Source organism: Novosphingobium sp. (genome assembly GCF_025351285.1).
Lineage (GTDB): Bacteria > Pseudomonadota > Alphaproteobacteria > Sphingomonadales > Sphingomonadaceae > Novosphingobium.
In genome coordinates this window covers 1-54,475 of the sequence record NZ_JANXWG010000007.1, presented here as the reverse complement: position 1 = coordinate 54,475, position 54,475 = coordinate 1, and the positions used below count along the sequence as shown (strand labels likewise).

Here is a 54,475-nt window from a genome sequence, read left to right as displayed (position 1 = left end):
GCCGGCTGATCGAGAGCAAGGGGCCGGGATGGTTCTGGCTGGTGCCGATCGTCGATCGCGTGGTGAAAGTCGATATCCGCACCGTCACCCGCGCGCTCGATACGCAGGAAACCGTCACGCGCGATGGCGTGGCGGTGCGCGTAAACGCGGTGCTGTGGTACCGAGCGGTCGATCCGGCGCGCGTGGTGACGAGCGTGGTCAACTGGGATTCGGCGGTGATCCAGGCCGCCGAAACCGGAATGCGCGACGCAATCGGCCAAAGCGACCTCGACCAGATGCTCAAGGACCGGGTATCGATCAACAAGCGGCTGCTCGAGATGCTGTCGCGCACGTGCCTGCAATGGGGCGTGGATATCGATGCGGTCGAGATCAAGGATCTGGATATTCCCGAAAACATGCAGCGAGCGATCGCCAAGGAAGCCGAGGCGGTGCGCGAAAAACGCGCGCGGATCATCAAGGCTGAAGGCGAGCAGGAAGCCAGCCAGAAGCTGGCCGATGCCGCCAAGATCATCGCCACGCAGCCCGGCGCGCTCGAACTGCGGCGGTTGCAGACGCTGAGCGAAATCGGGGTCGAGCACAATTCGACGATCATCGCGATGTTCCCGACCGAACTGCTCGAAGCCGCGCAGAAGATCGCCGGGAAATGAACGAGGCGGCGCCCGTTGCCCAGCGCCGCATCCGGCGTGCGGCGCGCATCCTGCTGTTCGATGGCGCGGGCCGACTGCTGCTGTTCCGCTTCACCGCACCCGGCCGCACACCGTTCTGGGCCACCGCCAGCGGCGAATGCGATCCGGGCGAGGATTACGCCGATGCGGCGCGGCGCGAATTGTTCGAGGAAACCGGAATTGTCGCCGAACCCGGCCCGCCGATCCACGCACGCGGCAACGATTTCGTGACCTTCGACGGCGAGCCGGTCACCGCCGATGAACGCTATTTCCGCGTGGTGGTCGAAGCGGCGGAAGTCGATACCAGCGGCCACACCGAACTCGAACGCGCGGTGATGCGCGAGCACCGCTGGTTCAGCCGCAGCGAACTGGCATCATGGCACGAACCGATCTTTCCGCCCGAATTGCTCGATCTGCTCGACCGGGAGCTGCTGGAATGAACGACTCCATTCTCCAGACCATCACCCCGGTCAGCCACGATCTCGGCGATTTCACCGTGCGGCGGGTGCTGCCCTCGCCCGGGCGAACGATGGTCGGCCCGTTCATCTTCGTCGACGAATTCGGGCCCGCCGCGATCGAACCGGGGCATGGCATGGGCGTGCGGCCGCACCCGCACATCGGGCTCGCCACCGTGACCTGGCTGTTTGCGGGCGAATACGCGGGCGCGATAGAGCATCGCGACAGCCTCGGCTCGATCGCGACGATCCGTCCCGGGCAGGTCAACCTGATGACCGCAGGGCGCGGGATCGTCCACTCCGAACGCTCCCCGGCGGCCGAGCGCGCTGCGGGGCCGAAGTTGTTCGGGATGCAGACCTGGCTGGCGCTGCCCGATGGCCGCGAAGACTGCGAGCCCGCGTTCGAATCGATCACCGATCTGCCGCTGATCGAAGACGGCTGTTCCTCAGCGCGGGTCATCATGGGCACCTTGTGGGGCCAGACCGCACCGACGACCCAGCATTCCGCCACGATCTACGCCGAGATACTGATCGGACCCGGCGGCGCGATGCCGATCGATCCCGAAGCGGATGAGCGCGCGGTCATGCTGGTCAGCGGCGAGGCCCGCATCGATGGCATGCCGCTGAGGCTTTACGAACTGGCGGTACTGGCACCGGGCCACGCGATGACGCTCGCGTCCGAGCGCGGCGGGCGGATAATGCTGCTGGGCGGAGAGGCTTTCACCACGCCGCGCCATGTGTGGTGGAATTTCGTGCACTCGTCGCGCGATGCAATCAACGACGCCAAGCGCAACTGGACCCTGGGCAAGTTCCCGACGGTGCCCGGCGACGAGGTGGAGTTCATCCCCTTGCCGCAAGTGCCGCTAACCGAAGCGTAAAACAGAAAAAGCAGGAGAGAGCATGACGGCATTTGTGGGCGAAACGGCATGGATCACCGGCGCATCGTCGGGCATCGGCGCGGCGTTGGCGCGGGCGCTGCACAAGGGCGGTGCAAATGTGGTGCTGTCGGGCCGCAACCGCGCTGCACTGGATGCCGTGGCGACCGAATGCGGGGCTGGAGCCGGTCGGGCGCTGGTCCTGCCGTTCGAAGCCACCGATTTCGTTGCCATTCCCCGCGTCGTCGAGCAGGCGTGGGACTGGGCGCAGCAGCATTCGGGCGGGATCGACTTGCTGGTCAACAACGCCGGCATTTCGCAACGCAGCCTGGCGATCGATACCGATCTTGCGGTCTATCAATCGATCGTGGGCGTGGACCTGATGGCGCCGATCGCGCTGACACAGGCGCAACTGGGTCGGATGGCGGCGCGCAAAAGCGGGCGGATCGCCATGATCTCGAGCGTGGCGGGCAAGGCCGGGGTGCCGCTGCGCACCGCCTATTGCGCGGCCAAGTTCGGGCTGATCGGCTATGCCGACGCGTTGAGGGCCGAAGTTTCCGCGCTGGGCCTGACCGTCCACGTGATCGCGCCCGGATCGATCCGCACCGGCGTTTCGCGCAACGCGCTGACTGCTGACGGCACCCCGCGCGGAATCAGCGATTCGGCGATCGACAACGGCATGGATGCTGACCTCGCCGCTTCGACGATGCTCACCGCGATCGCCGCGGACGAGCGCGAGATCGTGATTGCCGAGGGCATCGAGCAGTGGCTGGCCGAACAGACGCGCACCCCCGAAGCGGTGTTCGACCGCACCGCTTCTTTCATGGCCGCCGGATACGCGCAACGTATGGTCGCGGAGGCAAAGCAGTGACCGAGACAATGACCCGGGTGACGCTGGCCAACGGCATCGAACTCGATGTACGCGATGAAGGGCCTGTCAAAGACAATGGGGGCAACGCCCCGGTGCTGATCTTCCTGCACGGCTTCCCCGAATCGCACCGCACCTGGCGCCACCAGATCGCGCATCTGTCCGGCCGCTTCCGCTGCATCGCGCCCGACCAGCGCGGCTATCGCGGATCGTCGAAGCCGCAGGACGTGGCGAGCTACACCCCCGACAAACTGATCGGCGATATATTCCTGCTTGCCGACGCGCTGGGAGTGAAGGACTTCACGGTGGTCGGGCACGATTGGGGCGGGGCGATTGCCTGGGGCGTCGCGCTGGGCAGCCAAAAGACGTCTCAAACTCGGAATGGCCGCGTGACCCGCGCGGTCATCATGAACGCGCCGCACCCGGTCACCTTCCAGAAGCTGCTTTACCTCGATGGCGGGCAGCGCGCCTCCAGCCAGTACATGCGTCTGTTCCGCGATCCCGCGCAGGATGCGCTGGTGCGCGAGCACGGGCTGGCGCCGCTGCTGGTCAAGGCCTTCGAAGGCAAGCTCGGCTCGACGCCCGAACCCGAGGAAACCGCCGCGCTGCTGGCTGACTGGGCGGTGCCGGAAGCCGCCTTTGGAATGCTCAACTGGTATCGCGCCAGCCCGATGGACGTGCCACCGATGGATTCGCCGCGGGCGCTGCCCGCAAGCTACGCCCCGCCGCCGCTGCCGCCGCTGTCGATCCCGACGCTGGTGATCTGGGCGCTTGACGATATCGCGCTGCCGCCGGCCAACCTGGATGGGCTGGACGCACTGGTTACCAACCTGACCCTGGTCAAAGTCCCCGGCTGCGGCCATTTCGTGCCGTGGGAAGCGCCGACCGCCGTGAACGCTGCACTCGACGATTTCCTCGCCGCCAATGGCTGAGGACGCGCGGCAGACTGGCGGGTTGCTGCGCAATCACGGCGGCGGACATGCGCCGGTATCGTACCTCGAACTGTTCTTCGATCTGGTGTTCGTGTTCGCGATCACCCAGCTCAGCCACGTGCTGCATGAAGACCTGAGTTGGGGCGGGCTGCTGGCTGAAACCGTGCTGTTCCTGGCGGTGTGGTGGGCGTGGATGTACACCACCTGGGTCACCAACTGGGCCGATCCTGAACGGCTGCCGATCCGCGTGATGCTGCTGGTGCTGATGCTGCTGAGCCTGGCGCTGGCGGTGGCGATCCCGACTGCGATAACCAGCCATGCGGCGCTGTTCGCGGCAAGCTACGTTGCGATCCAGCTTGGCCGAAGTTCGTGCATGATCCTGGTGTTCAGGCGCGCGAACCCCAGTAACGCGCGAAACCTGGCGCGGATTTCGATCTGGTTCGCAGCCTCCGCGGTGTTCTGGGCAACCGGCGTGTTGCGTGGGGCCGACGAGCGGCTGGCGTGGTGGCTGGTGGCGCTGGCCATCGAATATACCGGGCCATTCACCTACTTCCGCGTGCCCGGGCTCGGCCGCTCGACGGCTGCGAACTGGAATATCTCGGGCTCGCACATGGCCGAACGCTGCGCGCTGTTCATTATCATCGCGCTGGGCGAAGGCATCGTGGTGACCGGATCGGCGCTGTCCGGCCAGCCGCTGGTGGCCGGCCGGCTGACGGCTTTCCTGCTGGCGTTCCTGTCATCGGTGCTGATGTGGTGGCTCTATTTCGATTTGGGCGCCGATCGCAGCGCGCAGCGGATCAAGCAGGATATGCAACCCGGCCGCTTTGCGCGCGATGCCTATACCTATCTGCACATGCCGATCGTGGGCGGCATCGTGATCGGCGCGGTGGCGGATGCGCTGGTGCTCGAACACTGGGCCGAACCCGTCAGCCCCGCGCTGGTGCTGACCTTGTGTGGTGCCAACGTGCTGTTCCTGTTGGGATTGAGCGCGTTCAAGCGATTGAGCAGCCCGCTCCACGCGCCGCCGCTCTCGCACGGAGTTGCCGCAATCCTGTTCGCGTTGCTCGGCACCTGGGCGTGGTTACGAACGCCCGGAGCGCTGACGCTGGCCGGCTTGGCCGTCGCAATCCTCGCGCTGGCGGTGGTGTGGGAATGGGTGTCGTTCCACGGCGGCTGGAAGGAGCGGTTCTTCGCAGCTATTGGGCGCGAAGCCGCTTAGTCGGGCCAGGCGCTCGGTTCGGGGTGATCGAGCGCGGCCAGCCAGGCGCCGTGCGCATGCGCGGTACCCAGCTTCACGCGGCGCTCGCCGCCCGGCCAATAGCGCACGGTCAATTCGTGGTGGTGGAATGTGCGGTTGGCTTCGAGCGAGATCCACGCCAGCGGCTTGTCGGCAGTCGCGCGCGCACCAGCCGCCTCAATTGCCACGGTGGCGCGCGCCTGCTGATCGTGTGGGACATATTGCCACATGATAGAATGCATCACCACGCGCGTGGTGCCCGGAGCCTGCGGCTTGGCCAGTTCGGTTTCGACAAAGGTGGCGGCATCCATCGCCACCATCTGCGGCGCTGATTTTCGCGCCTCGGCAATCGCGATCTCCAGCCGGGCGAAGCGTTCGGTGTGTTCGGGCCAGACATAGGCCTTGAGCCGCAGTGCCTGCGCCGGATCGGCAAGATCGACCGGCGCAACGTCGCAACCGCGCGTCGAGACGATCTCGATCGTACGGCCAGCGGGCGGCGGCCCGCGCCATTCGGGCTTGAACCGCATCGCGGCGTCCGAGGCTCCGACTGTGACCCCGCCCAGATCATAGTGATAGCGCGCCAGCATCAGGTTGATCCCCGCACTCGATCCGAGTTCGAGGCATTCGAAGCGCGCGGGCAGGCCCTGTTCCGCCAGCCACAGCAGCGCGAAGATGAAATTGGATGAACGCCCGGCCTCGTTGGTCTGCGGCGGCCCGTCGAGCCACGGCAGCAGGTCGGTCTCGCGCCGCGCGATGACTTCGCCGATTACGCCAGCATCGTCGGCCGGTTCACCGCGATAGATCGCATCGAGCGCCGGCTCACCGCCGGCAAGGTGCAGCGCGTGCAGCCCGCCCGCCCCGCGCAACGGCAGCGCATCGGCCAATGGAGCGCCGCTCCACGCGCGAACCCGCCGGACGAATGCGTTGTCGAACGGCGATGCCAGCACCGCAGCGATTGCCGCCACCACGCGCGCCGTGACCGGCGCACCGTTCGCCTCGCAGTAGAGCACCTGGTTGTGGAACGCGTCGGCCACCGCGCTTTCGCCCCTGGTGTAGATTTCCTGATAGCGATAGCTCATCCGATCCGCCTCCTCTCAACTGCCTGTCCCGTTGGCCGGTTGCCCTTTGGCCGCGCGCGCCATATGGGCGCGGCTATCATGTCGATGTCCGCACCCTTGCCCAAGCTCGTCCCCAAACTCGTATTCGCGATCCCCAAGGGTCGCATCCTCGATGAAGCGCTGCCTTTGCTGGCCCGCGCCGGAATCGTGCCCGATGCCGAGTTCCACGACAAGCATTCGCGCGCGCTGTCGTTTGCGACCACCCGCGAAGATATCACGTTGATCCGCGTGCGCGCGTTCGATGTGGCCACGTTCGTCGCGCATGGCGCGGCGCAAGCGGGCATTGTCGGTTCTGACGTGATCGACGAGTTCGACTATGCCGATCTCTACGCGCCGGTCGATCTCGATATCGGCCATTGCCGGCTGTCGGTAGCCGAGCCGGTGGGCGCGGGCGAATCTGCCAATGGTCGGGAAAGTCATGCGCGCGTTGCCACCAAGTACCCCAACATCACCCGCCGCTACTTCGAAAGCCAGGGCGTGCAGGCCGAAGTGGTCAAGCTGAACGGCGCGATGGAGTTGGCGCCCAGCCTGGGGCTCGCCAGCCGGATCGTCGATCTGGTTTCGACCGGGCGCACATTGAAGGACAATGGCCTGGTCGAAACCGAACGGCTGATGCCGGTCTCGGCGCGGCTGATCGTCAACCGCGCCGCGCTCAAGACCGATTCGGCGCGGCTTTCGGCGCTGATCGACGCCTTCCGCGCGGCGGTTGCGGCCTGATGCAACGGCTTTCCTCCCGCGACCCCGGCTTTGCCGAGGCTTTCGCGCGGCTGGTCGATGACCGGCGCGAGAGCGACGACGACGTGGCACGCGACGTGGCCGCGATCCTCAAGCGTGTGCGCAGCGAAGGCGACGCCGCGCTGGCCGAGCTGACCGAACGGTTCGACGGCCACGTGCTGGGCGATGCCGACTGGCGGATCACGCCAGAAGAATGCCGCGCCGCGTTCGAGGGCATTGAGCCGACCTTGCGCGCCGCGCTGGAACTCGCCGCCGCGCGCATCCGCGACTACCACGAGGCGCAACGTCCTGAAGACCGCGACCATATCGACGCCACCGGCATGCGGCTGGGTGCGCGCTGGACTGCGGTCGATGGCGCCGGCCTCTATGTACCGGGCGGCCGCGCGGCTTATCCCTCGTCGCTGCTGATGAACGCCATCCCCGCCAAAGTCGCCGGCGTCGGCCGGCTGGTGGTGGTGACGCCGACCCCCGGCGGCGAAGCGAACCCGCTGGTGCTGGCCGCCGCCCATCTGGCCGGCGTGGACGAAGTGTGGCGCGTGGGCGGCGCGCAGGCCGTCGCGGCGCTGGCTTACGGCACGCAGCGGATAAAGCCGGTCGACGTGATCACCGGCCCCGGTAACGCCTGGGTGGCGGAGGCCAAGCGCCAGCTTTACGGCGTGGTGGGCATCGACATGGTGGCGGGACCATCCGAGATTCTCGTGATCGCCGACGCGGGCAACGATCCGCGCTGGATCGCCGTCGACCTGCTCAGCCAGGCCGAGCACGATCCCGCCGCGCAATCGATCCTGATCACCGACGATGGCGACTTTGCCGACGCCGTCATCGCGATGGTGGACGATGAACTGGCGCGCCTGCCTACCGAAAAAGTCGCGCGCGAAAGCTGGGACCGCTACGGCACCGTGATCGTGGTGGGCTCGCTCGACGATGTGCCCGCACTGGCCAATGCGCTGGCGGCCGAGCACGTCGAGATCGCCACCGCCGATCCCGAACTGCTGTTTGCAAGCATCCGCCACGCCGGATCGGTGTTCCTGGGCCGCATGACCCCAGAAGCCGTTGGCGATTACCTGGCCGGGCCGAACCACGTTCTGCCCACCGGGCGTCGCGCGCGTTTTGCCTCGGGCCTTTCGGTGCTCGATTTCATGAAGCGCACCAGCTTCATTTGCGCCAATCAGGCCTCCCTTGCTGAAGTCGGCCACGCCGCCATCGCGCTGGCACACGCCGAAGGCCTCGCTGCGCACGCGCGCTCAATTGAACTAAGGCTAGATCGATGAACCCCCGCAAACACGCATCCCCCGCGCGCGCGGCCGCGCGACTCGCCGCCGTGCAGGCGCTGTACCAGTACCAGATGGAGAAGACCGGGCTGGCGTTGCTGCTCGATGAATTCCATCAGCACCGGCTGGGCGCAGAGATCGAGGATGTAACTTACAACGAGGCCGATCACGTGTTTTTCGACGATCTCGTCAAAGGCACGATCGTGCGGATCGAAGAAATCGACGCGCTGATCGCCGGCAAGCTGGCCGAAGGCTGGTCGCTGGTCCGGCTGGATCGCACGATGCTGCAGATCCTGCGCGTCGGCACGTACGAACTGCTCGCCCGCGCCGATGTGCCCAAGGCCACCGCGATCAGCGAATATGTCGATGTGGCGCACGCGTTTTTCGACGAGCGCGAAGCCAAGTTCGTCAACGGGCTGCTCGACGCGATCGCCAGGCAGGTCCGCGACTGAACGCGTCGTTTCCCGGGAGCCGAGGCCCCCGGGAAACCGGTCAAATCGTCAATCCATCCGCTTCAGCGCGCACAGCTTGTTACCGCAAGGATCGCGCAAATAGGCGAGATACAGCTTGCCGAAGCTGGCTTCGCGCACCCCCGGCGCGTCTTCGATCGCGGTTCCGCCATTGGCCACGCCCGCAGCGTGCCAGGCATCGGCCTGTTCGGGCGAATCCATGGCAAAGCCGATCGTGCCGCCGTTGGCGCCGCAAGCGGGCTCACCGTTGATCGGCGGGGTGACGAGGAACATGCCGCCGTTGTGCATGTAGATCAGGCGGCCCTTGTCGTCCTGCATGCCGGGCTTGCCGCCAAGTGCGGCAAAGGTGGCGTCATAGAACTTCTTCGCTTTGGCGACATCGTTGCTGCCGACCATGACGTGACTGAACATTGGCATTCTCCCTTGGTTGAACGTGTTACGATCCGTTGTTGTTTGCTACCTTATTGCGAGGACGTGCGCGGTCAAGCGCCCTCGCTGCCGACCGCTTGGGCAATCGTCGCGAAGCCGTCGCGGCGCATCAGCCCGGGCAGTGCACGCACGATCCGGCGGGCGAGGAACGGCCCTTCATAGACCATCGCCGAGTAGATCTGCACCAGGCTGGCGCCCGCACGGATGCGCGCCCAGGCCGATTCGGCGGAATCGATCCCGCCCACGCCGACCAGCGGCATCGCCCCGCCCGTAGCCTTGCGGAAATCGCGCAGACGCTGGAGCGCGAGCACGGCCAAAGGCGCGCCCGACAATCCGCCAGCCTCGCCTGCGTGCGGAGATGCCAAGGGCGGCCGTGAAACCGTGGTGTTGCCCACGATCAGCGCGCCCAGCCGCCGGTCGATCGCGATCCGCGCAATCGCATCGATGTCTGCCGGTTCCAGATCGGGCGCGACCTTGAGGAAGATCGGCACGGTGGACGTACCGCGCGCCTCGATCACCGCATCGAGCAACGCCGCCAGCGCACCTTTGTCCTGCAATGCGCGCAAGCCGGGGGTGTTGGGGCTGGAGATGTTGACCGTGATATACGTCGCCAGCGGCGCCATCATCCGCATCATCGTCGCGTAATCGGCCACGCGATCGGCCGCATCCTTGTTCGCGCCGATATTGATGCCGACCACGCCGGGCTTGCCGTGGCGCGCTGCCAGCCGCGCGCGCGCAACCTCGGCCCCCTGGCTGTTGAAGCCGAAGCGGTTGATCACCGCGCGGTCCTCGGCCAGCCGGAACAGCCGCGGGCGCGGGTTGCCGGGCTGCGGCAGCGGCGGGATCGTGCCCACCTCGACGAAGCCGAAGCCCAGCGCGAACAGCGCGTCGGTGACTTCGGCATCCTTGTCGAACCCCGCCGCCAGCCCGACCGGATTGGGAAATGCGATCCCGGCAACCGTGGTGGCGAGCGGACCCACGATCGGCGGCGCACCGCCCGGCCGCCATCTCAACGCGGCAATCGACATGTGGTGCGCGCGTTCGGGATCGAGACCGAACAACAGCGGGCGGATCAGCGGATACAGCATCGCGTGGCCTTAGGCGGGCAAGGCCGCGCGTGTCGAGGCCGCGCGAGTCTGGGCGAGGTGCGCGGCCAGCACCGGCGGCACCGGCCCGCCGCTGGCCCAATCGACCAGTTCGATCACGTGGACCACCGGCAAGCCGCCGTGCATCGCCACTTGCGTGGCACACCCGATGTTGCTGGTGGCCACGACTTGCGCGCCAGTTGCCGCCAACGCCGCCGCCTTGCGCGCGCCGAGTTGCCCGGCGATTTCGCTCTGCAGGATGTTGTACGTGCCCGCCGATCCGCAGCACAAGTGCGCTTCGGCGGGGGTCTTCACGCTGAACCCGGCGGCTTCGAGCAGGCGTTGCCCGGCATCGCCGATCCGCTGGCCGTGCGTCAGCGAGCATGGTGCCTGCCAGGCCACCATGAGGTCGGGCCTGACTCCGTGCGGCAGATCTGACGGCGCGATCACTTCGGTGGTGTCGCGGACCATCGCGGCAATTCGCGCGGCGCGCGCTGCATAAGCCGGATCGTCGGCAAGCAGGCTGCCATAGCGCTTGATCTCGGACGTACAGCCCGATGCGGTCACGACGATGGCCTCGATCCCGTCGCGTGCAATCGCCGTTTCCCAAGCGTCGACGTTGCGGCGGGCCGAAGCGTGGGCGCTGGACTCGCGCCCGAGGTGGTGGACCAGCGCGCCGCAGCACCCTTCGCCCGAAACGTGCACCACGCGAAAGCCGCAGCGCGCGAGCAGCCGTTCGGTGGCCTGCGCGATCTCGGGCCGCAAGTCCGGCTCTGCGCAAGGCGTGAACAGCGCGACGCAGCGCGCGCTTGCCGGCACCGCGATCGGCAGAACAGTATTGCGCCGGTCGACGAGCGGGCTCGCCATTCGCAGCATGGCTGCAAGCGGCCTCGCACTGGCAAAGCGGTCGATCAAGGGCAGGAACGCTCGCCCGAGCGGCGCAAGCCGCAGCGCCAGCCTGAACCGACCCCGATGCGGCAGCACGGCGGCCAGCACCGCACGCGCAAGCCGGTCAGGCCAGGGCCGGGTGTAACGCTCGTCCACCGCCACGCGCGCCGCATCGATCAACTGGCGATAATCGACCCCCGATGGGCACGCAGTCACGCAACCCAGGCATGACAGGCAGCGATCGATGTGCCGCACCACTTGCGCGCTGGGTTCGGCGTCGTTCGTCAGCAAGTCCTTCATCAACACGATCCGCCCGCGCGGGGAATCGCGCTCGTCGCCCAGTAAAACGTATGTCGGGCAGGTCGCGGTGCAGAAGCCGCAATGGACGCAACGGCGGATTTCGGCGGCTGTACCGGGATCAGACATCGAGCCAGCGTCCCGTTTCAAACACGCCCGCCGGATCGAATGCCGCGCGCACCCGCCCTTCGAGCGCCATCAGCGCGGCCAGGCGCGAGTGCTGGGCAGGCACCGAACGGCGCAGAGCTTCGGGGGCGCGCAGGAGCATGGCGTGGCCGCGCGCAACCTCTGCCACGGCACGCACTTCGGCCGGGTCCATCCCCGCCTCATCCTCCCATTCGAGCCACAGCAGCCCCCCGCCCCAGTCCATGAACCAGCGCGCGCCGTCGGCCTCGAACCGTTCTGCCAATGCGGGCGCTTCGGACGGAGGCAGCGCCAGCCGCCACAGCACCGGCCCATCGAGCGGCACGGGCACGGTGATCTCGGCCCACAGCCGATCGGCGTAATCTTCGGGGAGCCGAATCAGCGCACCATGCGCCGCCAAAGTCGCTTCCAGCCCGGCACATCGCGCCGTCACCGATGGCGCAAAACCGGCAAAGCGCAGCAGAGTATGGGGGCCGGCACGGTCGAACGTCTGCGGCAGATGCGCCGCCGAGCACACCCCGTGCGGGCTGCCCAGCGCCGCCGCCATCGCCGCCTGCGCCGCACGTGGGCCCAGCCCAGCGATCGCCAGAGTCGCGGTTTCGCGCGGGGCGGGCAGCACCTTGAGCGTCAGTTCCGCCATCGCCCCCAGCCGCCCCCATGACCCTGCGAACAGCTTCGGCACGTCATAGCCGGTTACGTTCTTGACCACCCGCGCGCCCGCGACGAGCACTTCGCCGCGCCCGGTTACCGCGGTCAGCCCCAGCAGATGATCGCGCGCGCCGCCCGCTGTTACCCGACGCGGGCCGGCAACACCCGCCGCGATCACGCCGCCGATGGTGGCCTCACCCGCCGGTTTGCTGAATAGCGGCGCGTGATCCCATGGTTCGAACGGCAGATGCTGGCCATTTGCGGCAAGCAATTCGGTCACTTTGCGCAGCGGCGTGCCGGCGCGCAGAGTGATCACCAGTTCGGCCGGATCGTAGTCGATCACGCCCGCAAGGCCCCGCATGTCGAGCACTCTTGCCGCGTTCGGCGCGCCTACAAGCGCCTTGGTCCCGCCGCCGCGAATCTCCAGCGGCTCGCGCGACTCTGCGACGATCGCGCACAAGTCCTCGACCGAGGTGGGCCGCAGCGCCTCCATCAGAAGCGCGGCAATTCGGGGAAGCGTGTCTGCCCATTGTGGACATGCACCCGGCCCATCTCGGCGCAGCGGTGAAGCATCGGGAACACCTTGCCCGGATTGAGCAACGCTTGCGGATCGAACGCGCGGCCAACCCGCTGCTGCTGCTCCAGGTCGGTTTCGGTGAACATTTCGCCCATCAGGTCGCGCTTTTCGATGCCCACGCCGTGTTCGCCGGTCAGCACCCCGCCGACTTCGACACACAGCCGCAGGATCGCGTTGCCGAATTCCTCCGCCGCATCGAGTTCGCCCGGCTTGTCGCGATCGTAGAGGATCAGCGGGTGCAGGTTGCCGTCGCCCGCGTGGAACACGTTGGCGACCTTGAGCCCGCATTCGTCGCCCAATTGCTCGATCCGCGCGAGCACGTGCGCAAGCTGGCGGCGCGGGATCGTGCCGTCCATGCAGTAGTAATCGGGAGAAATCCGCCCCACCGCCGGGAAAGCCGCCTTGCGACCCGCCCAGAATGCCATGCGTTCGGCCTCGCTGGTCGAAGCGCGCACCAGGCCGGCACCATTTTCACGCCCGATCGCGCCGATCACTTCGGCCAGATGGTCGCATTCGGCTTCGGGCCCGTCGACCTCGACGATCAGCAGCGCGCCAACGTCGAGCGGATATCCGGCGTGGACGAAAGCCTCGGCCGCGTGGATCGCGGGCCGATCCATCATCTCCATGCCCGCCGGCACGATCCCCGCGCCGATCACCGCCGCCACCGCATTGCCCGCGGATTTGGCATCGGGGAAACCCATCAACAGCGCGCGCGCGGTGGCGGGTTTGGACAGGATGCGCACGGTCACTTCGGTGACGACGCCGAGCAGCCCTTCCGAGCCGACGACCACGCCCAACAGATCCAGTCCCGCCGGTTCAAGCGCCTCTCCGCCCAGCCGCAGCACCGTGCCGTCGATCAGCACCAGTTCGACGCCGAGCACGTTGTTGGTGGTCAGCCCGTACTTCAGGCAATGCACCCCACCCGCGTTTTCCGCCACATTTCCGCCGATCGAGCAGGCGATCTGGCTGGAAGGATCGGGCGCATAGTAGAACCCCTCGCCCTCGACCGCGCGGGTGATCGCCAGGTTGGTCACGCCCGGCTGGACCACCGCGATCCGATCGGCATAGTCGATCCGCAGCACCTTGTTGAACCGGCCCATGCCCAGCAGCACGCCATCGGCCAACGGCAGCGCGCCGCCCGACAGCGATGTACCCGATCCGCGCGGCACGACCTTGATGCCGTTATCGGAACAGTATCGCAGGATCGCCGCGACCTGGCTTACCGTTTCGGGCAGCACCGCAACCATCGGCAATTGCGCGTAAGCAGTCAGCCCATCGGATTCGAACGCGCGCAAACTGGGCTCGTCCGACACCACGCCTTCGCCCGGCACGATCCGCGCGAGCGCCGCGACGATCTCGCTACGCCGCGCAAGCACGGTCTGGTCGGGTGCGGGCATCTGGATCGTCATCGGCTTTCCGAAGTTCGCTGCATTAGACGTCCAACGACATTGCACCGTGGTTGCACGTGTCAACCTGACCGATCGGCAAAGCCTTCGCGGCCGTCATCTTTTGCAGCGCAGCGCAATCATTGTGCATTGCACCAAAACATGGCGGGAGTAGAGTAAGATCATCCCTTTCCTCGTGCGGAGTTTTCCAACGGCCATGGCCACACCGCAGACCCAAGCGCCGCACGGCACCACCGCGCTGGTCCTGCAAGGCGGCGGTGCGCTGGGCGCATACCAGGCCGGGGTCTTCGAGGCGCTGGCGGCGGCGGGCTGGTCGCCCGACTGGATCGCAGGGATTTCGATCGGCGCAATCAACGCGGCGCTGATCGCAGGCAACCCGGCGGATCAGCGGATCGACAAGCTGCATCGGTTCTGGGACCGGGTATCATCGCGCCTGCAAGCGCCGGCGTTCATCCCGAGCGGACCGATCCGGCGCTGGTTCAACGAGGTTTCGGCCGGGATCACCGCAACCACCGGGCTGCCCGGATTTTTCACCCCGCGGCTCGTTCCGCCCGCACTGTCCCCGCCCGGCTCGCCCGAAGCGATCAGCATTTACGACACCAAGCCGCTGCGCGACACATTGGCCGATCTCGTCGATTTCGACCGGATCAACCACGCCCGCGCGATCCGCTTCAGCGTGGGCGCGGTCAACGTGCGCACCGGCAACTTCGCCTATTTCGACAACCGCGAGACCACGATTACCGTCGATCACGTGATGGCCAGCGGCGCGTTGCCGCCGGGTTTCGCGCCGGTGGTGATCGACGGTGAGGCTTATTGGGATGGCGGGATCGTCTCGAACACCCCGCTCCAGCACGTGCTCGATCATCTCGACGGCCGCACCGGCGCACCCGATCATGGAGGCGACGCGACGATCTTCCAGGTCGACCTTTTTCCCGCGCGCGGCGCCTTGCCGCGCACGCTGGCCGACGCGATCCAGCGCGAAAAGGACATCCGCTTTTCCAGCCGCACCCGGCTCAACACCGATCTCAACCGCGAGATCGAAAAGCTGCGCGCCGCGGCCCGTCGGCTGGTCGCGAAACTGCCGGCAGAGTTTCAGTTCGATCCCGATGCCAGGCTGCTCGCCGCGCAAAAGAACCCTGGCGCAATCACGGTGCTGCAACTGATCAACCGCGCCGAGCCGTGGGAATCGCAGTCGAAGGATTACGAATTCTCGCGCGCCACCGTCGATGGGCACTGGGCCGCGGGCAAGGCCGATGTCGAGCATTCGCTGGCCGATCCGCGCTGGAAAGACCGACACGATGGCCGGAGCGCGCGCAAATCGGGCATGGTCACGCTCGACCTGGCCGATCCGGAACACCTTGCGCAGGAACCCGCACCCGCCCGCGCGGGTTGATGCTGCGCCATCCCACCAACGAAAGTCTCCCATGAAGCTTCAGGACAAGATCTGCATCGTCACCGGTTCGGCCAGCGGCATCGGCAACGGCATCGCGCGCCGCTATGCCGATGAGGGCGCCAAAGTCGCCATCGCGGATCTCAACCTTGCAGCCGCCACTGCCGCTGCCGATGCGATCAACGCCGTGCATCCTGGTGCAGCCATGGCCGTGGCGATGGACGTAACCGACGAGGGCCAGGTCAACGCCGGTGTGCAGGCGGTGGTCGACGCTTGGGGCGGGGTCGACGTGCTGGTTTCGAACGCCGGCATCCAGATCGTCAATCCGGTCGAAGCGTTCAGCCTGGCCGACTGGAAAAAGATGCTGGCGATCCACCTCGATGGCGCGTTCCTGACTTCGAAGGCGGTGCTGCCGCACATGTACGCCAAGAGCAGCGGTTCGATCATTTTCATGGGCTCGGTCCACTCGAAAGAGGCCTCGCCGCTCAAATCCGCTTATGTCACCGCCAAGCACGGGTTGCTCGGCCTGTCGAAGGTGATCGCCAAGGAGGGCGGCAAGAAGGGCGTCCGCTCGAACGTGATCTGCCCCGGCTTCGTGCGCACGCCATTGGTGGACAAGCAGATCCCCGAACAGGCCAGGGAACTGGGCATTTCGGAAGACGAAGTGGTCAAGAAGGTAATGCTCGGCCAGACCGTGGATGGCGAATTCACCTCGATCGACGATGTGGCGGAAGTTGCGCTGTTCTTCGCCGCGTTTCCGACCAACGCGCTGACCGGGCAGTCGCTCGTCGCCAGCCATGGGTGGTACATGGAGTAAGGGTAGCCGGGGCGCGGGCGCTGCGGTAACGCGCGAAACATGACACAAGACACCGATCCGCTCGATCCGCCGGGCACCCATGTCGATGCCGCGGCGGCCGAATGGGCGCCCGGACAGAAGCGCGCGGCGCTGATCGCGGCGGGTCTGCTGACATTGGCGTCGCTGTGGATCGTTTCGCCGTTCCTGCCGGCGCTCGGCTGGGCGGTGATCGTCGGCGTGTCGCTGTGGCCGCTGCACGAGCGCGCCCGGTCGGCCACCCCCGGATGGCGGCATGATCTGGTGCCGGCGCTGACCACGCTGCTGGTTGCACTGGCCTTCGTGATCCCGCTGGTCGCGGTGTTGCGGCTCGCTTTGCGCGATTGGGTCGAAGTCAGCCAGTATCTCCAGATCGCCAACGTGACCGGCATACCGGTTCCGGCCGCGCTGGCGCACTTGCCATTCGGCGATCGGCTGGTGGCGCTGTGGCAGGCGAACCTGGCGCAACCGGGCGTGTTCGGCCGGCTTTCGGCGCAAGGCAGCGCGGTCGCGGGTCGGCTCGGCGGCGGGGGGCACCTGCTGGGCCTGGTGGTGCATCGCGTGGTGCTGATCGGGTTCATGCTGCTGGTGCTGTTCTTCCTGCTGCGCGACGGCGGCCGCGTGGCCGATGCCTTGCGGATCGGCGCGCGCCGGACTTTCGGACCTTCGGGCGAGCATGTCGGTGAGCAGATGGTCCGCGCGATCCGCGGCACGGTCAACGGGCTGGTCATCGTCGGGCTCGGCGAAGGCGTCATCATGGGCCTGGCCTACGAAGTGGCGGGCGTGCCGCACCCCGCGTTGCTGGGGCTGTTGACCGGGTTGCTGTCGGTGGTGCCGCTCGGCTCGATGCTGGCGATCGTGGTGGCAGCGGGTCTTGTGGCGGCTGGCGGCGGCACGGTTGCGGCCATCGTGGTGTTCGCGATCGGCGCGGTGGTGGTGTTCGTGGCCGATCATTTCGTGCGGCCGGTGCTGATCGGCGGATCGACGCGGCTGCCGTTCGTGTGGGTGCTGCTGGGCATCCTGGGCGGGATCGAGACCGTTGGGCTGATCGGGCTGGTGCTCGGGCCGGCGCTGATGGCGGCGGTGCTGCTGCTGTGGCGCGAATGGACCGGGCAGATCGCCGGCCCGCTCAACCCCATAGGTTCCGACGCATGAACAACACCATGACTGCCGAGCCTGCGGTGTGGGATCGGGCCTGGCCTTTGGACGGGACCGAATCGGTAGCGCTCTGCCCGGTTTGCGCGGGTGCCGATCGCCGGATCGAACATGCGGGCTTGTGCGATCTGGCATTCCAGGTCGCTCCGGGGCGATGGACTCTGTGGCGTTGCCTCGAGTGCTGCTCGGCTTATCTCGACCCCCGCCCGGACAGCGCGCACATCGGCGCCGCTTATGGCTCTTACTACACACACGACGCCACGCAGACGGCAGAATCCCCACAACGGGCGGGTCTGGTCGGGTGGCTACGACGGGGCGTGCTGAACGATTTTCTGAACACCAGGTTCGGCACCCGGTTCAGCCCAACCGTGCCGTTCGGTCGGCTTCTGTTTTCCCTGATGCGTGGCGAAAAGCTGACGTATGAATATGGACGCCGCCACTTGCCGAAGCTGCCCGCCGGCGGGGGTCGGTTGCTGGATTTCGGCTGCGGGAATGGAACGTTCCTGGTGTCGGCTTTGCGGATGGGCTGGAAGGTCGAGGGCATGGACCCAGACCCTCTTGCGGTTGATGCAGCCCAAACGGCAGGTCTCAACGTGAATTGTGGCGGGCTCGAGCTTCTCGACGGACGTACCAGCGAATTCGACTACATCACGCTGAACCACGTTATCGAGCACGTTCACGATCCCGAACTGCTCGTGCGTGTCTGCCACCGGATGCTGCGCAAGGGTGGGACCTTGTATATCGAGACGCCGAACATCGACGCGTTCGGTCACAAGCAATTCGGCCCGGCCTGGCGCGGACTTGAACCACCGCGTCACCTGGTGCTGTTTTCGCGCAGCGGGATCGATGCGCTGTTGCGGCGGGTCGGGTTTGCGACGGTCAGCAATCTGCCGGCGGTTGATGCGTACCCCTGGATTGCCGAGGAAAGCCGCCGCCTCGCGTCCCTTGCGCAGCCGCCGCTAAGCTGCGATGGGGATCATCCGCTGGACGCTGGACTCGACCGGGGGCAACCGGAATTTCTGACTCTAGGCGCAGTCAAGGTGGCGTGAGCATCGCAGTTCCCGAACCTTTGGATTGTTGCTCCTTGCTCGTCATGGCACAGCGGTTTGCAACGAAGCAGGTGGGCAGGAATGGCCGAAGAATTGCTCGATCGGGTGGGCTGAAACCGTGACACTGATTGCAGCACAAAAGGCGATGACCAATCGGTCGCCATTGTGGGAAGACGCCAAGGCGCTGCCCGCAGATCCCCTCGAAAGCCACCGCGTCCGCGCGATCGCCTATTACCTCCCGCAATTCCACACGATCCCCGAGAACGACGATTGGTGGGGAGCGGGCTTTACCGAATGGCGCTCGGTCACCAAGGCGTTGCCGCGTTTCGCGGGCCATTACCAGCCGCGGCTGCCCGCCGACCTGGGCTTCTATGACTTGTCGGATGTGGAAACGATCCGCAAGCAGGCGGACCTTGCCGCGCGCGGGGGGATCTATGGCTTTTGTATCCACGATTACTGGTTCGGCGGTGACCGGCTGCTTGAAACCCCGCTCGAACTGATCCTAGCCAATCGCGACATTCCGCTGCGGTTCTGCCTCAACTGGGCCAACGAGAACTGGACGCGGACCTGGGACGGGCTCGACCAGCAGGTCCTGAAAGCGCAGGCTCACAGCTCCGAGGATGATCTGGCTTATGCCGCGCACTTGCTGCGCTGCTTCGCCGATCCGCGCTATATCCGCGTGGACGGGCGTCCGCTGGTGATGCTCTACCGGCCAGGCATCCTGCCCGACGGCAAGGCAACCGTGGCACGCTGGCGCGATTTCATCCGCGCGGCGGGCGAAGCGGATCCCTACGTGATCATGCCGCAGGCCCGCGGTGACAACGATCCTGGCACTTATGGCATGGACGCGGTCGCGGGTTTTCCGCCGCACAAGATCAGCGGGCATCTCGAGAACATCTCTGCCGAGCTTGCTGTTTACGATCCAGCCTTCATTGGCGCGGTCCACGACTATGCCGAGGCGGCCCGCACCGAAGAAGCCATGCGAGAGCCCGGGATGAAGCTGTTCCCCGGTGTTTGCCTGGGTTGGGACAACGATGCCCGGCGACCCGGGCGCGGCGTCACATTCGCAGGAGCAACCCCGCAGCTCTACGGCGACTGGCTCCATAGCGCCGGAACCCATGCGCTGGGGCTTGGCTCTCGCGACGAGGCGATGGTGTTCATCAATGCCTGGAACGAATGGGGCGAGGGCACTTATCTTGAGCCCGACCTGCATTTCGGCCACGCCTTCCTTGCCGAAACACGCCGCGTGATCGATGCGCTGAACGCGGGCACACGACGCGCGGCCGGCAACGGGGCCAGCACCACGGCCGCGCTGCGCTCATCGCGCCGCAAGCTGTTCAACCGGGTGCGCCGAAAGGTGCTGGGCATGATCGCGCCGAAGCCGTGAGCATCGCCGAAGCGCCAGCCTTCGACGCGATGCTGGCCGTACCGCCGGCCGAGTCTCTCAAACGTCGAAGCCTGGAAGGCGCAGCGGTGATGACCGCTTCGCAAATCGTCAGGATCGTCCTCCAGCTCGGCTCCCAGATCGTGCTGGCGCGGTTGCTTTACGCAGCCGATTTCGGACTGCTGGCGATGGTTATGCCGATGGTCAGCTTCATCCAGATTTTCGCCGACATCGGCTTCGCGCAAGGGATCGTGCAGCGCGCCGAATTGACGCGGGCACGGGTGTCGGCGCTGTTTTGGCTGAATCTGGCACTCAGTCTGATTGTTGCGCTGTTGGTCGCGGCGTCGGGGCCGATCGCGGTGTGGATCTATCATGAGCCGCGCGTGTTGCCGGTGATGCTGGTGTTTGCGTGCATCGTGCCGATCGGGGCGTTGCAGGTCCTGCCCAATGCCCTGCTGACCCGGCAGATGCGCTTTCGCGCGTTGGGCCTGACCGAAGTGGCGACGTCGCTCACCAGCATTACCGCAACAATAGTTCTGGCCTTGCACGGATGGGGCGTCTGGTCTTTGGTTTATGGACAACTTGCCGGCGCGGTGGTTTCGACCGCCATCAACTGGCTGGCGTGCCGCTGGCTGCCCTCTGCTCCCAGGCGATTTTCGGGACTACTTGAGGACGTGAAATTCGGCAGCGGCCTGCTGGGCTCGAACCTCGCGGTTTTCCTCATCCAGTCGGGCGACAACATGATCGTGGGGATAACCACCGGGACCGAGGCGCTTGGGCTCTATGACCGCAGCTATCGGCTGGTGGCGCAGCCGCTTGGGCAGTTGGTGGCGCCGATCGGGCGCGTGGCGGTGCCGCTGCTGGCGCGGCTGGTCGGGCGGCCGGAAGTCTATGCGCGCACTTATCTCGACTTGTTCCGCGCGCTGGCACTGCTGACCATGCCGCTGATGCTGGTGTGCATCTTCAATGCCGATGCTGTGATCACCTTGCTGTTCGGCCCGCGCTGGGCTGCCGCAGCGCCGGTGTTCGGCTGGGTCTGCGTGGGCGGGCTGACCTCTGCGGTTTACGGCAGCATTGCGTGGTTGTTCATTTCACAGGCGCGCACGCACGAGATGATGCGGATGAACCTGGTGGTGATGGTGATCAGCTTCGTCAGCTTTTTCATCGGTTCACGCTGGGGCGTTGCCGGTGTTGCTGCTGGCGGCGCCATCGGCTTCGTGCTGATCGCGACGCCGCTCAATTTTCGTGCGGTGACGCGGGTCGGGCCGATCGCCAGGCGCGATATTGCCTTTGCCGCCGCGCCGATCGCGATCCAGGCCCTGATAGCAGGACTGCTGTTGGTCATGCAGCGCAAGTTGGGGTGGACGGGGCCTACGCAATTGCTGGCAGCGCTGGGCGTTGCCTATCTGACCTTTGCGGTCAGTGCCCTGCTGGTCCCGGGCCAGCGCAAGATCGTCGGCCACTTGGTCGACATCGCGCGAATGGCACGCGGGGTTGCCCTATCAGCGTCGGCAAAATCAGGCCGGAACACGGGCGTTGACGACTTGCCCGACCCCGAACAGCAGCGGTAGCATCCGCGCGCACCAGCGACACCGCGGACCCGGATCAGGCCGCAAACGTGACGGGTGCATCCCCGTACTGCCAGGGCTTCAGCCGCACCATCGCCGCGTCGAACAGCGGCAAGGCCAGGTGCCGCGCAAGCCAGGCCTGCACCGCCGGCAGCGCCTGCGCCGCGAACCACGCGCTGTCGATTGCGGCGAACTGGCGCACAAACGGCAGGATCGCGGCATCGGCCAGCGCCATCCGGGGCCCGCACAAGTTGGGCTGCACGGCCAGCCTGGCTTCGAGCGTTTCGAGGAACGACAGGCCCGCCTCCCGGTGCACCGCCGGGTCCGACCCATGCCGATCGGGATACTTCGTCCGATCGAGCGCGTGCTTGAACGGGCCATCGTTGGCGGCGATCAGTGCATCATCATCACCGTCGAGCCAGCGTTCGGGATCATGCCGCGCCAACGCCCAGCGCATCACGTCGAGGCTTTCGTCGATCACCCGGCCATCGGTCAGCACCAGCACTGGCACGGTCGCCTTGGCCGATGCGGCAAGCAATTCGGCGGGCTTGGCCGACAGTTTCACTTCGCGGATTTCGCAAGCCTGCCCGCTCACCAGCAGCGCCAGCCGTGCGCGCATGGCATATGGGCAGCGCCGGAAGCTGTAGAGGACCGGCGCACTGGCCGTGTCCGCCATCTGGTAGGCAGCATGATCGGGCAGCATGGCGCCGATGTGCGTCTCTCCGCGTGCGGCGGCGATCGTTTCCTGGCGGTGCCGCTCGCGATAGCCGGCGCGCTGTTCGTCGGTGCGTTCGGCGTGGCAGGCCGGGCAGCTTACGCCTTCCTCGAACAAGGGCGAGGCTTGATCGGCAGGCTTCATCGGCCGGCGGCAGGCGTGGCAAAGCAGGTGCGTGCCGGGCGCGAGGCCCTGGCCGACCGCGACCCGCGCGTCGAACACGAAGCATTCGCCCTGCCACAGGCTGTCCTGCGCCGGCACCGTTTCCAGGTATTTGAGGATGCCGCCTTGTAAGTGGTAGACCTCATCGACCCCTTCGGCCTTGAGGAACGCGGTCGATTTTTCGCAGCGGATGCCGCCGGTGCAGAACATCGCGACTTTGGGTGAAGCCCCCTCGCCCAGCAACCGCGCCCGTCCGGCCCGAAACCACGCGGGAAAATCGCGGAAGCTGCGCGTCTGCGGATCGATCGCGCCGGCGAACGTGCCGATGGCGACTTCGTAATCGTTGCGCGTGTCGATCACGATCGTGCCCGGATCGGCGATCAGCGCGTTCCAGTCGTGCGGCGCGACATAGTGCCCGGTGCCTGCCAGCGGATCGATATGCGGTTGCCCCATCGTCACGATCTCGCGCTTAATCCGAACCTTCATGCGATGAAACGGCAACGCGGCAGCGCGCGAATACTTGACCTCCAGTTCAGCAAAGCCCCCGAGATCAAGCAATATTTCGCCGATCGCCGCGATCACCCGCGCGATGGCTCCATCCGATCCGGCGATCGTGCCGTTGATCCCTTCGCGCGCGAGCAGCAGCGTGCCCTTGATCCCCTCTGCGCGGCACAAGTCCGCCAGCGGCGCGCGGATCGCGGCGCAATCGGGGATCACCGCAAAGCGGTAAAGCGCGGCCACGCAGACAGGCAGATCGGGTTCGGACATCTTGGCCCACGCCTTAGCCGATTGCGCGGCCGGTTCCAGCCCGGGCACGTTTCGCCGATCGTGGCGTTCATGTTAGACAAGCGGGCGGGAGACTTACACGATGGACATTGCGCAATTCAGGGCCGAGCCCGGCAAGAAAGTCCGGCTGGACAAGATCGACCCCTCGCAAAACGGCAAGCCCGGCCTGCGCGACGAATCCGACGAACTGATCCAGCGCGATCTCAAGCGGATCGATGCCATGCAATACCTGCTTTACGCCGATGCGCAGCGATCGCTGCTGATCGTGCTGCAAGGCCCCGATGCCAGCGGCAAGGACGGGGTGATCCGCCACTTGTTCAGTTGCACGAACCCGATGGGCATTTCGGTCGCGCGGTTCGAAAAGCCCACGCCCGAGGAAGCGGGCCACGATTTCCTGTGGCGCGTTCACGCGAAAACCCCGCGCAAGGGTCAGATCGTGATCTTCAACCGATCGCACTACGAAGACGTGTTGGTGCCGCGCGTTCACGGCCAGATCGACAAGCGCGCCTGGAAGCAGCGCTACGACCAGATCAACGAGTTCGAGGAACTGCTGACCGAACAGGGTACGTGTGTGCTCAAGTTCTTCCTCCACATCAGCGCCGAAGAACAGCTCGAACGCTTCCGCATGCGGCTGGAAGACAAGGACCGGCAGTGGAAGATCAGCGCAAGCGACTATACCGAGCGTGCGCTGTGGACCGATTATCAGCGGGCCTATGAAGGCATGATCCACAACACCAGCACCAGAATTGCGCCGTGGCACGTGATACCGTCGAACCACAAGTGGTTCCGCAACCACGTAATTTCGCGGATCATCTGCCAGGCGATGGAGGACCTGAAGCTCAAGGCGCCGAAACCGCGGGTCGACATTGCGGCGATCGCGGAGACCTATCACAAGCTGGCGGACAAGGCCGTCGAGCCGTGACCATCGGCGCGCCGCTGGAAACCGAGATCAAGCTGGCCGCGACGCCCGCCATGCTGTCCGGCCTGCGCGAACATCCGGCACTGGCCGGGGCGGATCAGGCCAGCGCGCTTGTGACCCGCTACTTCGACACGGCCGATCGGCGCCTCGCGCTGGCCGGCGCCAGCTTGCGGTTGCGCGAAACGGGGCAAGCGCGCGAACAGACCGTCAAGCTGCCCGCGCGCACCGATTCGATCGTGGTGCGCGGCGAATGGACGGTGCCGGCGATCGGCGAGGCGCCCGACATCGACGGTTTCGCGGAAGAACCGCGCGCGATTCTGGCACGGTTGCTCGATGGCGAACCGCTGTTGCCCATCGCGGAGACAAGGATCGCGCGCACGACCCGGCGGGTCAGGCATGGCTCCGCCGAGATCGAGATCGCTTTCGACCAGGGCAATATCTGCGCCGGAACCCGCGAGGCTGCGGTTTGCGAACTGGAACTCGAACTGGTGTCGGGTGCGCTGGCCGATCTGCTTGACCTCGCGCTGGCGCTGCCGCTCGGGCCGGACTTGCAGTGGTCGGTGGCGAGCAAGTCGGCGCGCGCGCTCGCGCAGGCGGATGGAATCGCGGCGGTGGCAGCTCGCGTCAACCCGGCCGGCGTTTCCCGCGACATGGGCGCGGCTCAGGGATTCGCGGTAATCGCCTGGTCGTGCCTGTCGCACCTGCTCGAAAATGCGCCGCTGGTCGCGTCGGCAGGCGATCCCGAGGCGCTTCACCAGAGCCGCGTCGCGATCCGGCGGCTGCGCGCGGGGCTCGGCTTGTTCGGTCCGCTGTTCGAACATGATGCGCAAGCCGAAGTGCTGAATGCGGAGCTGAAAGCCGCTGCCAATGCGCTCGGCCCGGCGCGCGATGCGCATGTGCTGCTTGCAAGGCTGACCGCAGCGCCGGCCGAAAAGGCGCAGAATGCCGCCGAATTGCTCGACCATGTGCGGTCAGTAGCCGAGCGGGCGATGCAATCGGCGCAGGTGTTCCTGGCGGGAGCGGAATTCCAGACGCTGTTGTTCGCATTCGCGTTGTGGGTCGAGCGAGGCCAGTGGCTGGGCCAGGATTGCAGCGCCAGGTTGCCGCAGTTCGCCGCGAAAGCCTTGCGCAAGCGCCGCCGCAAGATCCGGCGCATGGGGGATGATCCGGCCGGCATGACCGTAGACGAGCGGCACGCGCTGCGGATCGCGGTCAAGAAGCTGCGCTATGCGGCAGATTTCCTCGCGCCGCTTTATCCGTCGGAGCGCGCAGAAAAGCACGCCGAACGCTTCAAGGACCTTGCCACCAAGGTACAGGACCGGCTTGGCGAATTGCACGATCTCGACGTGCTCGCCGCCGGGCACGAAGCGCTGTTTGCCGGGCTTGAACCGATCGGTGCGGCGCGGCTTTCGGCGCAATTGGACGAATTGATCCCGTCGCTGGCCAAGTCGCATGACAAGCTGCTCAAACGCGCCGGCAAGGCGCTGGCGCGGCTTGACGTGTATGAGCCTTGGTGGAAGGCCGACCTGTAAATCCCGCCGGAACTGCTTTAAGCGGCAGGCATGACGCTTGATCCCGCCCGCCTCGACCGTTTTGCCCGCCATATCGTACTGCCCGAAGTGGGCGGCGCCGGGCAGGCCGCGCTGGCGCAGGCGCATGTCGTGCTGGTGGGAATGGGCGGGATCGGGTGCCCGGCACTGCAATACCTGGCGGGTGCCGGCGTGGGGCGGCTGACGCTGATCGACAGTGACGCGATCGAGGTGTCGAACCTGCAACGGCAGGTGCTGTTCACTCCGGCGGACGTGGGCCGCGCCAAAGCCGAAGTCGCGGCGGAATGGGTGGGGCGGTTCGATCCGGTGCTTGGGGTGGAAGCACGAATCGAACGGGTGACTGGGGCCAACGCGGCGGCGCTGGTGGCGGGCGCGAACGTAGTGCTCGACGGCACCGACAATTTCGCGACACGACTGGCAGTGTCGGACGGCTGCGTAGCGGCGGGCGTGCCGCTGACCAGCGCGGCGCTCGGGCGGTTTGCGGGCCAGGTCGCCAATTTCGCCGGACACTTGCCCGATCAGGCCTGCTACCGCTGCTTCGTGGGTGACGCGTTCGATGCCGAGGATTGCGATACGTGCGCCGAACAGGGCGTATTGGGCGCGATGGTGGGCATCGTCGGCGCATTTGCGGCGATGCAGGCGATCCGCGTGCTGCTGGCGGGCGCGTCGACGCTGGGCGATCGGCAGTGGGGCAAGCTGCATCTGGTCGACGGGCTGGTGCCGAGCCTGCGCACGATGCGCATTCCCAAAGACCCCGCTTGCCGCGCCTGCGATTCAGCCGCCTAGCAGTTCATCCACCCACGCGGGCACCACTTCGCTCGCGGGGCCAAGCCGGGTTTCATCGAACCAGCGCGAACCCTGGCTCGCCTCCAGGTTCAGTTCGAGCGTCTGCGCACCCAGCGACCGGGCGTTGCGGACGAAACCTGCGGCCGGATAGACCGCGCCCGAGGTGCCGATCGAGACGAACAGATCGGCCTCGCGCAGCGCAGCATGGATGCGGTCCATTTCGTATGGCACCTCGCCGAACCATACGACATCGGGGCGCAGCGCGGGTTCGCCGCAAGCGGGGCATGGCGGACGGTGGATCAGCGGCTCGGTCCAGCGCGGGCGCGCATCGCAGGCGGCGCACCAGGCGTTGAGGTGTTCGCCGTGCATGTGGAGCACCCGTGTCGCGCCAGCTCTCTCGTGCAGATCGTCGACGTTCTGGGTTACAATCAGCAGTTCGCCGCCCCACGCGCCATCCAGTTTCGCCAACGCTTCGTGCGCCGGATTGGGCGTTTTGGTCTGGATCGCGGCGCGGCGCATGTCGTAGAACCGCAGCACAAGATCGGGATCGCGCGCAAAGCCCTCGGGCGTCGCCACGTCCTCCACCTTGTGCTGCTCCCAAAGCCCGCCGGCCGAGCGGAAGGTATCGATCCCGCTTTCGGCGGAAATCCCCGCGCCGGTCAGGATCACGATATTGCGGAGTGGTGCCATCGCGGCCATGAAGCACATCGCAACGGAGACTGGCAATGGCACGTATAGGCATCATCGGCAGCGAAGGGCGCATGGGCCATGCGTTGGCGCAGGCGATCGCGGTGGCGGGTCACCAACTCTCGGGCGGCATCGACAAGGGTGGCGATGTTGCTGCCTTGGCGACTGCCAGCGACGTGCTGGTCGATTTCTCCGGCCCCGCCGCGCTTGAACCCAATCTCGATGCGGCAATGGCCGCCGGCGTGCCGATCGTGGTCGGCACCACCGGGTTGGAAGAGCGGCACCACTGGCTGATCGACCAGGCCGCCGAACTTATTGCGGTCCTGCAAACCGGTAATACCTCGTTGGGCGTCACGCTGCTGGCGCATCTGGTGCGCGAGGCGGCGCAGCGGCTGGGCGAGGACTGGGACATCGAGATTTCAGAGACGCACCATCGCATGAAAGTCGATGCGCCCTCGGGCACCGCGCTATTGCTGGGTGAGGCAGCGGCGAAGGGCCGCGAAATCGCGCTGGCGGACCATTCCGAGCGCGGGCGCGATGGCGTGACCGGCGCGCGCCAGACAGGAACGATCGGCTTCGCCAGCTTGCGCGGCGGCAGCGTTGCGGGTGATCACACGGTGGCGTTCCTGGGCGACAGCGAGCGGCTGACGCTGTCGCACCTCGCCGAGAACCGCTCGATCTTCGCGAACGGCGCGGTGCGGGCGGCGGGGTGGCTGATCGGCAAGGCTGCGGGTCGATATACGATGCCGCAAGTGCTCGACCTCACGTGAAAAAGCCCGACATCTTCGAATTCTTCCGCCGGCTGGCCGAAGACAATCCCGCGCCCGTTACCGAGCTGGAATTCGGCAATACGTACCAATTGCTCGTCGCGGTGGTGCTTTCGGCGCAGGCGACCGACGTGGGCGTCAACAAGGCGACGCGCGCGCTGTTTGCCGCAGTGAAGACGCCGCAAGCGATGGTCGATCTGGGCGAAGAAGCCCTCAAGCAGCATATCAAGACGATCGGGCTGTTCAATTCCAAGGCGAAGAACGTCATCGCGCTTTCGGAAATCCTGGTGCGCGACCACGCGGGCGAGGTGCCGACCGACCGCGACACGCTCGTCACGCTGCCTGGTGTTGGTCGCAAGACGGCCAATGTCGTGATGAATTGCGCGTTCGGCGCGGAGACTTTCGCGGTCGATACGCATGTGTTCCGGGTCGGCAATCGCACCGGGCTGGCCAAGGGCAAGACCCCCGAGCAAGTCGAGGCGCTGCTCGAAAAGCGCGTGCCGCAGCCGTTCCGGCGCGATGCGCACCATTGGCTGATCCTGCAGGGGCGCTACGTCTGCAAAGCGCGCATGCCCGAATGCTGGCGCTGTCAGGTGGCCGATTTGTGCGCGTTCAAGCCCAAGACGCCGGCGCCGCCCGACAAAAAGTGATGTCATCCGCCAAGACCTGGCGCCTCCCTTCCGTTCGTGTCGAGCGCAGTCGAGACACGTGAAGCGCTGCGCCAGCGTGTGTCGACTTCGCTCGACACGAACGGGGAAAAAGGACGACCGGACTAGCTAGGCGGAAGGATCGATATTCAGCCCTCTACGCCCATGCTCGGGCGTATCGTGCGGAGCGGGCAGCACATCGGCATCGGGATCGCGCAGCGGCTGCAACATCCCCTCGCTCTGCGTGATCACCGCGGTCGCCATCGCGTTGCCGACGACGTTGGTGGCCGATCGGCCCATGTCGAGGAAGGTGTCGATGCCGAGCAGCAACGCGATGCCCTCGACCGGCAAGTGGAACTGCGTAAGCGTGGCCGCGATCACCACCAAGCTGGCGCGCGGCACCCCGGCGATGCCCTTCGAGCTGACCATCAGCGTCAGCAGCATGGCGATCTGCGTGCCGGCGGGCAAATGGATGCCATAAGCCTGTGCGATGAAGATCGAGGCGAAGCTCATGTAGAGCATCGAGCCATCGAGGTTGAAGCTGTAGCCCAAAGGCAGGATGAAGCCCGAAATCCGCCGCGGCACGCCGAACCGGTCAAGCTCGTCGAACAAGCGGGGGAGCCCGGCTTCGGAACTCGCGGTGGAAAACGACAGCAGGATCGGCTGGCGGATATAGCGCAGCAGCGTCAGCACGCGGCGCCCCAGGAACAGCGCGCCCACCCCGATCAGTAGCGCCCACAACAGCAGCAGCCCACCGTAGAATTCGATCACCAGCACGCCATACGTGACCAGGATGCCCAGCCCCTTGGTGGCGATCACCGAGGCCAGCGCGCCGAACACCGCGAACGGCGCCACGCGCATCACATAGCCGGTGATGTGCAGCATCAGCGTGGCCAAGGCATCAGCCCCGCGCACCAATGGCGCGCCGCGCTCCCCCAGCGCGGAAATGCCCACGCCCGCGAGCACCGAGAACACCAGGATTTGCAGGATATTGTTCTGCGCCATCGCGTCGAAGATGCTGGTGGGGAAGATTTCGAGCACAAAGTGGCGGAACGTCAGGTCCTTGACCGCCAGATCGCCGACCGTGGCCGCCGCCTTGAACGCCAGCCCCGTGCCGGGTTGCAGCAGGTTGACCAGAATCAGCCCCAGCCCGAGCGAGAGCAGGCTGGCGGTGATGAACCACGCCAGCGCCTTGCCGCCGATCCGCCCCAGCGCCGCCGAATCGCCCATGCCAGCGATGCCGGTGACGATCGTGGCCAGCACCAGCGGCGCGATGATCATCTTGATCAGCTTGAGGAACACGTCGGCAAACAGCTTCAGATAATCGGCAATCGCAGCCAGCGCGGGATCGGTTGGTGCGAACGTGCGATTGAGCACGAAGCCGACGAGCACGCCCCCGATCATGCCCGCAAGGATGAACTGGGTCAGCTTGCGGGCCATCGGGCTTTGCGTATGGGATGGTGTCATGCGGCGGACCCTACCGGCGCCCGGTGCCCGCGACAATTGGCGACAGTGATTTTCATGGAACCCGGAAAGGTTTCCCCGCGTTCCAACGTTTGTCCTGCAACCGGGCGATCCTGCCCGGATAGCAAAGCGAGGTCAGACATGAAGAAATTGCTTCTTGCCGCCGCCGCGATCGGCGTCGCACTCACCGCCACCACTGCCGATGCCCGCCAGGGCTGCGGCCCCGGCGGCCACCGCAATTACAACGGCCGCTGCGTGCCCAACCGCGGGGCCGGCCCCGTGCTGGTCGCGCCCGGTCTGGTCGTCGGCAACTTCTACCGTGGCCGTGGCTACTGGGATGGCCACCGCTATTGGCAGCAGCGCTATCGCGAGCACCACCGCCGCGAGTGGCGTTACCGCTAAACCCGGCTGACGCGTTCAAGGACGGCGCGGCGATTCATTCGCCGCGCCGTTTGCGTCTGTCTCAAGTCACGCTGACCGATTCAGCCGCACTGGCCCCGGTGGAGCAGTTTCTGGTCCGCCAGCACCAGCGCCATCATGGCCTCCACCACCGGCACGCCGCGAATGCCAACGCAAGGATCGTGGCGGCCCTTGGTCATGATTTCGGCCGCCGCGCCATCGCGATCGATCGTCGGCACGGGGGTCAGGATCGATGATGTCGGTTTGAACGCCACGCGCACCCGGATCGGCTGTCCGGTGGATATTCCGCCGGCAATCCCACCTGCGTGGTTGGCGAGGAACTGCGGACCCTCTCCACTACTCGGCCGCATCGGATCGGCATTGCCCTCGCCGGTGTTGCGCGCGGCGCCAAAGCCATCGCCGATTTCCACGCCCTTGACCGCGTTGATCCCCATCATCGCGTGCGCCAGTTCGGCATCGAGCTTGGCGTAAAGCGGCGCCCCCCAGCCGGCGGGCACGCCGCTGGCCACGCATTCGACCACCGCGCCGAGCGACGATCCGGCCTTGCGCGCCGTATCGACCAGCGCTTCCCAGCGCGCGGCGGCGCTGGCATCGGGGCAGAAAAACGGGTTGCGCGCGATTTCGGCCGCGTCGAAATTGGCCGGATCGATCGCATCGCCACCGATTTCGCTGACCCAGCCCAGGATCGCAACCTCGGGGATGACCAGCCGCGCCACGCCGCCGGCAGCGACCCGCGCCGCCGTCTCACGCGCGGAGCTGCGGCCGCCGCCGCGAAAATCGCGCAAACCGTACTTGGCATCGTAAGCGTAATCGGCGTGGCCGGGCCGGTACGCCTTGGCGACTTCGGAATAATCCTTGGAACGCTGGTCAACATTGTCGATCATCAGGCTGATCGGGGTGCCGGTGGTGCGCCCTTCGAACACGCCCGACAGGATGCGCACCTGATCGGGCTCCTGCCGCTGCGTGGTGAAGCGCGACTGGCCAGGCCGCCGCGCATCGAGGAATGGCTGGAGATCGGCCTCGCTCAGCGCCAAGCCCGGCGGGCAGCCGTCGACCACCGCGCCCAGCGCTGGCCCGTGGCTTTCGCCCCAGGTGGTGAAGCGGAACATATGTCCGAAGCTGTTCAGGCTCATGGTTGCGCGCTTTTCACGATCCAGGCCGAAAAGTCCACCTTCCGGCGCGGCGCGGCTCGCGCTATCGGGCAACGATGTACATCGTCGTCTTCCGCAACCGCAAGCGTTCCGACATTTCGGTCGAAGCCTATGGCGCCGACGCCGATCGCATGGAGGCACTGGCGCTCGAACAGCCGGGCTTCCTGTCGTTCAAGAGCTACGCCGCCGACGATGGCGAAGTGATCGCGCTCAGCGAATGGGCGGACGAGGACGCCGCGCGTGCCTGGCGCCGCAATGCCGAACACGCCGAAGTGCAGGCGCGCGGCCGCGATGCCTATTATCAGGACTATACGCTGCTGGCCGGCACCCCTTCGCGGGTCCATCGCTTCAGCCTGCAAGCCACCGGAGACCGACCTTGAGCCTCACCCTTTACGGCATCCCCAATTGCGACACCGTCAAGAAGGCGCGGGCCTGGCTCGATGCGCAAGGGCTGGCGTACAAGTTCCACGACTACAAAAAGGCCGGGGTGGACGAAGCCAGGCTGCGCGACTGGGTGAGCGCGGCAGGCTGGGAAAAGGTGCTCAACCGCCAGGGTACCACCTTCCGCAAGCTGCCCGAAGACGGGCGCAGCGATCTCGATGCCGACAAGGCCGTGGCTGTGATGCTGGCCAACCCTTCGGCGATCAAGCGGCCGATCGTTGAAGGGGGCAGCGAATTGCTCGTCGGCTTCGATCCGGCCGCTTGGGGCCCCGCGCTGACAGGCGAATCGCGCTGAACCCGCTGGAGATCGCCGCCTCGATCCTGGGCCTAATCCAGATCGTGCTGCTGGTGCGTCGATCGGTGTGGAGTTTTCCCATGGCGATGGCGCAAGTCGCGCTGACCGGCGTGGTGCTGGCCGGCGCGCGGCTCTATTCCGAGGCCGGACTCCAGGCGTTCTTTTTCGTGGTCAACGTGCACGGCTGGTACTTGTGGAGCCATGCGCAAGGCGACGATGCCGAAGTGCCGGTACGTTGGATGCAATGGCCGGCGCGGGCCGCGTGGGGGGCCGTGACCATCGCGCTCAGCCTGTCGCTCGGCTGGATCATGCACCGCTTCACCAACGCCGCGCTGCCTTTCGCGGATTCGGCGGTGACGGGGGCGAGCGTCGCCGCGCAACTCCTGCTCAACTTGCGCCGGATCGAGAACTGGGTGCTGTGGATCGCGATCGACGTGGTTTCGGTGGGGCTGTACATCACGCGCGGGTTGAACCTGCTGGCGGTGCTTTACGTGGCGTTTCTGGTGCTGTCGGTGATCGGATTGCAGCAGTGGCGAAAGGCCACAAAGGCGTGATGACGGTCTGTTTCCACGGCGCCGAAAGCACCGGAAAGTCGGTTCTGGCGCGCGCGCTCTCTGCCCGGTTCGGCTACCCGTGGGTGCCCGAATTCGGCCGCGAATACTGCGAGGACAAATTCGCGCGCACCGGCAGCACCGAGCTGACGATGGATGACCTGCTGGCCATTGCCGAAGGACAGGATCAGGCCGCCCGCGCCGCCGCCGCGAGCAATCCGCCGATCCTGCTGCTCGACACCGATCCGCTGATGACCGCCGCTTGGGCGCAGATGCTGTTCGGCGAAGTGCCCCCTGCGCTGATGGCTTACCGCAAGGCGGCACGCTACCTGCTGTTCAAGCCCGACGTGCCGTGGGTGGCCGACGGTTCACGGTTCTTCGGCAGCGGCGACGAACGCGCGCGCTTTGCCGCGATAGCCGAGACGATGCTGGTCCGCGCCAAAGTTCGCTTCGCCCGCATCGCCGGCGACTGGTCAGCACGCGAGGCCGCAGCGATCGCGGCGATCGAGGACGGTTGCTTGCCAAGCGCCTGACCGTTGGATATCGATCGCGGCGCTGGGCAGGCAAAATGCCGGTGAACGGGGGCGGAATTCTTGACAGCCAGGCATTGCCGACGGGTGCTGCTCGGCGCGGTATTCATTCTGCCCCTGTGGGCATCTGTGTCGGCCGCGGCGCCGACTGTAGCGGCTCTGGTCGAGCCGGCCTCCGCCCTTGATCCCAAGCTTTGCGAATTGCACGTCTGGCCGGCGCAGGATCTGCATGCGGTGTGGACCGGCTGGGTCCACGGCGGCATCGTCGATGGCGGGCAGAAGGGGCGCAGCGGGTATCAGGCTGCTCCGGCGCGCGTGCTTTCGGCGGAGCGGCAGATCGAATTGCTGCGCGCGCAACCGCTCGATCAGCTGCTCGGCTTGCCCGGACATCGCGTGGTGATCCATGATGTGCCGCTCGATTCCACCACAATCCGAACCGGCACCGCTCGCCACGCCCAAGGCGCCGCGCGCTGCTATGCCGAACTGCTGCTCGACACGATGGTGTCCCAGAAGGACGTGTTCTCAGGCAGCGCGCTGGCGCTCGTGGTTCGCTTCCGACAGTTCGGCGCAAGCGATCAGCCGGTGCGCGTGTTCGGCAGCTACCAGCTTGCCAGGACACCGCACTTCCCGCCCAGCCCGGTCGACGACATGGCTGCAGCGATCGGCGAAGTGGAAGCCGCCTACATCGTGGACATCGCTGATTTCGGCAAAGCGCTGAACAAGCCTTCGAAGACGCGAACGAAGTGATGATGCAAAGTGTTGAACGAAGGGGGAAATCGATGAACGGGTTTGTCTTGAAAGCTTGCGGTGCCGCCGTGGGCATGGCGCTGGCCGTCGCCGGTCCTGCCCAAGCGGCGGATCAGCCCAACGCGCTTGACCCGGCCGCGGTCAGCGCAACGATCGCGCCGACCGGGGCGGCCGATGGCTGCGAATTGCACGTCTGGCCGGCCGAACGGATGGCTGCGATGACAACGGGACTGCTCGGTGGGGGTTTGCTCGACGCTGCCGTCCACGCCAAGCGCGATTCGAGCAACAAGGCGCTGATGGCCACCGCGCTCGATAGCCCCAGCCAGTTGCGTGCCTTGACCGCGCTCGATCTGCGCCAGATGCTGTCTCGCAGCCCCGGCACGACGATCGTGCTCCACGATACGCCGGTCGAACGGCACACGATGAACAAGATCACATCGCGGCGATCCGCTTCGAAGTCGGCTTGCTATTCCGAACTGATCGTCGCGGACTTGTTCTACCAGAAGGCCGCAATCTACGGGCGTTCTCTGCGAGCGCTGTTCCTTTTCCGCGACTTCGGCAACGGCCAGAAGATCAATCGCGAGTACAAGGCCTGGGGCGGCAACGGGCTCAAGCTGTTTCCGCCCAAGGAAGGCGAGGACGCGATCGCGGCGCTCGATGAACTGGGCAAGGTGTTTGCGGCAGACTTCGAGGAGTATGCCCGGAATGCGCGCAAGACCCTGATGGCAACGCCTGCGAAAAGCTGACCTGCGTGCCATCGAGGCGGGGCGCCTGGCCGCGCCCCGCACCGAACGGTTTCAGCCCAGCTTCGCCTTCACCCCAATTTCTGTTTTAGGGCAGCGTTGATCAGTTGCGGGTTGGCCTTGCCCTGCATCGCCTTCATCGTCTGGCCGACGAAGAACCCGAACAGCGCTTCCTTGCCGCCGCGGTACTGTTCGACCTTGTCGGGATTGGCGGTGAGCACGGCGTCCACCGCGGCGTCGATCGCGCCGGTGTCGCTGGTCTGCCTGAGGCCTTCGCGTTCGACGATCGCGCCGGCGGCATCGCCACTGGCAAGCATCTTTTCGAGCACCTGCTTGGCGATCGTGCCCGAAATCGTGCCATTGGCGATCAGCGCGAGCAATTCGGCCGCGCCCGCGGGCTGGATCGGCGATGTCTCCAGCCCCTTGCCCAGCTTGTTGAGCGCGCCGAAAAATTCCGAGACCAGCCAGTTGGAAGCCTGCTTGGCCACGTCTGCGTCGGGCTTGCCGGCGGCCTTGGCAGTTTCGCCAAGCAACGCTTCGAACCAGCGCGCGGTCTCGACTTCGGCGGTCAGCACGCCCGCGGTATAGGGCGTCAGGCCAAGCGCGGTTTCATACCGGCGCCGCTTGGCGTCGGGCAATTCGGGCAGGCTCGCGCGGCATTCCTCGACGAAATCGTCTTCCAGCACCAGCGGCAGCAAGTCGGGATCGGGGAAGTAGCGGTAATCGTGCGCGTCTTCCTTGCTGCGCATCGACCGCGTGGTGCCGGTGTCGGGATCGAACAGCCGCGTTTCCTGGACGATTTTGCCGCCCGCCTCGATCACATCGACCTGGCGGTTGGCCTCGTGCTCGATCGTGGCCATCACGAAGCGCACCGAATTGACGTTCTTGGTTTCGGTGCGGGTACCCAATTCGTCACCCACCTTGCGCACGCTGACGTTCACATCGGCGCGCATCGAGCCTTCTTCCATATTGCCATCGCACGATCCGACATAGCGCAGGATCGAGCGCAGCTTGCGCAAGTAGGCCCCGGCTTCGGCGGGTGACCGCATGTCGGGCCGGCTGACGATCTCCATCAGCGCCACGCCCGAACGGTTGAGATCGACGTAGGACATCGTCGGATGCTGATCGTGCATCAACTTGCCCGCGTCCTGCTCGACGTGGATGCGCTCAACCCCGATGGTCTTCGTCTTGTCGTCGGGATTCTTGTCATCGAGGCTGATCTGGATCGCGCCTTCGCCCACGATCGGGTGGAACAACTGGCTGATCTGGTAGCCCTGCGGCAGATCGGCGTAGAAATAATTCTTGCGATCGAACCGCGACCACTTGTTGATCTGCGCGTCGATCGCCAGCCCCGTGCGCACCGCCTGGCGGATGCATTCGCGGTTGGGCACCGGCAGCATCCCCGGCATCGCGGCATCGACCAGCGACACTTGCGAATTGGGCTCAGCCCCGAACGCGGTCGCCGCGCCCGAAAACAGCTTGGACTTTGACGTGATCTGCGCATGGACTTCGAGCCCGATCACGACTTCCCAATCGCCGGTGGCGCCCTGGATGCGGTAGTTTGGAATGGTTTCGCTCATCTGGGTTCCGATAGGACGCGCAAGGCTGCGTGAAAAGGGGTTAGGTATGCGCGGCTTCAGGATAGTGGCCGGTCACGGTATCGGCATGATCGCGCGACCAGCGCCGCGCCGGGTCCTCGACAAAGCGCCAGAACACCCAGCCGACTGCGACCGATGCCGCCATCATCGCCACCGTCAGCAGGTTGGTCACGGTGGTGCCGGTCACCAGCATGGCCGATCCGAACCACGTCTTGCCCACCAGCGTGACGCCCGCGAAGTGCTCGACCGCCGCAAACACATCGAAGCAGCGGCCCAGCACGAAGCCGTGGATCATGTAGAGCGAATAGGAAATCGTGCCGATCAGCACGAACGGTCCGCGCAGCAACAACCGGCTGACCGCGCCGCGCTGGAACGCGAACACCAGCACCAGCCCGGCGAACACCGGGTCGGCCACGATCAGCGGAGCAAACGGCGCGATTGCTGCGGCGGCTGCCACCACGAACGCCAGTTCGAGCACGGTCGCCAGCTTCGGGCTCGGCGCGCGCGCGCCCAGTGTCGAATGCAGCCACCACGTCCCCATGCCCAGCCCGAACCCGCAAAAACCCCGCACCGCCCACATCTGCGGGCCGATCCATTCGGGCCGGAACGCGGCGATCGCCATCAAGGCGGTCGAAACGAAAACCGCCAGCGCGATCGCACCACGCCCGATCAGCCGCCACGCCAGCGCCCATACGACATAGAGCCACAGTTCGACCGAAATGCTCCAGCTCTGGATATTCCACGAATCCTGCCCGGGCATCGTGAACGCCTGGACCAACAGCAGCGTGGGCAGGATCGCGGAAATCTCGCGCGTCCCGGTGAACGCGTGGCGTCCGCCGTGAGTCCAGCCCAGGATCGCGATGACCAGTTCTACCGCGATATAGATCACCAGCACTACCACGTGCATCGGGTAGATCCGCCCGAGCCGCAACCACAGGAACGTGCGCACCGGGAAGCCTTGCGCCAGTCGCTCGCCGTAAGCGCCGGCGATTACAAAGCCCGACAGCACGAAGAAAAAATCGACGCACAGCCCCAGCGCGCCGTGCCACTCCATCGACACGAGGCCGTGATCGCCCGAAATATGGTGCATCACCACGCCGAGCGCGGCGATCCCGCGCCACGAATCGAGCGCGACGAAACGGCGGGTATTGCTCATCTCCGGGCCTCGACCTTGCGGCGCGACCATTGGCGGCACGGTTCCTCGATCCAGCGCCACGCGCAGTGCGCAACCACGAGCACCGTCGCGATCAGCGCCAGGCACAGCACGTTGTTTGCGGCCGGGCCCATCGCCAATCGCCGCAAGGGCACGCCGCCGCTCCACACCTGTTCGACGATCGGGTGCGCCAGCCCGCGCGACAGCACCGCTGCCACATCGAACAGCCGCGCCAGCACGAAGCCGTGGACCATGTAGATAGCGTAGGAAATCGTCCCCAGCCACACGAACGGTCGCATTCGCAACCCGCGCGCGACCGGTCCCGCCTCGCCCGCGAACACCAGTACCACCAGCGCGGCGGGGACCACGACCAGTTCGTAATGTCCGAACAGCGGCGCAAAGCCGATGGCTGCGAACAGCCCGGTCAGCGCCAGCGGTTCGAGCCATGCTGCCAGCGGCAAGGGCGCCCCGCCGCGCGCGCGATGCAGCCACCAGCACCCCACACCGCAAGTGAAACCCGCCAGCCCGCGCTGGACCGAACCTGTAAAAACAGACACTTCAAAGCCAGACGCTTGCGCCAGCAGCCCCGCCAGCCCCAATCCCAGCAGCAGCGCCGCGCCCGCCCCTCGCAGCCGAAACGCCACGATCGCCAGTCCGTAAAGCACCAGCTCAACCGAAATGCTCCAGCTCGCACCGCTGTAGGCATTGCCGCGATCGACGAACAGGCCATCAAGCAGGAACAGCGCGCGCAAGGCATGGCCCGGCGAATGCAGGCCCGCGAACACGCCCTGCGGCGCCAGTCCATGCGGGCCGAACGCCCACGCCACGCATTCGAGCGCAACGCCCGCCAGCACCATTACGCCATGCAGCGGATAGACCCGCCCCAGCCGCAATGCGAAGAACCGCAACGGGCTGAACCCAGCCGCCAGCCGATCGCCATAGCTTGCCGCGATCACGAAGCCCGAAAGCACGAAGAAGAAATCGACAAACTGGTTCGAGGCGCGAAAGAACGCCCATTGCGGGAAGCCATCGTGCACATGCAAGTGAAACACCACCACCGCCAGCGCCGCAATCCCGCGCAGCGAATCGAGTGCGACGTAACGGTGCGCTGGCGCCGGATTGGCCCAGTCTGCGGGTGTTACCACCATTTCTCCGGCCGCGCGGTGAAGCCGGCGCGACGTTCGATGGCCAGGCCGGCATTGAGCACGCCCTGTTCGTCGAACGGCCGGCCGATCACCTGCAGGCCCAGCGGCAACCCTTCGCGGTTAAGCCCGGCGGGCACCGACATCGCGGGCAACCCGGCCAGGCTGGCGGGCACCGCGAACACATCGTTGAGGTACATCGCCAGCGGATCGGCCGATTTCTCGCCCAGCGCGAACGCGGCGGTGGGTGCAGTGGGGGCCAGGATCACGTCGACAGTCTCGAACGCGCGCGCAAAATCGCGCGAAATCAGCGTCCTCACCTTCTGCGCCTGCGTGTAATAAGCGTCGTAGAACCCGGCCGAAAGCACGTAAGTGCCGATCAGGATGCGCCGCTTGACCTCGGCGCCGAATCCGGCGGCACGCGTGGCGGCGTACATGTCCTGCAAGCCCGCGTTATCGGGCAGGTCGCGCAAGCCATAGCGCACCCCGTCATAGCGCGCGAGGTTGGACGAGGCTTCGGCCGGCGCGATGATGTAATAGGCGGGCAGCGCGTATTTGGTATGCGGCAGGCTGATCTCGACAATCGTAGCGCCCGCATCCCTGAGCCAGGCGATGCCCTGTTCCCAGCTTGCCGCCACGTCGGCGTCCATGCCGTCCATGCGGTATTCGACTGGCACGCCGACCTTTTTGCCCCGCATATCCGGGTTCAAACCGGCTTCCCACGCGGGCACGGGCAGATCGAGGCTGGTCGAATCCTTCGGATCGAAGCCCGACATGGCCTCCAGCATGATTGCGCAATCGGTCACGTCGCGCGCCATCGGCCCTGCCTGGTCGAGCGACGAAGCGAACGCCACGATGCCCCAGCGCGAGCAGCGGCCATATGTAGGCTTGATCCCGCTGATCCCGGTGAAGGCCGCGGGCTGGCGGATCGAGCCGCCGGTGTCGGTCCCGGTCGCCGCCGGGCACAGCCGCGCCGAAACCGCCGTCGAGCTGCCGCCCGAAGAACCGCCCGGCGCGAGCGCGGCATTTCCGCCGTCCGAGCGGCGCCACGGCGAGATCACGTTGCCGAAATAGCTGGTCTCGTTCGACGATCCCATCGCGAACTGGTCGAGGTTGAGCTTGCCCAGCATTCCCGCACCCTCGGCCCACAGCTTGCCGCTGACGGTGCTTTCGTAAGGCGGAATAAAGCCTTCGAGCATGTGGCTGGCAGCCGTGGTCTGCACGCCTGCGGTGGCGAACAGGTCCTTCATGCCGATCGGCACGCCGCCCAGCTTGCCCAACGGCTTGCCCGCAGCGCGGTTCGCATCGACCGCACGCGCAGCATCGAGCGCCTTGTCGGGCGTGGTAACGATGAAGGCGTTGAGCGTGGCCGCAGCGGCGACATTGGCGTTGAACGCCTCGGCCACTTCAACCGCGCTGAACGTGCCAGTGGATACGCCATCGCGGATCGCCGCGACGCCAAGTTCGGTCAGTTCGCTCATCACTCGATCACCTTGGGCACGCCGAAAAAGCCATGTTCGGGCGCCGGCGCGTTAGCCAGGACCTTTTCGCGCTTGTCGCCGCCGGTTTGCACATCGGCGTTCACCACGTCATCGCGCAAGCGCAGATGGTTTTCGATCACCGCGGTCATCGGCTCGACCCCGGTCACGTCGACTTCGGCCAATTGTTCCACCCACGCGAGGATGCCGTTCAGTTCGGGCACCATCGCGGAGACTTCGTCTTGCGAAAGCTTGATGCGGGCCAGCGCGGCGATCTTGGCCACGGTGGCGGTATCGACGGACATGCGAGCGGTCTCTTGCGGCTGGAGTTGAATTGCGAGCCGCGCGCTAGCACCCGACCCTGTTTGCATCAAGGATGGCTGCTCTGCGATCAAGGATCGCGGCGCGGACCAATCCGCACCGCGATTCGTGGTTACTGGCCGCCAGGTCCGCTTGGCGGCATCGCGCCCGGCGGCAGATCACCCGGAGGCATCGCACCTGGAGGCATGGCACCTTGAGGCATTCCGGCCGGCCCACCGTGCGGCGCACCGGGACCACCCTTGCCGCGCATGCCCTGGAGCTGCTGCATCTGCATCTGTTGCAACTGGCGCAATTGCGCGGCGTTCATGTAATCGAGCAGTTCGATGTCGAACACCAGATCGCTGTTGCCCGGGATCACGACTTCGCCGGTGCGGTTGTTCTTCTGCGGTTCTGGCCCGTAACCGAGGTTGGCGGGGATGCTGAGCTTGTATTTGCCGCCCTTCTGCATCTTCTGCAGGCCCTGACTGAAGCCGGGCACCACCGCGTCCAGCGGGATCGCGACCTTGTCGCCCTTGTCGAATTCCTTGCCGCTGCCGAGATGGCCCACGTAATTGACCAGCACCACGTCCGCCGCCGTCGGCGAAGCACCGGTCCCGGCCTTGATCGTATCGACCACAAGGCCGTGAAAACGCGCAACGAAAGCGAGCACGAGCGCCAGCGCGAAGGCCAGCCCCACGCCCACCCAGATGCGCGTGGTCGATCCCTTGGCAATCGGCTGCAACGGGACACGGGTGATCTCGGTCATGGTACTACCCCCAAATAGACCTGGCCAAAGGACCTGGAAACGGTTCAGCCGCACAAGGCAAGCTTACGGCCTGCGACAACGCGAAAAGGCGCCGGCAGAACCGGCGCCTTTGATGGCCCAGCAAAGGGCCGTTCGCAAGTGAATTAGAATTTCAAGCGCCGTGAAGTGTCGGCGCCCAAATCCCTACTTGCCGCCGTCGCGTTCAACCCGCTTGCGTTCCAGCTTGCGTGCGCGGCGAACCGCTGCAGCCTTTTCGCGGGCGCGCTTTTCCGACGGCTTCTCGAAGTGACGGCGCAGCTTCATTTCGCGATACACGCCTTCACGCTGCAGCTTCTTCTTGAGCGCGCGGAGAGCCTGGTCGACATTGTTGTCGCGAACGAGAATTTGCATAAACCGAAACACCTCAAGGAACTTTGACCCAGAACCCCACCTGCAATGCGGGGGAGCGGCCTGATACGAAAGACAACGCGCACCGAATCCTGACCAACCAAATTAGGGCCAGGGCGACGCGAACCGCGGGCGGCTAGCAGAAACGCAACGGCCAGGCAAGTCCGTGACTTGCCCAGCACACCACCCGAATCATGCCAAATCCAGCCGCGGCTGGCGAATTGGGCCAAAAAGCCGCATTTGGCAACGCTCGACTGACCCGCGCCACCGTCAAGGCATGCACGCATTGGCATTTTGGCCAATCCACCGCTAAGGCGTGGCTGTGAGCCTGCCCCCTGCCATCCCCCCCGACTTCACCACCGCCTCGCTGCTCGTTGCCGGTGGCGGCGCGTTCGGTGCGTGGCTGCGCTTTGCGACCGGGCGGCTGTGGAGCATGGCCATCGGCCCGGTTGCGGCCAGCGCCTTCCCCTGGAGCACGCTGACGGTCAACGTACTGGGCAGCCTGGCGATGGGCCTGCTGGCGGGTTGGCTGGCGCGGAATACGGGTAGCAATTCGATCCATCCCGAATCCTGGCGCTTGCTGCTGGGCGTGGGCGTGCTGGGCGGCTACACCACCTTTTCGGCCTTCGCGCTGGAATTCGCGCTGTTTGTCGAGCGCGGCGCGCTTGGGCTTGCGGCTTTATATACCGGACTTTCGCTTCTGGCCGGCTTCGCCGCGCTGTTCGCCGGTCTCTTCATCATGCGGACCGTTTGAATGAACAAATCCACCGACGATAACACCGTGCGCCAGTTCATCGTCGGGCATGACGACGACGGCGTCCGACTCGACCGCTGGTTCAAGCGCAACCTGCCGCAAGTGGGCTTCGCGACGATCTCGCGCTGGGCGCGCACCGGGCAGATCCGCGTCGACGGCAGCCGCGCCGATCCGGCCGATCGGCTCAGCACCGGCCAGGTGCTGCGCGTGCCCCCGGGCGGCGCTACGCCGGCCACGGCTGCCGGCCCAAAGAACGGATTTGGGTCCAAGCCGGCGCGCAAGATCATCGAACTGACCGACGAGCAACGCGCTGAAGCCAAGGCGATGCTGATGGTCGAAACGCCCGCTGCGTTCGTGCTCAACAAGCCGCCGGGGCTGGCCACGCAAGGCGGCAGCGGCACCACGCGGCATGTCGACATGCTGCTCGATGCTTATGCCAGCGAGACCGAACCGCGCCCGCGGTTGGTCCACCGGTTGGACAAGGATACCTCGGGCGTGCTGCTGATCGCGCGCACCCCGGGCAGCGCGGCGTTCTTTTCCAAGCGATTCTCGGGCCGCACCGCGCGGAAGATCTACTGGGCGCTGGTGGTCGGGTCGCCCGCAGCCGACGAAGGCCTGATCGAATTGCCGCTGGCCAAGCAGCCGGGCACCGGCGGCGAAAAGATGATGGTCGACCACACCGAGGAAGGCCAGCGCGCGGCCACCAAGTACCGCGTGATCGATCGCGCGGGCGACAGCGCGGCGTGGCTCGAACTCCAGCCGCTGACGGGCCGCACGCACCAATTGCGCGTGCACCTGGCCGCGATCGGCCACCCGATCGTGGGCGATGGCAAGTACGGCGGGCAGGCCGCGTTCCTGACCGGGTTCGTCAGCCGCAAGATGCATCTGCACGCCAGGCGCTTGCGGATCGAGGCGCCCGGCCACGGCCAGATCGACGCGACTGCGCCGCTGCCCGAGCATTTTTCGGCCAGCATGGAGCAGTTGGGTTTCGTCGAAGCCGAGGGCAACGCGCCGATCGATGACGGCCCGCCACCGCCCGACAAGACGCAGTTGAAGCAGGAAGCCAAGGCCCACGCCAAGCTTTACCGCAAGGAACGGCGCGGTGAGCGGCGCAAGCGCAGCGAAGTGCCGGGGATTGATGAAAAGTCCCCGGCAATGGCCAGGCGCGCGCCCGCCAAGGCCGCAGCTCGGCCTGGCGCGAAGCCGGGCGGAAAGCCGGGACCTAAAGCCGTAGCAGGAACGCCCGCGCGCGCCGTCAGGGCTCGGGCAAGGCCGGCAGTTCCGGGCAAGCCGGCTCCGTCCGGTCCGCGGTCAGGCGCACGGCCTGGCGCCGTATCCGGCCCCAAGCCCGGACCCAAGCCTGGCCTCAAGCCTGGACCACGCACGGGACCCAAACCCGGACCCGACTCCGCCCCGCGCGGGCGCAGCCCCCGCTGATGCATCCCAACGCTCAGTTCCGGCACAATGATCGGGCGCTGTTGCGCGCGATGGTCGATGAAGTGGGCATGGGCACGGTGTTCGCGGCCACGCCCGACGGACCGCGCGTGGCACACGTGCCGCTGCTGCTGTCCGGTGATCGGCTGTGCTTCCACATCGCGCGCGGAAATGCGCTGGCGCGGCACCTCGACGGGCTCGATGCGCTGGCGCTGGTCAACGGCCCCGATGCCTATGTCAGCCCGCGCTGGTTCACCGATCCGGCGCAAGTGCCGACATGGAACTACGTGGCGCTCGAAATGCAGGGCAGGGCGCGGCGGATCGACCAGGACGCGTTGCTGGCACTGCTCGAAGACCTGACCGCGCGCAACGAGGCGCGCGTGACCGTCGGGACCCCGTGGACGATGGACAAGATGCCGGCGGACAAGCTGCGCACGATGATGGCGGCGATCGTCGGATTCGAGATCGATGTCACCGCCTGGCGCGAGACTTTCAAACTCAGCCAGAACAAACCCGCCGAGGAGCGTGCGCGCGTGATTGCCGGGCTTGAGCAACAGGGCGCCCCGGCGATGGCGGCGCTGATGCGGGGGCTGACATCATGAACGGGCCCAAAAGCGATCAACGTCTGGCGGTGTTCGATTGCGACGGCACGCTGGTCGACGGGCAGGCCGAAGTCTGCACCGCGATGGAGGCGGCATTCGCGGACTTGGGATTGGTGGCCCCCCCGCGCCACGATATCCGGCGCATCGTCGGGCTCAGCCTGCCGGCCGCGATGGTCAGGCTGGCGCCGGACGCCGGCGCCGACGTGCGCAGCGCGCTTGATACAGCATACCGCGCACAGTTCCGTGCCGCGCGCGAGGCCGGCCGGCTGGTGGAGCCGTTGTTCGATGGCATCCCCGAACTGCTCGACGCGCTGCTGGCTGATGGCTGGCTGCTGGGCGTGGCAACGGGCAAAAGCGCGCGCGGGCTGGCGCATTGCCTGGAGGTGCACGGGCTTTCGCGCCATTTCGTGACCTTGCAGACCGCCGATAACCACCCGTCGAAGCCCGACCCGGCGATGCTGGAGACCGCGCTGTTCGAAGCGGCGACGCAGCGTGGCCGTGCGGTGATGATCGGCGATACCGTGTACGATATTCACATGGCCCGCGCCGCTTCGGTCACCGCGATCGGTGTGGCCTGGGGCTATCACGCGCCCGAAGAGCTGGTCGAAGCCGGCGCCATCGGCGTGGCGCGCGATTGCACGGAGTTGCTCGGCATGTTGCGGGACTTGCCATGAGCGATTGGCCGACTCAGGAAGGCCGCGACCCGGCGGTCGCACGCTTTGCCGTGATCCAGGCGATGCGCGCTTCGGGGGCGATGCTGGTGATGGGTGGCTTCGCGGTTCTGTCACATCATTTCCCGTCGCTGGCTGGCGTACCCGATCCGGTCGGCTATGTGCTGCTGGGCGTGGGCGTGGTCGATTTCTTCGTGGTGCCGCAAGTGCTCGCCAAGCGGTGGAGAAGCCCGAAGCCGTGAAGCGGTTCTACACCGATTGCAGCGCGGTTGCAGAAGGCTTGCAGTGGCAGGTGCTGCTCGACGGGCGGAAGGTGCGGACACAAGCCGGGTTGCCGCAACTGGTGCCGTCTCTAGTGCTGGCCGACGCGATGGCGGCCGAGTGGGATGCGCAAGGCGATACCATCGATTCGGGCAGCTTCCCGCTACGCGACCTGGCCGATTACGCGATCGACGTGGTCCGGACCGATCCCGGTAAAGTGGCGGACGACTTGCTGCGCTTCGCCGAAACCGACACGCTGTGCTATCGCGCCGAGCCCGACGAGGCGCTGGGCATCCGCCAACGCGACGTTTGGGAACCGTTGGTTCTTGCCGTCGAATCGCGGCTGGATGTGCGCTTCATCCGGCTGGCCGGGGTGATTCACCGTCCGCAGCCGGGCGAGACGATCGCGGCTCTTCGCGCAGAGATGCTGCGGTTTGATGCGTTCGAACTGGCGGCGCTGCACACCCTGGCAAGTCTCGCCGCGTCGCTGGTGATCGGCCTCGCCGCGCTCGATCCGGCCGCCGATGCGGAAGCGTTGTTTGCGGCCTCCAACCTCGAGGAAGACTGGCAGGCCGAATTGTGGGGCAAGGACGATGCGGCGATCGAACTGCGGGCGCGCCGCCTCGCAGGGTTCTGCGAAGCGGCGCGGTTTGTGCATCTCGCCAGGGATCGAGGCACAAATCCAAGTTAGGCGAAAATAGACATCGGCGATGGTTCGGGCACCCGCATCGGCCCGCTGAGCGCCTGCCGCGCCAGCCGAGACAAGTGGCGCCGGCCATCTTCCCAGCCGCCGAGGCCTGATTCGGCGTTGATGTGCCCGGCCTCTCCGGCATCTACGAACTTGCTGCCCCAGAACGTTGCCAGCCGCTCGCTGTGATCGAAGCTGCCCCACGAATCGTCGCGGCTGGCCACCACCATCGATGGGAATGGCAGCGGGCCGAGCGGGGTGGGCGCAAACCCCTGCAACCGCGGTTCGCGCAACGGCCCATCGACATCGGGTGGCGCCACCAGCAGCGCGCCGATCACCGGATCGCCGTAAGCGGGCTGTTCGTAATGCGCCCACCACGCGACCGTGAGGCAACCGAGGCTGTGCGTCACCAGGATGATCGGGCGGCCACCCTTGACACTTTGCGCTCTGTGGATCGCCAGGTTCAGCCGGTTCACCCACATGTTGCGGTTGGGTATGGCCCAATCGCCCATATCCACCCGCCGCGCCCTGGCGTCGCGTTCTTCCCATAGCGTTTGCCAGTGCGTGGGGCCGCTGCCATCGAGACCGGGAACGGTCAGCACGAGCGGCGAAGTAGAGCGATTTTTCAGGCCATCGACATGGTTGAACATTGCGGTGATCCTTGTGTTCCAAGGCCTCCGACTATAACTCTACCTTTAAGATAGACAATGAACTTGCGCCAATCCGACAGGCGCTTGCGCCAAGCTGCAAACGGCGCGCCAAAGCGGTTTGCAGCGGCGATAGAGTGGCCTTCAAATGGTGCTGCAATGCCCCTCGCCGCCGGATCACCCGATCCAGTCGGCCACTTGTCCGGCGACCGTATTCGCGGCCTGGTTCAACGCAACGCCCACCGGTCCCGGCTGCGCGACCACGCCGCCTACCACGCTTTCGAAGCGCTTCGTTTCGATCGCGCCGTTCGGCCGTTCCTTGATCGCATCGTAGCGCACCACTGCCGAACCGGTGCGTGCATCAAAGCCCATATCGATCAGCCGGCCACCCAGCTTGAGCGCGGAGGTGCCGGGATCGCCCTCGACCACCAATTGCTTGCCGCGCGCGCGCAGCGTTTCGGCCATCAGGTGGCGGAACAAGTGGCTCGGCCGTTCGACCCACAATGCGCCCTTGAGATAGGCAACGGTGGTGTCATCGACCTGAACCGGCACCCGCGTTACGTCGACGCGCATTTCAGCCACCGGATCGAGCACGGCGATGGCGCTGCGATACGTGCCGCTGCTGCCCGACCCTGCCGCCGCCGCATGATCGGCGGTTAGGTTGAGCAGCGTCGGCGGGACTTTGCCACCGAGGCCGAGGCAGCCGCCCAGCGCGAGGATCAGCGTGAGGGCCAGCGGTGCGCGCCAGGCCTGACCCCGCGTTGCGAAAGCGTGCTGTGTGTTTGTCATGGCTTGTAATCCGGCAGCTTGGGTCCGCCGACCAATCCGCCCACACCGCGATCGCCGACGCGTTCGGTGACCTGGCGCAGCGAACGGATCGTGGCTTGCAGTTCCTTGATCGCGGATTCGGCGGCGGGCAGCGTGCGTTCGTTCATCTGCTGCGCGGCGGGCGTGGCAGCATTGAGCGTGACCTTCAGCGCATCGGCCGCCGATTGCGCGGATTTCAACGTTTCGTGCAATTGCTTGGCAAGGCCGCTGCCGTCTTTGGTAATCATGTCGTTGGCCGCGTTCGAGGTCTTCTCGAAGCTCGCCAGCGTATAATTCGCCTGGCGCAAAGTGGATTGCAGTTCGGCCAGAATGCGCTTGGCATCGGGCGAGGCCGCCGCGAGGTTGGCGGTCAGCGTGTTGGTGTTGGCGAGGATGCCTTCGAACGACTTCTGGTTCTTGTCCGACATCAACTGCGTCAACCGGTCGGTCAGCGTGGCCAGTCGTTCGAGCAGCAGCGGCGCGTTGGCGAGCAAGGCGCCAAGTCCGCCGCGCTTGGTCGGGATCACCGGCGCGCCTTCGGGGCCGGCTTCGACAATTTTGGGCGCGCCGCGCACCGCACCATCGAGCTGGATCGTCGAAACGCCGGTGAAACTGCCCTGCAACGTGGCAACGGTGCCTTGCAGGATCGGGATCTTGTCATCGACCTCGATCCGCACGCGCACGAATTCAGGGTCCTTCTTCCACAATTCGATCACGCGCACCTGGCCCGCAGGTACGCCGGCGAACGTGACCGCCGAGCCCTTGGCCAGGCCTTCGACCGATTGCTTGAAGAAGATGTCGTAAGCATTCTGCGTGGGGTGGTTGAGACGCGTGATCCAGACGATGGCCGCAGCGAGACCCGCCAACAGCACCAGCGTGACCGCGCCCACCCACACATGATTTGCCCGCGTTTCCATCTTCGGTTGACCGAACCCCTTCGTTTCTGTTCATGCGCACCGATCAAAGGTGCAGGTGCTCTGGTTGCTATGCCTGCTCGGCAGCGGGTTTGTCCATCTTGGTCCGGCTTTGTGCAGACGTTTGAACCTCTGCTGCGTTCCGCCCACCCGCTTCGGATTTCTGAGCGTCGCGCTTCTGGCTATCCTGCGCCGCCCTCCCGCGCGGGCCGTTGAAATATTCCTGGATCCACGGATGGTCGGTCGCCAGCAATTCGGGGATCGTGCCCACCGCGATCACCTTTTTGTCCGCAATCACCGCCACCCGATCGCAGATTTCGTACAGCGTATCGAGATCGTGCGTGATCAGGAACACCGTGAGATCAAGCGTCTGCTGCAATTCGGCGATCAGCGTATCGAACGCCGCAGCACCAATCGGATCGAGGCCCGCAGTCGGCTCGTCGAGGAACAGCAGTTCGGGATCGAGCGACAGCGCGCGCGCAAGGCCAGCACGTTTGCGCATCCCGCCCGACAATTGCGACGGATAGCGCGCCGTGGCGGTGGCGGGCAGGCCCGACAGCAGCACCTTGTAACGCGCGATCTCGTGCCGCAGTTCGTCATGGATTTCGGGATAGAACTCCTTGAGCGGCACTTCGACATTTTCGCCTACGGTCAGCGTCGAGAACAGCGCACCGCCCTGGAACAGCACGCCCCAGCGCGAACGGATGTCGATATCGTCGTCATCACGCGCATCGGTGATCGAACGGCCAAGCACCTCGATTTCGCCGGCCTCGGGGATCTGCAACCCGATGATCGAGCGCATCAGCACCGATTTGCCCGTGCCCGATCCGCCCACCACGCCGATGATTTCACCGCGCCGCACGTCGAGATCGAGCCCTTCGTGGATCACCTGCTCGCCGAAGGCATTGCGCAAGCCTTTGACGCGAATCGGGAAATCGCCCGTGAACGGCTCGGGAATATCGACCAGCTTCTGATCGACGGCTTCCTCCTGCGGGGTGGCCTGCTCTGGCACTGTCTCGTCCGCGGCCATCACCCCCACCCCACATTGGTGAAGAATACCGCAAAGAACGCATCGAGCACGATCACGATGAAGATCGCCATCACCACCGCCGAAGTGGTGCGCCGGCCGACTTCCTCGGCATTGCCTTCGACTTGCAGCCCCTGGTAGCAGCCTGCCACCGACACGATCGTGCCGAACACCAGCGCCTTGATCAGCCCGACATACAAATCGTGGCTGGGCACCACTTCCTGGATGCGCGCCAGGAACGTCCAGAACGGAATGCCTAGCGTAAGCGAGGACAGGAACGCGCCGCCGACGATCGCCACCGCCGAGGCATAGATGCCCAGCAGCGGCATCATGAAAATGCACGCCAGGATGCGCGGCAGCACCAGCGCTTCGATCGGTGACACGCCGATGGTGCGCATGGCATCCACTTCCTCGGTCAGCTTCATCGTGCCCAGTTGCGCCGCAAAGGCCGAGCCCGAGCGGCCCGCGACCATGATCGCGGTCATCAGCACGCCCAGTTCGCGCAAGGTCAGCCGGCCGACGAGGTTGACCGTGTAGATCTCGGCCCCGAACTGGCGCAACTGCACCGCGCCCTGCTGCGCGATGACGATGCCGATGAGGAAGCTCATCAGGCCGATGATCGCAAGGCTGGATACTCCCACCTGCTCCATCTGGCTGACCAGCGCGAGCCCGCGAAACCGGCTTGGCCGGCGGATGGTCGAACCGATCGCCATGATCACTTGGCCAAGCAGGCCGATCACGCGCAATGCGCCCTCGCCCAAGCCGATGACCACCTCGCCCACGCTGGCCGCCACGCGCAGCGGCAGCGGCGCGCGATGATCGCGAATCGCCTCGCGGTTATCGTCGGATTTCTTGATCGCTTCGACCAGCCGCTGCGCGGTTTCGCTGCAACCGACGATCTTGGCATCGGTCTCGCGCGACAGGCGCCATACGATCCAGGCGCCGACCGTGTCGATCTCCTCGACATGCGTCATGTCGATCTCGCGCAGCGTTCCGGTCAGCCCGCGCAGCCGCTGGTCCATCGCGCCGACCGACGACACCACCAGCGGGCCGTGAAAGGCCAGCATCGTCTCGCCATCGGCGCTATCTTGAGTGGTAAAGTCGGCCAGAACCCGCATTATGCACCTCATGGGCGAAAACGCATGAGGCGACAATAGCGCACCAGCGAACCGCAGGCCGCAACGAAGTCGTCGCCCCCGGCCTTGCTTGCCGGCCCCCGCGCTGGCAAAGCCCCGGCGCATGACCGACGAACCATCAAGCGCCGCACCCACCCTGGCCAAGACCTTCGAGCCCGCCCGGATCGAGGCGCGCTGGTACGCGCATTGGGAAAGCAACGGCCTGTTCCGCCCCGAACGCCCCGACGCGACTCCCTACACCATCGTCAACCCGCCGCCCAACGTGACGGGCAGCCTCCACATCGGCCACGCGCTCGACAACACGCTGCAGGACGTGGTGATCCGCTACGAACGGCTGCGCGGCAAGGATGCGCTGTGGGTGGTGGGCACCGATCACGCCGGCATCGCCACGCAGATGGTGGTCGAACGCCAGTTGGAAGCGCAGCAGGACAAGCGCACCAATTACACGCGCGAACAATTCATCGACAAGGTGTGGGAATGGAAGGCGGAAAGCGGCGGCACCATCACCGGCCAGTTGCGGCGGCTGGGCTGCTCGATGGACTGGTCGCGCGAGCAGTTCACGATGGACCCGCACTTCACCAAAGCGGTGGTGAAGGTGTTCGTCGACCTCTACAATCAGGACCTGATCTATCGCGACAAACGGCTGGTCAACTGGGACCCACGGCTCAAGACCGCGATCAGCGATCTCGAAGTCGAAACGCGCGAGATCAAGGGCCACTTCTGGCACTTCCGCTATCCGCTGGCAGACGGCGTGACGCTGGCCGACGGGCGCGATCACCTGGTTGTCGCCACCACCCGGCCCGAGACGATGCTGGCCGATATGGCGGTGGCGGTGAATGCAAAGGACGAACGCTACCAAAGCGTGATCGGCAAGTTCGTCACGCTGCCGATCACCGGGCGGCGCATTCCGATCGTGGCCGATGACCATGCCGATCCCGAACTGGGTTCGGGCGCGGTGAAGATCACGCCGGGGCACGATTTCAACGACTTCGAAGTGGGTAAGCGCGCCGGGTTCAAGGCCGGCGAGATGCTCAACATGTTCGATGCCGAGGCCAACGTGGTGCAAGTGGCCGATGGGCTGATTCCCGAGCGGTTCGTGGGGCTGCACCGCTTCAAGGATGGTCGCGATACCGCCGATGGCGCGCGCGAAATGGTCGTGGCGGAGATGAAGGCGCTCGGAAATCTCGTGCTGCACGAGGTGAAGGGCAAGGACGGCGAAGTGACGCTGGCCGATGCCGAGGACCGCACGATCCAGACCCCCTACGGCGATCGCGGCGGGGTGGTGATCGAACCGTGGCTGACCGACCAGTGGTATGTGAACGCCGAGGAACTGGCGAAAGCGCCGCTTGAAGCGGTGCGCTCGGGCGCGATCGAGATCGTGCCGAAGTCGTGGGAAAAGACGTTCTTCAACTGGATGGAGAATATCCAGCCATGGTGCGTTTCCCGCCAGTTGTGGTGGGGGCACCGGATTCCGGCTTGGTATGGCGATGACGGCAAAATCTATGTTGCCGAAGCCGAGGAGGCAGCTCAGGCACTCGCTGGCGGTGACGTGTCACTCGCCCGCGACGAGGACGTCCTGGACACCTGGTTCTCATCGGCGCTGTGGCCCTTCGCCACGCTCGGCTGGCCCGAAGACGCCGAGCTGGTCCGCCGCCATTATCCCAACGACCTACTGATCTCAGGCTTCGACATCCTGTTCTTCTGGGACGCCCGGATGGCGATGCAGGGGCTGCATTTCATGGACGAAGTGCCGTGGAGGCGGCTCTATCTCCACGGGCTCGTGCGCGCCGCCGATGGGCAGAAGATGTCCAAATCGAAGGGCAACGTGGTCGATCCGCTGTTGCTGATCGACAAGTTCGGCGCCGATGCGCTGCGCTTCTTCATGGCGGCGATGGAAAGCCAGGGCCGCGACGTGAAGATGGATGAACGCCGCGTCGAAGGCTACCGCAACTTCGCCACCAAGCTGTGGAATGCCGCGCGGTTTTGCCAAAGCAACGGCATCGGCGCGAGCACCACGCTCGCCGCCCCCGCCGCCACGCTCGCGGTCAACAAGTGGATCATCGGCGAAGTCGTCACCACGCTGGCGGACCTCGACAAGGCGATGGCCGACTTGCGCTTCGACGCCGCCGCCAACACGATCTACCACTTCGTGTGGGACACCTTCTGCGACTGGTACATCGAACTGATCAAGGGATCATTCGACGACGAGACCAAGGCCGTTGCCGGCTGGGTGCTCGACCAGATTCTGGTGATGCTCCACCCGTTCATGCCCTTCGTGACCGAAGAATTGTGGGCGAGTATGGGGGCTCGTGAGGGTGAGTTAATCGTGGCGCGCTGGCCTGAACCGAGTGCGGTGGTGGATGCGGCGGCAAAGGCTGAGGTGGAAGCGGCCATCGATCTGGTGCGATCGATCAGAGGAGCGCGGACCGAACTGAATGTGCCGCCTTCCGCCAAGCCCCATATGCATGCGTTTAACCTGTCTAGCGAATGGCAAACCGTCTTGGAAAAGCTGGGTTCGGTCATTGGGCGGCTGGCAAGAGTTCACATCAGCTTCGACGTTCCAAATGGGACGTTTCCGGGTCAGAATGTTCCCAAGAGCGTTGATGATGCGCTTCACACGCGACTGGCGAGCCGGGGCTCGATTCTCATTGAGCGGCCCGGCTTCAGCGGCGCAATCGATCTCGAAGGCGTGATCGACGTGGCCACCGAAAAGGCCCGCCTCACCAAAGCGCTCGAAACCTCCACCAAGGAAGCCAAGTCGCTCGAAGGCCGGCTCAAGAACCCCGCCTTCGTCGAAAAGGCCAAGCCCGAGGCAGTCGAAAAGGCCCGCGCCGATCATGCCTCGCACGCCGCCGAAGCCGAACGGCTGGCCGCGGCGCTGGCGCGGTTGGGGTAAAAGTGGCCACAAAAAATCCGTTCGTGCTGAGCTTGTCGAAGCACTGTTCTTCTTTTGCCTTGTGCCCAAAGAAGTGCAGCCGTTGACCTACGGCCGCCTTCGGCCCGACAAGCTCAGGGCGAACGGATTTGTTTTGAGCCTATGTCTCTAATCCTCGCCACCACGATTCCGGGCGAACCCGAAATCTTCGCCTCGCTCCAGGGCGAAGGCCCCTCAATCGGACGGCCGAGCGTGTTCGTGCGGCTGTCGCGCTGCAACCTGGCCTGCACCTGGTGCGACACCGCCTACACCTGGCGCTTTTCGGGCGACAACCGCCCGCACCGCGATGATATCGCGTTCGACCGCAGCGCCAATCAAGTCACGTGGGCGGAGGACGAAGTCGCCGCCAGAATCGCTGCCTTGTTCGCGCCCGCCGCACAGCCAAGGCTGGTCATAACTGGCGGCGAACCGCTGCTGCAGGGTTCCGCATTGGCGCGAATGGTCGAAGCGCTCAAGCAGGCCGTGACCGCACTCCACGTCGAGATCGAAACCAACGGAACCGTCGCGCCGCACCCTGCCCTCGACGCGCTGGTCGATCAATACAACGTCAGCCCCAAGCTCGCGCACAGCGGAAACCCGGCCGACCTCGCGTTGGTCCCCGAGCGGCTCACCGCCTGGGCCGCCGAGCCGCGCGCCTTCTTCAAATTCGTGATTGCCGAAGCGGCGGACCTGTCTGAGATCACCGCGCTTCAACAGCGCTATACGATCCCGCCTGACCGACTCTACGTGATGCCCGAAGGAACCGACAGCGCCACGCTGCGCACCCGTGCGCTCTGGCTGGCCGAAGCCGCAGCGTCAGCCGGCTGGCGTTTCACCGACCGGCTGCACATTCATCTCTATGGTGATACGCGCGGGACTTGAGCCGCACACCACATCCCGTTCGTGTCGAGCGAAGTCGAGACACGTGAGCGCGGCGCCAGCGTGTCTCGACTTCGC

General features: G+C 65.8%; 57 protein-coding genes and 1 pseudogene (1 of these 58 cut by a window edge). 35 read left to right on the top strand and 23 right to left on the bottom strand.

Going from position 1 to position 54,475, the window contains the following annotated elements:
* The 6 genes in view from Q0R16_RS01030 to Q0R16_RS01005 are tightly spaced (at most 22 nt apart) and all read left to right on the top strand, a layout consistent with a single transcriptional unit that may run on beyond the window.
* Window positions 1-647, top strand: partial view of a slipin family protein gene (locus Q0R16_RS01030; RefSeq protein ID WP_295630887.1) — the 3' portion only. The gene continues 124 nt to the left of window position 1, outside the view; 647 of the gene's 771 nt are visible here — the last part of the coding sequence; the start codon falls outside the window, past its left edge; it ends in the stop codon at window positions 645-647.
* The gene (locus tag Q0R16_RS01025; RefSeq protein ID WP_295630885.1) at window positions 644-1,105 is read left to right on the top strand and encodes an NUDIX domain-containing protein; all 462 of its coding nucleotides are present in this window, start codon (window positions 644-646) and stop codon (window positions 1,103-1,105) included. The genes Q0R16_RS01030 and Q0R16_RS01025 overlap by 4 nt, the downstream gene beginning before the upstream one ends.
* Window positions 1,102-1,998 carry a pirin family protein gene (locus Q0R16_RS01020; protein WP_295630883.1) on the top strand — a complete coding sequence of 299 codons (897 nt, stop codon included), beginning with the start codon at window positions 1,102-1,104 and terminating at the stop codon, window positions 1,996-1,998. Before Q0R16_RS01025 ends, Q0R16_RS01020 begins: the two co-directional genes overlap by 4 nt.
* A 22-nt stretch (window positions 1,999-2,020) precedes the next feature.
* The gene (locus tag Q0R16_RS01015) at window positions 2,021-2,866 is read left to right on the top strand and encodes an SDR family NAD(P)-dependent oxidoreductase (RefSeq protein ID WP_295630882.1); all 846 of its coding nucleotides are present in this window, start codon (window positions 2,021-2,023) and stop codon (window positions 2,864-2,866) included.
* 8 nt (window positions 2,867-2,874) lie between these two features.
* Complete coding sequence (locus Q0R16_RS01010) at window positions 2,875-3,795, top strand: alpha/beta hydrolase (protein ID WP_295630947.1); 921 nt, start codon at window positions 2,875-2,877, stop codon at window positions 3,793-3,795.
* Complete coding sequence (locus Q0R16_RS01005) at window positions 3,788-5,014, top strand: low temperature requirement protein A (RefSeq protein ID WP_295630880.1); 1,227 nt, start codon at window positions 3,788-3,790, stop codon at window positions 5,012-5,014. The genes Q0R16_RS01010 and Q0R16_RS01005 overlap by 8 nt, the downstream gene beginning before the upstream one ends.
* On the opposite strand, the gene Q0R16_RS01000 is transcribed toward Q0R16_RS01005, so the two are convergent.
* Complete coding sequence (locus Q0R16_RS01000) at window positions 5,011-6,111, bottom strand: DUF2332 domain-containing protein (protein WP_295630878.1); 1,101 nt, start codon at window positions 6,109-6,111, stop codon at window positions 5,011-5,013. The genes Q0R16_RS01005 and Q0R16_RS01000 overlap by 4 nt on opposite strands.
* Before the next feature lie 84 nt (window positions 6,112-6,195).
* Between Q0R16_RS01000 and hisG the strand changes: the two genes are divergently transcribed.
* Genes hisG through nusB form a run of 3 tightly spaced genes read left to right on the top strand, consistent with a single transcriptional unit; the run spans window position 6,196 to window position 8,608 of the window.
* Window positions 6,196-6,867, top strand: coding sequence for an ATP phosphoribosyltransferase (hisG, locus tag Q0R16_RS00995; protein ID WP_295630945.1), 672 nt, complete (start codon window positions 6,196-6,198; stop codon window positions 6,865-6,867).
* Window positions 6,867-8,156 (top strand): histidinol dehydrogenase, encoded by a 1,290-nt coding sequence (gene hisD, locus Q0R16_RS00990; protein ID WP_295630876.1) that lies wholly within the window; start codon window positions 6,867-6,869, stop codon window positions 8,154-8,156. Before hisG ends, hisD begins: the two co-directional genes overlap by 1 nt.
* Complete coding sequence (gene nusB / locus Q0R16_RS00985) at window positions 8,153-8,608, top strand: transcription antitermination factor NusB (protein WP_295630874.1); 456 nt, start codon at window positions 8,153-8,155, stop codon at window positions 8,606-8,608. Before hisD ends, nusB begins: the two co-directional genes overlap by 4 nt.
* Window positions 8,609-8,656: 48 nt before the next feature.
* On the opposite strand, the gene Q0R16_RS00980 is transcribed toward nusB, so the two are convergent.
* The 5 genes from Q0R16_RS00980 to Q0R16_RS00960 form a co-directional block, all read right to left on the bottom strand.
* On the bottom strand, window positions 8,657-9,037 hold the full coding sequence (locus Q0R16_RS00980) for a VOC family protein (RefSeq protein WP_295630872.1): 381 nt from the start codon (window positions 9,035-9,037) through the stop codon (window positions 8,657-8,659).
* Window positions 9,038-9,108: 71 nt separating this feature from the next.
* Entirely contained in the window at window positions 9,109-10,143 is a 1,035-nt protein-coding gene (locus Q0R16_RS00975; RefSeq protein WP_295630870.1) for a quinone-dependent dihydroorotate dehydrogenase, read from the bottom strand.
* A gap of 9 nt (window positions 10,144-10,152) precedes the next feature.
* Window positions 10,153-11,454: a glycolate oxidase subunit GlcF gene (glcF, locus tag Q0R16_RS00970; RefSeq protein WP_295630868.1), complete on the bottom strand. Its 1,302-nt coding sequence runs from the start codon at window positions 11,452-11,454 to the stop codon at window positions 10,153-10,155.
* Window positions 11,447-12,610: an FAD-binding protein gene (locus Q0R16_RS00965; RefSeq protein ID WP_295630866.1), complete on the bottom strand. Its 1,164-nt coding sequence runs from the start codon at window positions 12,608-12,610 to the stop codon at window positions 11,447-11,449. The genes glcF and Q0R16_RS00965 overlap by 8 nt, the downstream gene beginning before the upstream one ends.
* A complete protein-coding gene (locus Q0R16_RS00960; RefSeq protein WP_295630864.1) occupies window positions 12,610-14,103 on the bottom strand; it encodes an FAD-linked oxidase C-terminal domain-containing protein in 1,494 nt (497 codons plus the stop codon). The genes Q0R16_RS00965 and Q0R16_RS00960 overlap by 1 nt, the downstream gene beginning before the upstream one ends.
* Window positions 14,104-14,296: 193 nt before the next feature.
* Here Q0R16_RS00960 and Q0R16_RS00955 point away from each other — a divergent pair, with 193 nt between their 5' ends.
* From Q0R16_RS00955 to Q0R16_RS00930, 6 genes are all read left to right on the top strand, one after another.
* Window positions 14,297-15,493, top strand: a complete 1,197-nt coding sequence (locus tag Q0R16_RS00955; protein ID WP_295630862.1) for a patatin-like phospholipase family protein — start codon at window positions 14,297-14,299, stop codon at window positions 15,491-15,493.
* 31 nt (window positions 15,494-15,524) lie between these two features.
* Entirely contained in the window at window positions 15,525-16,307 is a 783-nt protein-coding gene (locus tag Q0R16_RS00950; protein ID WP_295630860.1) for a 3-hydroxybutyrate dehydrogenase, read from the top strand.
* A 39-nt stretch (window positions 16,308-16,346) separates the two neighbouring features.
* Window positions 16,347-17,477, top strand: coding sequence for an AI-2E family transporter (locus tag Q0R16_RS00945; protein ID WP_295630858.1), 1,131 nt, complete (start codon window positions 16,347-16,349; stop codon window positions 17,475-17,477).
* Between the two features lie 317 nt (window positions 17,478-17,794).
* Window positions 17,795-18,526, top strand: a complete 732-nt coding sequence (locus Q0R16_RS00940; protein ID WP_295630856.1) for a class I SAM-dependent methyltransferase — start codon at window positions 17,795-17,797, stop codon at window positions 18,524-18,526.
* Between the two features lie 145 nt (window positions 18,527-18,671).
* Window positions 18,672-19,913, top strand: coding sequence for a glycoside hydrolase family 99-like domain-containing protein (locus tag Q0R16_RS00935; RefSeq protein WP_295630854.1), 1,242 nt, complete (start codon window positions 18,672-18,674; stop codon window positions 19,911-19,913).
* A 29-nt stretch (window positions 19,914-19,942) separates the two neighbouring features.
* The gene (locus tag Q0R16_RS00930; RefSeq protein WP_295630943.1) at window positions 19,943-21,481 is read left to right on the top strand and encodes a lipopolysaccharide biosynthesis protein; all 1,539 of its coding nucleotides are present in this window, start codon (window positions 19,943-19,945) and stop codon (window positions 21,479-21,481) included.
* Window positions 21,482-21,515: 34 nt separating this feature from the next.
* On the opposite strand, the gene Q0R16_RS00925 is transcribed toward Q0R16_RS00930, so the two are convergent.
* Both Q0R16_RS00925 and Q0R16_RS00920 read right to left on the bottom strand, forming a co-directional pair.
* Window positions 21,516-22,154 (bottom strand): glutathione S-transferase, encoded by a 639-nt coding sequence (locus Q0R16_RS00925; RefSeq protein WP_295630941.1) that lies wholly within the window; start codon window positions 22,152-22,154, stop codon window positions 21,516-21,518.
* Between the two features lie 21 nt (window positions 22,155-22,175).
* Window positions 22,176-23,123: pseudogene (locus Q0R16_RS00920) on the bottom strand (rhodanese-related sulfurtransferase); the annotation flags it as partial.
* 100 nt (window positions 23,124-23,223) lie between these two features.
* Here Q0R16_RS00920 and Q0R16_RS00915 point away from each other — a divergent pair.
* Genes Q0R16_RS00915 through Q0R16_RS00905 form a run of 3 tightly spaced genes read left to right on the top strand, consistent with a single transcriptional unit; the run spans window position 23,224 to window position 26,396 of the window.
* Window positions 23,224-24,063 (top strand): PPK2 family polyphosphate kinase, encoded by an 840-nt coding sequence (locus tag Q0R16_RS00915; RefSeq protein ID WP_295630852.1) that lies wholly within the window; start codon window positions 23,224-23,226, stop codon window positions 24,061-24,063.
* Complete coding sequence (locus tag Q0R16_RS00910; protein ID WP_295630850.1) at window positions 24,060-25,592, top strand: CHAD domain-containing protein; 1,533 nt, start codon at window positions 24,060-24,062, stop codon at window positions 25,590-25,592. Before Q0R16_RS00915 ends, Q0R16_RS00910 begins: the two co-directional genes overlap by 4 nt.
* Window positions 25,593-25,622: 30 nt before the next feature.
* Complete coding sequence (locus Q0R16_RS00905; RefSeq protein WP_295630848.1) at window positions 25,623-26,396, top strand: HesA/MoeB/ThiF family protein; 774 nt, start codon at window positions 25,623-25,625, stop codon at window positions 26,394-26,396.
* On the opposite strand, the gene Q0R16_RS00900 is transcribed toward Q0R16_RS00905, so the two are convergent.
* Window positions 26,385-27,086 (bottom strand): NAD-dependent deacylase, encoded by a 702-nt coding sequence (locus tag Q0R16_RS00900; RefSeq protein WP_295630846.1) that lies wholly within the window; start codon window positions 27,084-27,086, stop codon window positions 26,385-26,387. The two genes, Q0R16_RS00905 and Q0R16_RS00900, sit on opposite strands and share 12 nt — an antisense overlap.
* Window positions 27,087-27,121: 35 nt before the next feature.
* Between Q0R16_RS00900 and dapB the strand changes: the two genes are divergently transcribed.
* Together dapB and nth are read left to right on the top strand one after the other, a co-directional pair.
* Window positions 27,122-27,853 (top strand): 4-hydroxy-tetrahydrodipicolinate reductase, encoded by a 732-nt coding sequence (gene dapB / locus Q0R16_RS00895; protein ID WP_295630844.1) that lies wholly within the window; start codon window positions 27,122-27,124, stop codon window positions 27,851-27,853.
* On the top strand, window positions 27,850-28,500 hold the full coding sequence (gene nth / locus Q0R16_RS00890; protein ID WP_295630842.1) for an endonuclease III: 651 nt from the start codon (window positions 27,850-27,852) through the stop codon (window positions 28,498-28,500). Before dapB ends, nth begins: the two co-directional genes overlap by 4 nt.
* A 126-nt stretch (window positions 28,501-28,626) precedes the next feature.
* Here nth and Q0R16_RS00885 read toward each other — a convergent pair whose 3' ends face one another.
* Window positions 28,627-29,937: a dicarboxylate/amino acid:cation symporter gene (locus Q0R16_RS00885; protein WP_295630939.1), complete on the bottom strand. Its 1,311-nt coding sequence runs from the start codon at window positions 29,935-29,937 to the stop codon at window positions 28,627-28,629.
* A 165-nt stretch (window positions 29,938-30,102) separates the two neighbouring features.
* Between Q0R16_RS00885 and Q0R16_RS00880 the strand changes: the two genes are divergently transcribed.
* On the top strand, window positions 30,103-30,363 hold the full coding sequence (locus tag Q0R16_RS00880; RefSeq protein ID WP_295630840.1) for a hypothetical protein: 261 nt from the start codon (window positions 30,103-30,105) through the stop codon (window positions 30,361-30,363).
* An 80-nt stretch (window positions 30,364-30,443) separates the two neighbouring features.
* Here Q0R16_RS00880 and aroC read toward each other — a convergent pair whose 3' ends face one another.
* Window positions 30,444-31,514, bottom strand: coding sequence for a chorismate synthase (gene aroC, locus Q0R16_RS00875; protein ID WP_295630937.1), 1,071 nt, complete (start codon window positions 31,512-31,514; stop codon window positions 30,444-30,446).
* Between the two features lie 74 nt (window positions 31,515-31,588).
* Here aroC and Q0R16_RS00870 point away from each other — a divergent pair, with 74 nt between their 5' ends.
* The 6 genes from Q0R16_RS00870 to Q0R16_RS00845 are packed head-to-tail and all read left to right on the top strand — an operon-like array spanning window position 31,589 to window position 34,842.
* Window positions 31,589-31,912 carry an antibiotic biosynthesis monooxygenase gene (locus Q0R16_RS00870; protein WP_295630839.1) on the top strand — a complete coding sequence of 108 codons (324 nt, stop codon included), beginning with the start codon at window positions 31,589-31,591 and terminating at the stop codon, window positions 31,910-31,912.
* Entirely contained in the window at window positions 31,909-32,268 is a 360-nt protein-coding gene (locus Q0R16_RS00865) for an ArsC family reductase (protein WP_295630838.1), read from the top strand. Before Q0R16_RS00870 ends, Q0R16_RS00865 begins: the two co-directional genes overlap by 4 nt.
* Window positions 32,235-32,822 carry a nicotinamide riboside transporter PnuC gene (pnuC, locus tag Q0R16_RS00860; protein ID WP_295630837.1) on the top strand — a complete coding sequence of 196 codons (588 nt, stop codon included), beginning with the start codon at window positions 32,235-32,237 and terminating at the stop codon, window positions 32,820-32,822. The genes Q0R16_RS00865 and pnuC overlap by 34 nt, the downstream gene beginning before the upstream one ends.
* Window positions 32,822-33,352: an ATP-binding protein gene (locus Q0R16_RS00855; protein WP_295630836.1), complete on the top strand. Its 531-nt coding sequence runs from the start codon at window positions 32,822-32,824 to the stop codon at window positions 33,350-33,352. Before pnuC ends, Q0R16_RS00855 begins: the two co-directional genes overlap by 1 nt.
* 60 nt (window positions 33,353-33,412) lie before the next feature.
* Window positions 33,413-34,096 carry a hypothetical protein gene (locus Q0R16_RS00850; protein ID WP_295630835.1) on the top strand — a complete coding sequence of 228 codons (684 nt, stop codon included), beginning with the start codon at window positions 33,413-33,415 and terminating at the stop codon, window positions 34,094-34,096.
* A gap of 32 nt (window positions 34,097-34,128) precedes the next feature.
* Window positions 34,129-34,842: a hypothetical protein gene (locus tag Q0R16_RS00845; RefSeq protein WP_295630834.1), complete on the top strand. Its 714-nt coding sequence runs from the start codon at window positions 34,129-34,131 to the stop codon at window positions 34,840-34,842.
* 68 nt (window positions 34,843-34,910) lie between these two features.
* On the opposite strand, the gene gatB is transcribed toward Q0R16_RS00845, so the two are convergent.
* From gatB to rpsU, 7 genes are all read right to left on the bottom strand, one after another.
* Window positions 34,911-36,419 (bottom strand): Asp-tRNA(Asn)/Glu-tRNA(Gln) amidotransferase subunit GatB, encoded by a 1,509-nt coding sequence (gatB, locus tag Q0R16_RS00840; RefSeq protein ID WP_295630833.1) that lies wholly within the window; start codon window positions 36,417-36,419, stop codon window positions 34,911-34,913.
* 40 nt (window positions 36,420-36,459) lie between these two features.
* Complete coding sequence (locus Q0R16_RS00835) at window positions 36,460-37,593, bottom strand: acyltransferase (RefSeq protein WP_295630832.1); 1,134 nt, start codon at window positions 37,591-37,593, stop codon at window positions 36,460-36,462.
* A complete protein-coding gene (locus Q0R16_RS00830) occupies window positions 37,590-38,735 on the bottom strand; it encodes an acyltransferase (RefSeq protein WP_295630831.1) in 1,146 nt (381 codons plus the stop codon). The genes Q0R16_RS00835 and Q0R16_RS00830 overlap by 4 nt, the downstream gene beginning before the upstream one ends.
* A complete protein-coding gene (gatA, locus tag Q0R16_RS00825; protein WP_295630830.1) occupies window positions 38,729-40,213 on the bottom strand; it encodes an Asp-tRNA(Asn)/Glu-tRNA(Gln) amidotransferase subunit GatA in 1,485 nt (494 codons plus the stop codon). The genes Q0R16_RS00830 and gatA overlap by 7 nt, the downstream gene beginning before the upstream one ends.
* Window positions 40,213-40,515 (bottom strand): Asp-tRNA(Asn)/Glu-tRNA(Gln) amidotransferase subunit GatC, encoded by a 303-nt coding sequence (gene gatC, locus Q0R16_RS00820; RefSeq protein WP_295630829.1) that lies wholly within the window; start codon window positions 40,513-40,515, stop codon window positions 40,213-40,215. Before gatC ends, gatA begins: the two co-directional genes overlap by 1 nt.
* A 128-nt stretch (window positions 40,516-40,643) precedes the next feature.
* A complete protein-coding gene (locus Q0R16_RS00815; protein ID WP_295630828.1) occupies window positions 40,644-41,276 on the bottom strand; it encodes an FKBP-type peptidyl-prolyl cis-trans isomerase in 633 nt (210 codons plus the stop codon).
* Between the two features lie 183 nt (window positions 41,277-41,459).
* Window positions 41,460-41,666: a 30S ribosomal protein S21 gene (rpsU, locus tag Q0R16_RS00810; protein WP_028641935.1), complete on the bottom strand. Its 207-nt coding sequence runs from the start codon at window positions 41,664-41,666 to the stop codon at window positions 41,460-41,462.
* 337 nt (window positions 41,667-42,003) lie between these two features.
* On the opposite strand from rpsU, the gene Q0R16_RS00805 reads away from it, so the two are divergent.
* Genes Q0R16_RS00805 through Q0R16_RS00780 form a run of 6 tightly spaced genes read left to right on the top strand, consistent with a single transcriptional unit; the run spans window position 42,004 to window position 46,076 of the window.
* The gene (locus Q0R16_RS00805) at window positions 42,004-42,417 is read left to right on the top strand and encodes a CrcB family protein (protein WP_295630935.1); all 414 of its coding nucleotides are present in this window, start codon (window positions 42,004-42,006) and stop codon (window positions 42,415-42,417) included.
* Window positions 42,418-43,854 carry an RluA family pseudouridine synthase gene (locus Q0R16_RS00800; RefSeq protein ID WP_295630827.1) on the top strand — a complete coding sequence of 479 codons (1,437 nt, stop codon included), beginning with the start codon at window positions 42,418-42,420 and terminating at the stop codon, window positions 43,852-43,854.
* Window positions 43,854-44,453 (top strand): FMN-binding negative transcriptional regulator, encoded by a 600-nt coding sequence (locus Q0R16_RS00795; protein ID WP_295630825.1) that lies wholly within the window; start codon window positions 43,854-43,856, stop codon window positions 44,451-44,453. Before Q0R16_RS00800 ends, Q0R16_RS00795 begins: the two co-directional genes overlap by 1 nt.
* Window positions 44,450-45,127 carry an HAD-IA family hydrolase gene (locus tag Q0R16_RS00790; protein WP_295630824.1) on the top strand — a complete coding sequence of 226 codons (678 nt, stop codon included), beginning with the start codon at window positions 44,450-44,452 and terminating at the stop codon, window positions 45,125-45,127. Before Q0R16_RS00795 ends, Q0R16_RS00790 begins: the two co-directional genes overlap by 4 nt.
* Complete coding sequence (locus Q0R16_RS00785; RefSeq protein ID WP_295630822.1) at window positions 45,124-45,366, top strand: hypothetical protein; 243 nt, start codon at window positions 45,124-45,126, stop codon at window positions 45,364-45,366. Before Q0R16_RS00790 ends, Q0R16_RS00785 begins: the two co-directional genes overlap by 4 nt.
* Window positions 45,363-46,076: an ATP12 family protein gene (locus Q0R16_RS00780; protein WP_295630819.1), complete on the top strand. Its 714-nt coding sequence runs from the start codon at window positions 45,363-45,365 to the stop codon at window positions 46,074-46,076. Before Q0R16_RS00785 ends, Q0R16_RS00780 begins: the two co-directional genes overlap by 4 nt.
* Here the strand turns inward: Q0R16_RS00780 and Q0R16_RS00775 are convergent.
* From Q0R16_RS00775 to Q0R16_RS00755, 5 genes are all read right to left on the bottom strand, one after another.
* Entirely contained in the window at window positions 46,073-46,723 is a 651-nt protein-coding gene (locus tag Q0R16_RS00775) for an alpha/beta hydrolase (RefSeq protein WP_366857044.1), read from the bottom strand. The genes Q0R16_RS00780 and Q0R16_RS00775 overlap by 4 nt on opposite strands.
* A 174-nt stretch (window positions 46,724-46,897) precedes the next feature.
* Window positions 46,898-47,509 carry an ABC-type transport auxiliary lipoprotein family protein gene (locus Q0R16_RS00770; RefSeq protein ID WP_295630817.1) on the bottom strand — a complete coding sequence of 204 codons (612 nt, stop codon included), beginning with the start codon at window positions 47,507-47,509 and terminating at the stop codon, window positions 46,898-46,900.
* Window positions 47,506-48,444: an MlaD family protein gene (locus tag Q0R16_RS00765; RefSeq protein ID WP_295630816.1), complete on the bottom strand. Its 939-nt coding sequence runs from the start codon at window positions 48,442-48,444 to the stop codon at window positions 47,506-47,508. The genes Q0R16_RS00770 and Q0R16_RS00765 overlap by 4 nt, the downstream gene beginning before the upstream one ends.
* Window positions 48,445-48,511: 67 nt before the next feature.
* Window positions 48,512-49,471 (bottom strand): ATP-binding cassette domain-containing protein, encoded by a 960-nt coding sequence (locus Q0R16_RS00760; protein WP_295630814.1) that lies wholly within the window; start codon window positions 49,469-49,471, stop codon window positions 48,512-48,514.
* Entirely contained in the window at window positions 49,471-50,586 is a 1,116-nt protein-coding gene (locus tag Q0R16_RS00755) for an ABC transporter permease (RefSeq protein ID WP_295630812.1), read from the bottom strand. Before Q0R16_RS00755 ends, Q0R16_RS00760 begins: the two co-directional genes overlap by 1 nt.
* A 121-nt stretch (window positions 50,587-50,707) precedes the next feature.
* On the opposite strand from Q0R16_RS00755, the gene Q0R16_RS00750 reads away from it, so the two are divergent.
* Window positions 50,708-53,500: a valine--tRNA ligase gene (locus Q0R16_RS00750; RefSeq protein WP_295630809.1), complete on the top strand. Its 2,793-nt coding sequence runs from the start codon at window positions 50,708-50,710 to the stop codon at window positions 53,498-53,500.
* A gap of 141 nt (window positions 53,501-53,641) precedes the next feature.
* Entirely contained in the window at window positions 53,642-54,400 is a 759-nt protein-coding gene (locus Q0R16_RS00745) for a 7-carboxy-7-deazaguanine synthase QueE (protein WP_295630807.1), read from the top strand.
* Window positions 54,401-54,475: the final 75 nt, after the last annotated feature.

What these genes read in the sequence shown, in the direction of transcription:
- Q0R16_RS01025 (WP_295630885.1), top strand. Translation starts at nt 644, where the DNA reads ATGAACGAGGCGGCGCCCGTTGCCCAGCGCCGCATCCGGCGTGCGGCG.
- Q0R16_RS01020 (WP_295630883.1), top strand. Translation starts at nt 1,102, where the DNA reads ATGAACGACTCCATTCTCCAGACCATCACCCCGGTCAGCCACGATCTC.
- Q0R16_RS01015 (WP_295630882.1), top strand. Translation starts at nt 2,021, where the DNA reads ATGACGGCATTTGTGGGCGAAACGGCATGGATCACCGGCGCATCGTCG.
- Q0R16_RS01010 (WP_295630947.1), top strand. Translation starts at nt 2,875, where the DNA reads ATGACCCGGGTGACGCTGGCCAACGGCATCGAACTCGATGTACGCGAT.
- Q0R16_RS01005 (WP_295630880.1), top strand. Translation starts at nt 3,788, where the DNA reads ATGGCTGAGGACGCGCGGCAGACTGGCGGGTTGCTGCGCAATCACGGC.
- Q0R16_RS01000 (WP_295630878.1), bottom strand. Translation starts at nt 6,111, where the DNA reads ATGAGCTATCGCTATCAGGAAATCTACACCAGGGGCGAAAGCGCGGTG.
- hisG (WP_295630945.1), top strand. Translation starts at nt 6,196, where the DNA reads ATGTCCGCACCCTTGCCCAAGCTCGTCCCCAAACTCGTATTCGCGATC.
- hisD (WP_295630876.1), top strand. Translation starts at nt 6,867, where the DNA reads ATGCAACGGCTTTCCTCCCGCGACCCCGGCTTTGCCGAGGCTTTCGCG.
- nusB (WP_295630874.1), top strand. Translation starts at nt 8,153, where the DNA reads ATGAACCCCCGCAAACACGCATCCCCCGCGCGCGCGGCCGCGCGACTC.
- Q0R16_RS00980 (WP_295630872.1), bottom strand. Translation starts at nt 9,037, where the DNA reads ATGTTCAGTCACGTCATGGTCGGCAGCAACGATGTCGCCAAAGCGAAG.
- Q0R16_RS00975 (WP_295630870.1), bottom strand. Translation starts at nt 10,143, where the DNA reads ATGCTGTATCCGCTGATCCGCCCGCTGTTGTTCGGTCTCGATCCCGAA.
- glcF (WP_295630868.1), bottom strand. Translation starts at nt 11,454, where the DNA reads ATGTCTGATCCCGGTACAGCCGCCGAAATCCGCCGTTGCGTCCATTGC.
- Q0R16_RS00965 (WP_295630866.1), bottom strand. Translation starts at nt 12,610, where the DNA reads ATGGAGGCGCTGCGGCCCACCTCGGTCGAGGACTTGTGCGCGATCGTC.
- Q0R16_RS00960 (WP_295630864.1), bottom strand. Translation starts at nt 14,103, where the DNA reads ATGACGATCCAGATGCCCGCACCCGACCAGACCGTGCTTGCGCGGCGT.
- Q0R16_RS00955 (WP_295630862.1), top strand. Translation starts at nt 14,297, where the DNA reads ATGGCCACACCGCAGACCCAAGCGCCGCACGGCACCACCGCGCTGGTC.
- Q0R16_RS00950 (WP_295630860.1), top strand. Translation starts at nt 15,525, where the DNA reads ATGAAGCTTCAGGACAAGATCTGCATCGTCACCGGTTCGGCCAGCGGC.
- Q0R16_RS00945 (WP_295630858.1), top strand. Translation starts at nt 16,347, where the DNA reads ATGACACAAGACACCGATCCGCTCGATCCGCCGGGCACCCATGTCGAT.
- Q0R16_RS00935 (WP_295630854.1), top strand. Translation starts at nt 18,672, where the DNA reads ATGACCAATCGGTCGCCATTGTGGGAAGACGCCAAGGCGCTGCCCGCA.
- Q0R16_RS00930 (WP_295630943.1), top strand. Translation starts at nt 19,943, where the DNA reads ATGCTGGCCGTACCGCCGGCCGAGTCTCTCAAACGTCGAAGCCTGGAA.
- Q0R16_RS00925 (WP_295630941.1), bottom strand. Translation starts at nt 22,154, where the DNA reads ATGGCGGACACGGCCAGTGCGCCGGTCCTCTACAGCTTCCGGCGCTGC.
- Q0R16_RS00915 (WP_295630852.1), top strand. Translation starts at nt 23,224, where the DNA reads ATGGACATTGCGCAATTCAGGGCCGAGCCCGGCAAGAAAGTCCGGCTG.
- Q0R16_RS00905 (WP_295630848.1), top strand. Translation starts at nt 25,623, where the DNA reads ATGACGCTTGATCCCGCCCGCCTCGACCGTTTTGCCCGCCATATCGTA.
- Q0R16_RS00900 (WP_295630846.1), bottom strand. Translation starts at nt 27,086, where the DNA reads ATGGCACCACTCCGCAATATCGTGATCCTGACCGGCGCGGGGATTTCC.
- dapB (WP_295630844.1), top strand. Translation starts at nt 27,122, where the DNA reads ATGGCACGTATAGGCATCATCGGCAGCGAAGGGCGCATGGGCCATGCG.
- Q0R16_RS00885 (WP_295630939.1), bottom strand. Translation starts at nt 29,937, where the DNA reads ATGGCCCGCAAGCTGACCCAGTTCATCCTTGCGGGCATGATCGGGGGC.
- Q0R16_RS00880 (WP_295630840.1), top strand. Translation starts at nt 30,103, where the DNA reads ATGAAGAAATTGCTTCTTGCCGCCGCCGCGATCGGCGTCGCACTCACC.
- aroC (WP_295630937.1), bottom strand. Translation starts at nt 31,514, where the DNA reads ATGAGCCTGAACAGCTTCGGACATATGTTCCGCTTCACCACCTGGGGC.
- Q0R16_RS00870 (WP_295630839.1), top strand. Translation starts at nt 31,589, where the DNA reads ATGTACATCGTCGTCTTCCGCAACCGCAAGCGTTCCGACATTTCGGTC.
- Q0R16_RS00855 (WP_295630836.1), top strand. Translation starts at nt 32,822, where the DNA reads ATGACGGTCTGTTTCCACGGCGCCGAAAGCACCGGAAAGTCGGTTCTG.
- Q0R16_RS00845 (WP_295630834.1), top strand. Translation starts at nt 34,129, where the DNA reads ATGAACGGGTTTGTCTTGAAAGCTTGCGGTGCCGCCGTGGGCATGGCG.
- gatB (WP_295630833.1), bottom strand. Translation starts at nt 36,419, where the DNA reads ATGAGCGAAACCATTCCAAACTACCGCATCCAGGGCGCCACCGGCGAT.
- Q0R16_RS00835 (WP_295630832.1), bottom strand. Translation starts at nt 37,593, where the DNA reads ATGAGCAATACCCGCCGTTTCGTCGCGCTCGATTCGTGGCGCGGGATC.
- gatA (WP_295630830.1), bottom strand. Translation starts at nt 40,213, where the DNA reads ATGAGCGAACTGACCGAACTTGGCGTCGCGGCGATCCGCGATGGCGTA.
- gatC (WP_295630829.1), bottom strand. Translation starts at nt 40,515, where the DNA reads ATGTCCGTCGATACCGCCACCGTGGCCAAGATCGCCGCGCTGGCCCGC.
- Q0R16_RS00815 (WP_295630828.1), bottom strand. Translation starts at nt 41,276, where the DNA reads ATGACCGAGATCACCCGTGTCCCGTTGCAGCCGATTGCCAAGGGATCG.
- rpsU (WP_028641935.1), bottom strand. Translation starts at nt 41,666, where the DNA reads ATGCAAATTCTCGTTCGCGACAACAATGTCGACCAGGCTCTCCGCGCG.
- Q0R16_RS00800 (WP_295630827.1), top strand. Translation starts at nt 42,418, where the DNA reads ATGAACAAATCCACCGACGATAACACCGTGCGCCAGTTCATCGTCGGG.
- Q0R16_RS00795 (WP_295630825.1), top strand. Translation starts at nt 43,854, where the DNA reads ATGCATCCCAACGCTCAGTTCCGGCACAATGATCGGGCGCTGTTGCGC.
- Q0R16_RS00790 (WP_295630824.1), top strand. Translation starts at nt 44,450, where the DNA reads ATGAACGGGCCCAAAAGCGATCAACGTCTGGCGGTGTTCGATTGCGAC.
- Q0R16_RS00785 (WP_295630822.1), top strand. Translation starts at nt 45,124, where the DNA reads ATGAGCGATTGGCCGACTCAGGAAGGCCGCGACCCGGCGGTCGCACGC.
- Q0R16_RS00775 (WP_366857044.1), bottom strand. Translation starts at nt 46,723, where the DNA reads ATGTTCAACCATGTCGATGGCCTGAAAAATCGCTCTACTTCGCCGCTC.
- Q0R16_RS00770 (WP_295630817.1), bottom strand. Translation starts at nt 47,509, where the DNA reads ATGACAAACACACAGCACGCTTTCGCAACGCGGGGTCAGGCCTGGCGC.
- Q0R16_RS00765 (WP_295630816.1), bottom strand. Translation starts at nt 48,444, where the DNA reads ATGGAAACGCGGGCAAATCATGTGTGGGTGGGCGCGGTCACGCTGGTG.
- Q0R16_RS00760 (WP_295630814.1), bottom strand. Translation starts at nt 49,471, where the DNA reads ATGGCCGCGGACGAGACAGTGCCAGAGCAGGCCACCCCGCAGGAGGAA.
- Q0R16_RS00755 (WP_295630812.1), bottom strand. Translation starts at nt 50,586, where the DNA reads ATGCGGGTTCTGGCCGACTTTACCACTCAAGATAGCGCCGATGGCGAG.
- Q0R16_RS00750 (WP_295630809.1), top strand. Translation starts at nt 50,708, where the DNA reads ATGACCGACGAACCATCAAGCGCCGCACCCACCCTGGCCAAGACCTTC.
- Q0R16_RS00745 (WP_295630807.1), top strand. Translation starts at nt 53,642, where the DNA reads ATGTCTCTAATCCTCGCCACCACGATTCCGGGCGAACCCGAAATCTTC.